We start from the raw sequence: 57,671 nt of genomic DNA on the forward strand, positions 1-57,671 counted from the left end.
GTGGTTCGTCGGCCCCGAGCACATCGCGCGGCTCATCAAGTCCCAGTGCGGCCCCGAGCCGGCCACCTTCCGGGTCGTCCCGACCGGCGCCAACGGGCAGCCCGCGTTCGCCCTCTACAAGTGCGGCGACGACGGCGTCTACCGGCCCTACCAGCTGCAGGTCCTGGACATCACGCCCGGCGGCGTCCAGCACGCCTCGGTGTTCTTCGACACCAGCCTGTTCCCGGTCTTCGGACTGCCCGAAACCGTCTGAACCGCCTGCGCCACCGAGCGGCCCGGCGTTTCCGCCCAGCGGACCTTCCGCTGAGCGGAAAGCCGGGCCCCGCGCGCGTCCGGGCCGCTGCCAGGGTGAGGGAAACGGGCACCCCCGGCGGCCTCCGCGCCCTCGCGCACCGCCGGACGGCCCCCGGAACGGATCGGGAGGCGGAACGGCAGTGGGTTCGGGCAAGGCAGGCTCCGAGGCGGGCCCAGGCAGCGCGGCTCCGGCCACGGCGGGTGCTGCCGCTACAGGTTCGGGCTGGGCCGGTTTGGGCGACGGCTCGGATCGGGGCGGCATGGCCGTCGGCTCGCGGCGGGACGGCGGCGACGGCGGTTCGGGTCGGGGCGGCTTGGACAAGGTCGTGGGCTCGGCGGACGAGGCCGTCGCCGACATCGGCGACGGGGCCTCGCTCGCGGTGGGAGGGTTCGGGCTCTGCGGGGTCCCGACCGTCCTCATCGACGCGCTGTACGAGCGCGGCTCGGGTGCGCTGCGGGTGGTGTCCAACAACTGCGGGCTGGACGGCCGGGGCCTCGGGCGGCTGCTCGCGGCCGGCCGGATCGCCCGCGCGATGGGCTCCTACGTCGGCGAGAACAAGGAGTTCGCGCGGCAGTACCTCGGCGGGGAGATCGAGGTCGAGCTGATGCCGCAGGGCACGCTCGCCGAGCGGCTTCGCGCAGGCGGCGCGGGCATCCCCGCCTTCTTCACCCCGGCCGGCGTCGGCACGCAGGTCGCCGACGGCGGGCTGCCCTGGCGGTACGCGCCGGACGGCTCGGTCGCGGTCGCGTCCCCGGCCAAGGAGGTCCGCGAGTTCGGCGGCCGCGCCTACCTGCTGGAGGAGTCGATCACCACCGACTTCGCGCTGGTCCGCGCGGCGCGCGGCGACCGGCACGGGAACCTGGTGTTCGACAAGTCGGCCCGCAACTTCAACCCGCTGTGCGCGATGGCCGGTCGGATCACGATCGCCGAGGTGGAGGAGCTGGTCGAGCCGGGCGAGATCGACCCCGACCACGTCCACCTGCCCGGCGTGTTCGTGCAGCGGGTCGTCCCGCTGACGCCCGAGCAGGCCGCCGACAAGCCCATCGAGAAGCGGACCGTGCGCGACGCGCCGGCCGCGCGGAAGGCGGGGGAGTGATGGCCTGGAGCCGGGACGGGATCGCGGCGCGGGCGGCGGCCGAGCTGCCGGACGGCGCGTACGTCAACCTGGGCATCGGGCTGCCCACGCTGATCCCCAACCACATTCCGGACGGCCGGCATGTCGTGCTGCACGCCGAGAACGGCGTCCTCGGCGTCGGGCCCTACCCGGCCGAGGACGAGGTCGACCCGGATCTGATCAACGCGGGGAAGGAGACGGTGACGGTGCTCCCGGGCGCCGCCTACTTCGACTCGTCCCTGTCGTTCGGGATGATCCGCGGCGGCCACATCGACGTCGCGGTGCTGGGCGCCATGCAGGTGTCGGCGCGCGGCGACCTCGCCAACTGGTCGGTCCCCGGAAAGATGATCAAGGGGATGGGCGGCGCGATGGACCTGGTGCACGGCGCCCGCCGGGTGATCGTGGTGACCGCGCACAGCGACCGGTCCGGCGCGTCCAAGATCGTGGAGAGCTGCACGCTGCCGCTGACCGGCGCCCGCTGCGTGCACCGGATCATCACCGACCTCGCCGTCCTGGACGTCACGCCCGGCGGCCTGGCCCTGGTCGAGACCGCCCCCGGAGTCACCGAGGCCGAGGTCCGCGAGCGGACCGCCGCCCCCATCCGCGCGTAGGAGAGCAGCATGACCCACCCTCCGTACCTCCACCCGGACTACAAGAGCACGGTGCTGCGCGCGCCTTCCCGCGAGCCGGTGATGCCGCGGCTCGGGCCGGACAGCGTCGAGCTGACCTCGCCGGTGTTCGGGCACCAGGAGCTCGGCGTCCTGGACGAGGACCTGACCGCGCACCACGCCGGCGAGCCGCTCGGCGAGCGGATCATCGTGACCGGGCGGGTGCTGGACGGCGCGGGCCGCCCGGTGCGCGGCACGCTGGTCGAGGTGTGGCAGGCCAACGCCGCCGGGCGGTACGCCCACCTCGGCGACCGGCACCCGGCCCCGCTCGACCCGAACTTCACCGGCGCCGGCCGCTGCCTCACCGACGACGACGGCCGCTACCGGTTCGTGACGATCAAGCCGGGTGCCTACCCCTGGCGCAACCACCCCAACGCCTGGCGGCCCGCGCACATCCACTTCTCGGTCTTCGGGACGGCGTTCACCCAGCGCCTCGTCACGCAGATGTACTTCCCGGGCGACCCGCTGTTCGCCCACGACCCGATCATGCAGTCGATCCCCGACCAGCGCGACCGCGACCGGCTGGTGTCCCGGTTCGACCTGGACACCACCGTGCCGGAGTGGGCCCTGGGCTACCAGTGGGACATCGTGCTCGGCGACACCCCGATGGAGGCGTGATGACCCCCACCGCACCCGACCTCGCGCCGACGCCCTCGCAGACCGTCGGGCCGTTCTTCGGCCACGCGCTGCCCTACGCCGAGGGACCCGACCTCGTCCCCGGCTGGCATCCGGACGCGATCACGATCCGCGGGCGTGTGCTGGACGGCGCGGGCGCCCCCATCCCGGACGCGCTGGTAGAGATCTGGCAGGCGGACGGCGCGGGACGCATCCCGTCCGGCGCGGGCGGCCTGCGCCGCGACCCCGACGGCTTCTCCGGCTTCGGCCGCTGCGGCACCGACGCGGCCGGCGAGTACCGCTTCCGCACACTCAAGCCCGGCGCGATCAGACCCAACGCGTCCGACACCGATGCGTCCGGAACAGACGCGTCCGGGGCTGACGCGTCTGGGGCCGGTGCGTCCGGGGCTGACGTGGCCGGGGCCGGTGCGTCTGGGACTGGTACATCCGGGGCCGGGGCGCCCTACATTGCCGTGCTGGTTTTCGCGCGGGGCCTGCTCAAGCCCGTCCGGACCCGGCTGTATTTCCCGCAGGACGCGGCGGCGCACGGCATCGACCCGGTGCTGGCGGCCGTCCCGGCCGAGCGCCGCCCGACCCTGGTCGCGGTGGCCGAGAGTGACCGGACGTATCGTTTCGATATCCACCTGCAGGGCGAGCGGGAGACGGTCTTCCTTGGCATCTGATCAGCCGCTCGACGCGGTCCCGCCGGACGGGACGGCGCCGGTCGCGGGCCCGGCGGACGGGATCCCAGCGGGTCCGCTGGACGCCGGGCTGCTGTCGCCCGTCCGCGCCGGGATGCCCGCCGAGGCGCTGACCGGCGACGCGGCGTGGCTGCGGGCGCTGCTGGACGCCGAGGCGGCGCTCGCCCGCGCGCAGGCGCGGCTGGGCATCGTCCCGGCACGCGCCGCGGACGCGATCACGGCCGCCGCGCGGCTCGCCCGCCCGGACATCGCCGAGCTGGCCCGGCGGGCGCGCGGCGCGGGCAACCCGGTCGTCCCGCTGGTCGCCGACCTGCGAGAACTGGCCGGGGACGCCGGACGGCACGTCCACCGCGGCGCGACCAGCCAGGACATCATGGACACCGCGGGCATGCTGGTCGCCGTCCGCACCCGCCGGGAGATCGTCGGCACGCTCGACCGCGTCCTCGCCCTGCTCGCCGGGCTCGCCGAGCGATATCGCGACACGCCCGTGCCGGGCCGCACGCTCAACCGGCAGGCGCTCCCGACGACGTTCGGGCTCAAGGCCGCGCAGTGGCTGCTCGGCTGCATGGACGCCCGCGACCGGCTGGCCTCGGTCCCTCTGCCCGTCCAGCTCGGCGGCGCGGTCGGCACGCTCGCCGCCTACGGCGCGGACGGCCCGGCCCTCGCCGACGCGTTCGCCGACGAGCTCGGCCTAGACCGGACCGTCCTGCCCTGGCACACCCGGCGCACCCCGGTTGCCGACCTCGCCGCCGCGCTCGCACTGGTCACGGGCGCCCTCGGCAAGATCGCCACGGACGTGGCGCTGCTCGCGCAGAGCGAGGTGGACGAGGTCGCCGAGCCCGCCGGACCCGGCCGCGGCGGCTCCTCGGCCATGCCGCACAAGCGCAACCCCGCGCTCGCCACCCTCGTCCGGTCGGCGGCCCTCCAGGTCCCCGCGCAGGTTCAGGTGGTGCTGGCCGCGCAGGCCGCCGCGCACGAGCGTCCGGCGGGCGAGTGGCACGCCGAGTGGCAGCCGCTCCGCGAGTGCCTGCGCCTGACCGGCGGCGCGGCCGCAACCACCGCCGAGCTGCTCGACGGCCTGGAGGTCCGTCCCGACCGCATGCGCGCCCACCTGGACGCCCTGCTCGCCGTTCTCGACGGACGCGACCTGGACACCGACGTCCGCGCGGCGGGCGCCCTCGTCGACCGCGCCCTCACCCAGTACAGGAAGAACCGCCCGTGAGCCTCGTCCACCGCCTCGACGGTCCCGAGGACGCGCCGCTGGTCGTGCTCGGCCCCTCGCTCGGCACCACGTCCGGGCTCTGGGACCCGCAGCTCGACGCGCTCACCCGGCACTGGCGCGTCCTGCGCTACGAGTTGCCCGGCCACCGCGGCACGCCCGTCCCGGACGGCCCATTCGGCATCGACGACCTCGCCGACGCGGTGATCGGCCTACTCGACCAGGTAGGCGCGGCGCAGGCGGCCGTCGCGGGCGTCTCGCTCGGCGGCGCCATCGCGATGACGACCGCGCTGCGCGCCCCCGAACGCGTCGCCAGCCTCGCACTGATCTGTACGTCCCCGAAGTTCAGCGATCCAGGGCCGTGGCGCGAGCGCGCCGCGCTGGTCCGCCGCGAGGGCGTCGAGGGAATCGCCGAGTCCGCGCCGTCCCGCTGGTTCACGCCGTTCTTCGCCGACACCGAACCCTACGTCGCGATGGTCAAGTCCGCCGACCCCGAAGGCTACGCCGCGTGCTGCGACGCGCTCGCCGACTTCGACGTCACCTCGCAGCTGGGACGCATCACCGCGCCGACGCTGGTCGTGGCGGGCGCAGAGGACAAACCGACACCTCCGCACGGGCACGCCGACGTGCTCGCCGACCGCATCCCGGACGCGGTGCTCACGGTCGTGGGCAACGCGGGCCACCTCGCGAACGTCGAACAGCCGGGACCGGTCACCGACGCGCTCATCCACCACCTCACCCGCACCTGGAAAGGACCCGCCGCGTGACCCCCCGCCCCGACGAGGAACCCGCCGCCGAGGAGCGCATCGCAGCGCGCCCCGAGCGTCCAGCGACCGGCGAGCAGCCCGCCGCCGACGATCAGACCATCGATGCGCCCGCCGCGCGGCGTGGGACCGACGATTCGCGTGCCCAGCAGCCTCCAACCAACGAGCAGCCCGCAACCGACGAGCAGCGCATCGACCAGCCCGGAACCAGCGACCCGCGCGCGGAGCAACCGGGGCCTGGCGAGCCGCGCGTTGAGCGGCCGGGGGCTGGCGAGGCGCGCGCCGGGCGGCCGGGGGCTGGCGAGGCGCGCGTTGGGCGGCCGGGGGCTGGCGAGCCGCGTGTTGAGCAACCGGGGGCTGGCGCAGCGCGCGTTGGGCGGGCTTGGACTGACGAGGAGAGGTACGGCGAGGGGATGCGGACGCGTCGGGAGGTTCTTGGCGACGCGCACGTGGACCGGGCCGTCGCGCGCACCACCGACTTCACGTCCGACTTCCAGGACCTCATCACGCGCTACGCCTGGGGCGAGATCTGGTCGCGTCCGGGCCTGGACCGCAAGACCCGCAGTTGCATCACCCTGACGGCGATGGTCGCGGGCGGCCACCACGACGAGCTGGCCATGCACGTGCGCGCCGCGCTGCGCAACGGCCTCACCCGCGACGAGATCAAGGAAGTGCTGCTGCAGACCGCGATCTACTGCGGCGTCCCGGCGGCCAACTCCGCGTTCGCCGTCGCGCAGCGCGTCCTGTCCGACCTCGACGGAACGGAGTAGCGCGGTGGAGGCGCGGCGGCCGCCGACGGTGGCGGGCAAGGTCATGGCGATCCTGGACGCGTTCGCGCCCGGGGACGTCCGGCTCACGCTGAGCGAGATCTGCCGCCGCGCCGGGCTGCCGCCGTCCACCGGGCACCGGCTGGTCGGCGAGCTGACGGCGGGCGGGTTCCTGGAGCGGACGCCCGACGACGGCACCTACCGCATCGGCACCCGGCTGTGGCGGATCGGCAGCCGCGCCCCGGCCGTCAGCGGCCTGCGCGAGCTGGCGCTGCCGCACATGGAGGACCTGTACGAGGCGACGCACGACAACGTCCAGCTCGCGGTGCTGGGCGACGGACGGGCGCTGTTCGTCGAGCGGCTGCGAGGCCGCCGGTCGGTGCCAGTGGTCACGCGAGTCGGCGCGGACCTGCCGCTGCACGCGACCGGCGCGGGCAAGGTGCTGCTGGCGCACGCGCCGCCCGAGGTGCGCGAGGCCGTCCTCGCCGAGCCGCTGACCCGGCACACCCCGGCCACCCTCACCGACCCGGACGAGCTGCGCCGCGACCTGGCCGCCACGCGCCGCCGCGGCTACTCCACCACGCGCGACGAGATGACCGTCGGCGCGTCCTCGGTCGGGGTGCCCGTACGCGACCGCGAGGGCGTGGTGGTCGCCGCACTGTCGCTGGTGGCCCGCACCCGCGGCGCCGACCCGCGCCGGCTGCTGCCACCCCTGGCGACGGCGGCCCGGGCCCTGTCGCGCGACCTGGCCGTCCAGTGGCATTCCGACTCCGACATCGTCCCCCCACGCCACCCCGACACGGACTGACGCCATGACCCCCGCGCACCCTCCGAACACGCCCCGACGCAATCACGCCCCCGCGCCGCCCGGACGCGGATTGAACCAACGACCCCCGCACCGCCTGGACGCGGACTGACGCAACGACACCCCCGCACCGCCCGGACGGGGACTGACGCCATGGCAGCCCCGCGCCGCCAGGACGCGGATTGACGCCGTGACAGCTCCGCGCCGGCTGGACGCGGAGTGACGCAGCGGCATACCGTCCCCCGCGCCCCCGAGCGGCGACCGACCCAGCGACACACCCCCGTGCCCCCCCCGGCGCGGACCGAGCCAGCGACATCGTCCCCGCACCCCGAGCGTGGACGGCCCCAGCGACACATCCCCGCGCACCCCGGGCGCGGGCTGACCCAGGAGGATCCCATGCGCACGCAGGTCGCGATCGTCGGCGGTGGACCGGCGGGTCTGCTGCTGTCCCACCTGCTGCACCGGCAGGGCATCGCGTCGGTGGTGCTGGAGAGCCGCGACCGCGGCTACGTCGAGCGCCGGCAGCGCGCCGGCATGCTGGAGCAGAACACTACCGACGTGCTGCGCGGCAGCGGCGCGGGCGCGCGGCTGGACCGCGAGGGCCTGGTGCACCACGGTATCGAGCTGCGCTTCGACGGGACCGGGCACCGGATCCCCATCACCGACCTCACCGGCCGGACCGTCACGATCTACGCGCAGACCGAGATCGTGAAGGACCTGGTCGCGCTGCGCCTCGCCGACGGCGGCGACGTCCGGTTCGAGGCCGAGGTGCTCGCGCTCGACCCGTCCACCGGCACCGTCACCTTCCGCCAGGACGGCGCGACCCACGAGCTGCACGCCGACTACATTGCCGGATGCGACGGGTTCCACGGCGTCAGCCGCGCCGCGGTCCCGGACGTCCGGACGTTCTCCCGCGACTACCCGTTCGCGTGGCTCGGCATCCTCGCCGACGTCGCGCCGTCCACCGACGAGCTGATCTATGCCCACCACGAGCGGGGCTTCGCGCTGCACAGCCTGCGCTCCCCGTCGGTCAGCCGCCTCTACCTCCAGGTCGCGACCGATGCCGACCTCGCCGACTGGTCCGACCAGCGCATCTGGGACGAGCTGGCGACCCGGTTCGGCACCCCGGACGGCTGGCAGCTGAAGCCCGGCCCGATCACCGACCGGTCGGTCACCCCGATGCGCAGCTTCGTCGCCGAGCCGATGCGGCACGACCGGCTGTTCCTCGCCGGGGACGCCGCGCACATCGTCCCGCCGACCGGCGCCAAGGGCCTCAACCTCGCGGTGTCGGACGTGACGATCCTGGCGCGCGCTCTGACCGAGCGGTACACGTCCGGTACAAGCGCGCTGCTGGACGCCTACTCGGCCACCTGCCTCAGCCGGGTGTGGCGCGCCGAGCACTTCTCCTACTGGATGACCACGCTCCTGCACGCCGACCCCGGCGCGGACGCGTTCGACCGGCGCGTGCAGCGCGCTCACCTGGAGTACGTGGCGTCCTCGCCCGCCGCCGCGACGTCACTCGCCGAGAACTACGCCGGACTCCCGCTGGAGTGATCCACCCCGCCATAATGTCGTGATCTTTCATGACGGGGGAGTTGCACGGATGCACGGGGACGGGGCGGCGCTCGGCAGCCGCTACACGCTGCTCGACATGATCGGCCAGGGCGGCATGGGCGTGGTGTGGCGGGCCCGGGACCGCGCGTCCGGCGCGGACCGCGCGGTGAAGGTGCTGCGGCCCGAGCTGGCCGCCGACCCGGCCGCGGTGACCCGGTTCGTCCGGGAGCGCACGGCGCTGCTGAAGGTCCGGCACGCCGGCGTGGTGACGGTGCACGACCTGGTGGTGGAGGGCGACCGGCTCGCCCTGGTGATGGACCTGGTGCTCGGCGAGGACCTGGCCGGCTACCGCAAGCGGCGCGGCGGCGCGCTGCTCCCGGCCGAGGCCGCCTGGCTGGTCGGGCAGGTCTGCGCCGCGCTGGTCGCCGTGCACGAGGCGGGATTGGTCCACCGCGACCTCAAGCCCGCCAACGTGCTGCTCGACCACACCACTCCGGAGTCACCGGTGCGGCTGGCCGACTTCGGCGTCGCGCGGATCGCGGTCGGCGACGAGCTGACCGCCACCGGGAACGTCGTCGGGACGCCCCGCTACATGGCGCCCGAGGTGCTGGAGGGCGCCGAGCCCGGCCCCGCCGCCGACGTCTACGCGGTCGGCGTCACCCTGTACGAGCTGCTCGCCGGACGCCAGCCGTTCGCCGGCAACAGCATCTCGGCGGTCATGCACGAGCACCTGCACGTCGCGCCGCCGCCGCTCCCGGACCTGCCCGCCGAGCTCTGGACGCTGATCGAGCAGAGCCTCGCCAAGCAGCCGATGGCCCGCATCGGCGCCTACGACCTGGGCCGCCGCCTGCTCGCCTACGCCGAGTCCACCTACACCGGCCGCTTCGCCATCACCGTCCCCCCCAACTCCCCCGCCCGCAACCCCACCTCCCCGCCCGGGACGCTGGGCGCGCCCAACATGTCCGGAGCACATGGCATGCCTGGGCCATCCGGAACACAAGGCGTATCTCCAACGTCCGGCGCACACGGTGTGTCCGGGGCGCACAGCGCATTCGGCCCGAGCGGTACAGGCGGTGCATTCGACCCAGGCGTCCCGGACAGTGCAAACGGCCCGAGCGCCACGGGCGGCGCGCACGGCGCGTCCGGCCCGGGCGGTACGGGCAGTGCAGCCGGCCCGAACGGCGCGGGCGGCGCGTCCGGCCTGAGCGGTGCGCACGGCGCGTCCGGCCCGGGCGGCGCGTTCGGCACAGGCGGGGGCGGCCTGGGCGCTGCGCACGGCGAGTTCGGCCCGAGGGGTGCTGGTGGCCCGAGCAGTGTGGGCGGTGCGCGCGGTGCGTTCGGCACAGGCGGTGCGGGCGGCCTGGGCGGCGCGCACGGCGCGTTCGGCCCGAACGGTGCTGGCGGCTTGAGCAGCGCTGGCGGTGTGGACGGGGCGCACGGTGCGTTTGGTGTGGGTGGTGGTGCGGCGGGGGCGGCGGCGGTGAGTCAGCCGTCGATGCCGACTGCCGTGAATCCGCAGCAGGGGCCTGGCGGGGTGGGTGGACGGTCCGGGGTTGGTGACACGTTGGGTGGGACGCTTGCTGTGGGCAAGCGAGGTAGCGGGCGGCGGCGTGGCGTTCTGATTGGCGCGGGGGCGGCCGTGGTGGCGGCTGCGGTGGGCGTTGGCGTGACGCTTGCGCTTACCGGTGGGGGCGGTGGGACGAAGGACGACCAGGTCAAGGCGGCGGGCGAGGCGTCCAGCGGGAAGCTCGCGGTCGGGGTGAAGAGCGGGGCGGCCACGCCGTCCGGCAAGGGCAAGTCGCCGGGTGCGTCGCCCTCGGCGTCCGGGTCGGGGTCGGCGTCGCCGGGCAAGTCTCCCGGGGCGTCGCCGTCCCAGTCGGCACCGGGCGCGGACGCGCCCAAGGCCACCGACTGGGCGTGCGGCCCGCGCTCGGCCGCCGACGCTCGCGGCCACTACCTCACCGCCTGCATCCGCACGGACGGGCATTCGGTGCTGCTGCGCGCGACCATGGACCCGGTCGCGTCCCGCGACGACCCGAAGTTGATCGCGAGCAACCACGTTCAGGTGGTGCTGGTGCTGAAGACTCTCGACCAGACCAACGCCGGACGTTGGGTCTCGCCGGTCTGCACGTCGCTGACCTGCACGTTCCAGATGTCGGCGACCCCGCCGCGCGGGAGCTACCGGACGCTGGCGGGCTGGATGTACCAGGGGATCTACGAGGGGACGGGGAAGGAGAGCCCGCCGGTCACCTTCTGACCCGCCCGCTCCGGGGCGCTGTGCTGCACATCACGCAAGATTTCAGCTTCTGTAATTTTGCACGGCCTGCAAGCATTGTCTAGAGTCGTGGGTATGACGGTGGAAATGGGCCTGCGCGAGCGCAAGAAGGCCGCGACCCGCGACGCGCTCAGCCGCGCCGCGATGCGGCTGGCGATCCAGCACGGCGTGGAGGGCGTCACCGTCGACGCGATCGCCGCCGCGGCGGGCGTGTCGACGCGCACCTTCCACAACTACTTCCCCGGCAAGGAGGAGGCGATCGTCGCCCCGCTGACCGACGGGGCGCGGGCGCTGCTCGCCCGGCTCGCCGAGCGGCCCGCCGACGAGCCGGTCTGGGACTCGGTCCGCACCGTCCTGCACGAGGTGCTCGTGCCGGGCGAGCGGTTCGAGGAGATGATCGCGCTGATGCGGATCGTCAAGGCCGACCCGGCGCTGGTCGCCTCCCAGCTGTGCGGTCTCGGCGAGATGCAGCGCGAGGCGGCGGCCGTGTTCGCCGCCCGCACCGGCACCGACCCCGAACGCGACCTGTATCCCCACCTGGTCGCGGGCGTTACCGGTATGACCATGCGCGTCGTCGTCGAGCTCTGGGTGGACGGCCGCACCGACGCCACCCTGCCCGAGCTGATCGACTCCGCCCTCGCGCAGTTCCGCGCCGGCCTCCCCGTCCCAACGGCATCCGATCAGCCCGGAACCGTTCCGTCTGGGACCGTTCCGTTCGGGACTATTTCGTCCGGGAGCAAATCGTCTGCTTCAGAACCTTCCATGGCCGCCGGGCCGGCCATGGAACCTTCCTCGGCTGGTCCGGCGGCACCCGCTCCGGCGGCATCCGGTTCGTCGGGGACTGATTCGTCCGGGACTGAATCGTCTGCTTCGGAACTATCTGCGGCTGGTTCGGTGGCGCCTGGTTCGTCCGGGGGCGTGTCGGGCGCGGTGGGCTCGGCCGACCCGTCCGGATGAAACGCTTCCGGCCGGGGCGCGCCGCCTTGCCCCGGCCGGACACCCCCTTTCGGCGGATCCACCCCTGAGAGCCGCGCGACCAGCCCGTCGTGAGGCCTGTCCGTGCACCGTCCGCGACTCCGGCGCGCCCTCGGCGTGCCCGGCATCCGAATGGGATCTGTTCTCTTGGCAACCTTCCTCTACCGGCTCGGCCGGTTCTCCTACCGACGGCGTGGACTCGTCGCCCTGCTCTGGGTGGGGCTGCTGGTCCTGTTCGGGGTCGGCGCTGGAACGCTCCACGGACCGACGTCCAACGACTTCTCCATCCCGGGCACCGAGGCCCAGCGGGCCATCGACCTGCTCAAGGACAAGATGCCGCAGGCGTCGGCGGACGGCGCGACCGCGCGCGTGGTGATCCGCGCCCCGGCCGGCCACACCCTGGCCGAGCCGCAGAGCAGGGCCGCCGTCGAGCAGGTCGTCGGCAAGCTGCGGACCGCGCCGCAGGTCGGGTCCGTGGTGGACCCCTACCAGGCCAAGGCCCTCTCGCAGGACCAGCGCACGGCCCTCACCCAGGTCACCTACAAGGTCACCCCGGTGGACGTGAAGCAGTCCTCCCGCGACGCGCTGGACGCCGTCGCCAAGAGCGGACGCGACGCCGGCCTGACCGTCGAGATGGGCGGCAGCGCCACCCAGGGGATGCCCGAGCAGGGCGCGTCCGAGCTGATCGGGCTGGCGATCGCCGCCGTGGTCCTGCTGATCACGCTGGGCTCGCTGGTCGCCGCCGGGCTGCCGCTGCTGAACGCGATCCTCGGCGTGGCGATCGCGATGGCGGGCATCACCGCCGCGACCGGCTTCGTGGACATGAGCTCGACCACCTCCACGCTCGCGCTCATGCTCGGCCTGGCCGTCGCCATCGACTACGCCCTGTTCATCACCTCCCGGTACCGGCACGAGCTGGCCGAGGGCAGGTCCGGCGAGGAGGCGGCCGGGCGCGCCGTCGGCACCGCCGGGTCGGCCGTGGTCTTCGCGGGCCTGACCGTGGTGATCGCGCTGGTCGGCCTGAGCGTCGTCGGCATCCCCGTGCTCACCGAGATGGGGATCGCGGCCGGGTTCGCGGTCGTCGTCGCGGTGCTGATCGCGCTCGTCCTGCTGCCCGCGCTGCTCGGCTTCGCCGGACGGTCGGTGCTCGGCGGCCGGATCCCCGGCCTGCGCGGCGGACCCAAGCCCGGCCGCGCCGCGGCGGGGGAGCGGTGGGCGCGGTTCGTCGTCCGCCGCCCGCTGGCGGTGCTGCTGGTCTCGGTCGTCGGCCTCGGGGCGCTCGCCCTCCCGGCGCTCGGGCTGCGGCTCGGCATGCCGGGCGAGGAGGCGTCCGCGGCGAGCAGCACCCAGCACAAGGCCTACGACATGGTCTCCGAGGGCTTCGGCCCCGGCTTCAACGGCCCGCTGATGGTCGTCGTGCACGGCTCCGGCGACGTCACCCAGGCCGCCGGACGGCTGTCCGGGCAGCTCAAGGGCATGCCGGACGTCGCGGCCGTCACCCCGCCGGTGCCGAACCAGGCCCGCGACACCGCGCTGCTGACCGTGGTGCCCAAGAGCGGCCCCAGCACCAAGCAGACCGAGGACCTGGTCTCGGCCATCCGCGACAAGAGCGACGCGCTGAAGGCGCAGACCGGCGCCGAGGCCATGGTCACGGGCCAGACCGCGATCGGCATCGACATCTCGGCGAAGCTCGCGGGCGCGCTCCCGATCTACCTCGCGCTCGTCGTCGGGCTGGCGTTCATCCTGCTCATGCTGGTGTTCCGGTCGGTCCTGGTGCCGCTGAAGGCGACCCTGGGCTTCCTGCTCACCGTCGCGGCAACGTTCGGCGTGGTGGTCGCGGTGTTCCAGAAGGGCTGGGGCTGGGGCGCCTCGCTGATCGGCGTGGACACGACCGGGCCGATCATGAGCCTGATGCCGATCTTCATGATCGGCGTGGTGTTCGGCCTGGCCATGGACTACCAGGTCTTCCTGGTCACCCGGATGCGCGAGGAGTACGTGCACGGCGCGGCGCCCACCGACGCGGTGGTCGCCGGGTTCCGGCACGGCGCCCGGGTGGTCGCCGCCGCCGCGGTGATCATGATGGCGGTGTTCGCCGGGTTCATCAGCAACGACCAGTCGATGATCAAGCTGATGGGGTTCGCGCTGGCCGCCGGGGTGTTCTTCGACGCCTTCGTGGTCCGGATGACCGTGGTGCCCGCCGTGATGGCGCTGTTCGGCAAGGCCGCCTGGTGGCTGCCGCGCTGGCTCGCCCGCGTCCTGCCCAACGTGGACGTCGAGGGCGAGAAGCTCCGCCACCTGCTGGAGGACGCGCCGTCCGACGTGCAGCCGGACGCGCCGTCCGACCGGCCGCGCGAGGCGGTCGGGGCCGGCTTCGGCGACACCTCCGGAGCCGCTGGACCGCCGTCCACCGGATGATCGCGGGCCGCCGTCCCGCCTCCGCACTCCGTCGCCCCGGGGTGCCGGGGCGGGACGGCGGCTCCCGCCTCCCTCGAACCTCCATCGCCCCACCCCCCAAGGAATCCGGGAATGAACCTTCTCCAGCAGCCGGCCTGGTGGCGCGCCCCCTCACCGCGCGACCAGACCGCACCCGCCGCGGAGCCCTCGCAGGCCGACAGCACCGACCCGTCCGCTGACACGTCCGCCGAGGCGACCGACCAGACCGCCGACCAGTTCGCCCCGACCGCTGTGGCGACCGCCCCGAGCGCCGAAGTGACCGGCCCGTCTGCCGAGGCGTCCAATCCGACCGTTGAGGTGACCGGGCCGTCCGCCAGCCCGGCAGGGCCGTCTGCCGAGGTGTCCGATCCGAGCGTTGAGGTGACCGGGCCGTCCGCCGAGGTGGCTGGGCCGTCCGTCAGAGCGGCGGGCGGTGCGGAGAATGCTCAGCGGAAGGCGCCCGCGAGGCGGCCGCGGCCGGTTCGGGAGTTGCTGCTGATCGCGGTGCTGTTCGGTATCTACAAGATGGGGCGCCTGGCGGCCAGCGGACGAGTGGACGAGGCGTTCCGCAACGCCCGCGACGTCTGGGACCTCGAACGCTGGCTGCACCTGCCCAGCGAGGTGACCGTCCAGCACGGCCTGCTGCACAGCGAGACGCTGGTCCGCCTGGCGAACTGCTACTACGCCTATGTACACTTCCCGGCCACGGCCGCGTTCCTGCTGTTCATGTACCTGCGCCGCCCGGCCTACTACCGGTGGGTGCGCTGGGTGGTCGTCGCGCTGACCGCCGCCGGGCTTGCCCTGCACCTGACCGTCCCGCTCGCCCCGCCGCGCATGCTCACCTTCACCGGCCTGGTCGACACCGGCAGCAAGTACGGGCCGTCGGTGTACGGCGCGCCGCAGACCGACACCGTCGCCAACCAGTACGCCGCGATGCCCTCGCTGCACATCGGCTGGGCGATCATCGTGGCGGTCGGGCTGATCGTCGCGTGCCGGACCCGCTGGCGCTGGCTGTGGCTGGCCCATCCCGTCCTCACCGTCCTGGTGGTGGTGAGCACCGCCAACCACTACTGGCTGGACGGGATCGTGGTTTCGGTCCTGCTGGCGATCGCGCTGGTGGCGCTGCGTCCGCTGTACCGGACGGCGCGCCCGGCACGGCCCCCGGGCCTGCGGACGGTCCCCGCGGCGGCACCGGTACGCTGACCCGAAGGCCCGTCGGGAGGGCCGCAGGCGGATGATCGTGTCGGGGGACGAGTGCGCGCCAGAACTGTGATCCAGGCTGTTCCGACGGTTTTGTCGTGGTATCTGGCGCTGTCGGGTGTCGTCTCGATCCTGACCTGGCTGTCCGCCGGCATCATCGAGGACCTGGACGCGATCTGGCTGCTGCGCTGGATCGGCTACTTCAGCTGGCTGCCCAGCATGACCTGGGGCCTGCTGCTGCTCCTGCTGTCCACCGGGGTCCGGCGGCGCAAGAAGTCGGCCTGGCGCATCACGCTGGTGCTGCTAGGCCTGTTCTTCCTGCTCTACCTCACCGTCGCGATCGTGTTCACCATCGCACCCGACCCCGACGTCCAGCTCGGCACCGGCGACTACATCGCCCCGGTCTGCTACGCGTTCGCGCTGGTGCTGGTGTTCGCCACCCGGCACGAGTTCACCGCCCTGCCCGACCGCGCGAACATCCGCCTGGCCTGGCGGGTCGGCGTCGCGATGGTGCTGGTCAGCGGGGTGATCGGCACGCTGCTGGTGCACCTGACCGACCGCAACGGCAAGGGCGGGTTCCTCACCCAGCCGCTGTACGCGGCGCTGCAGACCGTCCTCGGCGCGCGGGTCACCGGCCACACCCTGGACGTGGACGTCCCCGGCTGGGTCGACCTGATCCTCGGCGTCCTCGGCAGCGGGCTGCTCGTCGCGACCGTGTGGGCGCTGTTCCGGCCCTCGCGCGGCGAGGCGGTGCTCAGCCCCGGCGAGGAGCTGCGCGCCCGCGAGCTGCTGCTGCGCTACGGCGACGAGGACTCCCTCGGCTACTTCGCGCTGCGCCGCGACAAGGACTTCATCGTCGCGCCGAACGGGCGCGCGGGCATCGCCTACCGCGCGCAGGGCTCGGTCTGCCTGGCCTCCGGCGACCCGATCGGCGACCCCGAGGCCTGGGGCCCGGCCATCCAGGAGTGGCTGGCCGAGTGCCGCCGGCACGCCTGGACGCCCGGCGCGGTCAGCGTCGGCGAGCGCGCCGCCGTGGAGTACCGCCGGCACGGGCTGAGCGTGCTGGAGCTCGGCGACGAGGCGATCATCGACGTGCACGAGTTCAACCTGGACGGCCGGGAGATGCGGCAGGTCCGGCAGGCCGTCCGGCGGGTGGAGCGGGCCGGGTACACCGTCCGCATCCGCCGCCACTCGCAGATCTCCCCGGCCGAGATGGCGGGCATCGTCCAGCGCGCCGACCAGTGGCGCGAGGGCGAGACCGAGCGCGGCTTCTCCATGGCGCTCGGCCGGCTCGGCGACCCGTCCGACGGCGACTGCGTGATGGTCGAGGCGTTCGACTCCGAGGGCCGGCTGCGCGGCCTGCTGTCGTTCGTCCCGTGGGGGCGGACGGGCCTGTCGCTGGACCTGATGCGCCGCGACCGGGCCGCCGAGAACGGGCTGAACGAGTTCATGGTCGTCCGGCTGGTGGAGAAGGCCGGGTCGGTCGGCGCCGCCCGGATCTCGCTGAACTTCGCGATGCTGCGCTCGGTGTTCGAGCGCGGCTCGCAGATCGGCGCCGGGCCGCTGGTCCGCGCCGCCTACCGGGTGCTGTCGTTCGCGTCCCGGTTCTGGCAGCTGGAGTCGCTGTACCTGGCCAACGCCAAGTACCACCCCGAGTGGGTGCCGCGGTACGTCTGCTTCAGCTCCGGCGCGGGCGGCCTGATCCGGCTCGGCATCGGCTACGCCCGTGCCGAGGGGTTCCTGCCGACGCTCGGCCGGCACCGGCTGGACCGCGCCGCCAACGCCGTCCCGACGCCCGAGCTGGTCGCCCGGATCAAGGCGCTGGAGGAGGCCGCCGACGCCGACCGGGCCCCGCGCCGCCGGCTGTCGGAGCAGGAGCGCGTCCGGCACGACAAGCTCGGCCGGATCGAGGCGGCGGGCGTCGAGCCCTACCCGCTCGGCTTCGACCGCACCGACGTGGCCGCCGGCGTCCGCGCGCAGTACGGCGACCTGGCGCCCGACACCCGCTCCGGGCACACCGCCGCGATCGCCGGGCGGATCATGCTCGAACGCGACCACGGCGGCCTGGTGTTCGCGACGCTGCGGGACGAGTCGGGCGACATCCAGGTCATGCTCGCCGCGCACGTCCTCGGCCGCGGCGCGCTGCGCCAGTGGAAGACCATGATCGACCTGGGCGACCAGGTCGGCATCGCCGGCGAGGTGGTCACCTCCCGGACCGGCGAGCTGTCGGTGCTGGCCTCGGAGTGGAAGCTCACCGCCAAGTGCCTGCACCCGCTGCCCGACAAGCGCGCCGGGCTCGCCGACCCCGAGGCCCGCGTCCGGCACAAGGCCGTCGACCTGATCGTCAACGACGAGTCGCGGAAGATGCTGCGGATGCGCGGCGACGCGGTGGCCGCCGTCCGGGACGTGCTGCGCGAGCGCGGCTACCTGGAGGTCGAGACGCCGATCTTGCAGCCGATCCACGGCGGCGCGACGGCCCGGCCGTTCACCACCCGCATCAACGCCTACAACATGCGGCTGTACCTGCGGATCGCACCCGAGCTGTACCTCAAGCGGCTCCTGGTCGGCGGCCTCGGCAAGGTCTTCGAGATGGGCCGCGACTTCCGCAACGAGGGCGTGGACGCCACCCACAACCCCGAGTTCACCATGCTGGAGGCCTACCAGCCCTACGGCGACTACGACACGATGGCCGAGCTGACCCGCGAGCTGGTGCTGGCGGGCACCCGCGCCGCGCTCGGCACCACCGTGGTCGTCCGGGACGGCGTGGAGCACGACCTCGCCGGCCCGTGGAACCAGATCACCGTCTACGGCTCGGTGTCCCGGGCGCTCGGCGAGGAGATCACCACCGAGACGCCGCGTCCGGTCGCGGCCCGGCACGCGGCCCGGGCCGGCATCGAGGTCGACCCCGAGTGGGGGCAGGGGCGGATCGTCCAGGAGCTGTACGAGGCGCTGGTCGAGGACGACCTGAGCACCCCGACCTTCGTCCGCGACTTCCCGGCCGAGACGTCCCCGCTGACCCGCCCGCACCGCAAGGACCCGCGGCTCGCCGAGAAGTGGGACCTGATCGTCTTCGGCATGGAGCTCGGCACCGCCTACTCCGAGCTGATCGACCCGATCCTGCAGCGCGAGCGGCTCACCGAGCAGTCGCTGCTGGCCGCCGGCGGCGACCCCGAGGCGATGGAGCTGGACGAGGACTTCCTGCGCGCCCTGGAGTACGGCATGCCCCCGGCGGGCGGCATGGGCATGGGCGTCGACCGGCTGCTGATCGCGCTCACCGGCCGCTCGATCCGCGAGACGATCGCCTTCCCCCTGGTCAGACCGACCCGCTGACCCCCGCCGCCGAGCCCGCCCGCCGAGCCCGCCCGGCGAGCCCGTCGAGCCCGCCCGGCCCGCCCCCCGAGCCCGCCCGGGCCCCCGTCTGCCGAGCCCGCCCGGACTCGTCCGCCGAGAGCGCCCGGGGCGCGGCTGGCGGCCGCGCGGGAGCTGCGTCCGGGACGCCGTCCGGTGACGTTGGTGTCGCGGTGTGGCGGCGATCTCGGCGGCAGGTATGACGGTTGCGGCGTACGGAGGGAAAGATGGTGATTGGTTGCCATTCGCCCCCCGGCGTACCGGGACATCGGGAGTGAGGACGGTCCGCGACGTGAGCGACATCCCCCGGCGTGCGGTCACCCGCACCGCCAAGCTGGCGAGCCTGCCGCTCGGCTTCGCCGGCCGCACCGCGCTCGGCCTGGGCAAGCGGACGCTGGGCAAGCCCGCCGAGGCGGTCGCGCTGGAGGTCCAGCGGCGCACCGCCGAGCAGCTGTTCGCGGTGCTCGGCGAGCTCAAGGGCGGCGCGATGAAGGTCGGCCAGCTGCTGTCGATCTTCGAGGCGGGGCTGCCGGAGGAGCTGGCCGCGCCGTTCCGCGCGAGCCTGACCCGGCTGCAGGAGGCCGCCCCGCCGATGCCCGCCGCCACCACGCACAAGGTGCTGGCCGAGGGCCTCGGCCCGGACTGGCGGGACCGGTTCGCCTCGTTCGAGGACCGGCCCGCGGCCGCCGCCTCGATCGGCCAGGTGCACAAGGCCGTCTGGGCGGACGGCCGGACCGTCGCGGTCAAGGTGCAGTACCCCGGCGCGGGCGCGGCGCTGATGAGCGACTTCAACCAGATCTCCCGGCTCAGCCGCCTGATCAACCCCCTGTTCCCGGGGGTGGAGGCCAAGCCGGTGATCGCCGACCTGCGGCGGCGGCTGGAGAAGGAGCTGGACTACGTCGACGAGGCCCGCGCGCAGACCGCCTTCCACGACGCCTACGCCGGCGATCCCGACTTCGTCGTGCCCGCGGTCGTGGCGCAGTCGGGGAACGTGCTGGTCACCGAGTGGCTGGAGGGCACGCCGCTGTCCCGGGTCATCGCCGAGGGCAGCAAGGAGGAGCGCGACCGGGCCGGGCTGCTGCTGTTCCGGTTCCTGCTGTCCGGGCCGTCCCGCTGCGGGATGATCCACATCGACCCGCACCCGGGCAACTTCCGCCTGCTGGAGGACGGCCGGCTCGGCGTGATGGACTTCGGCGGCGCCGCGCAGGTCTCCGACGAGCTGCTGTGGTCGCTCGGCCGGATGATGCGGATCGGCACCGGCGGCGACCCCGGGGAGATGGTCGACAGCGCCGTCGAGGAGGGCTTCCTCGCCCCGGACGCGGTGGTGGACCCCGAGCAGTTCGCCGACCTGGTCGTCCCGCACGCCACGCCGTTCACCCAGGAGACCTTCCAGTACACCCGCGAGTGGCTGCGCCGCGAGACCACCCGGAGCCTGGCGATGGCCACGGACATGCGTCCGGGCAGCATCGCCCGCCAGCTGCGCATGCCGCCGCAGTACCTGGCGGTGTGGCGGGCGATGGCGGGCTGCGGCGGCGTGCTGTGCCAGCTGGAGGCCGAGGGCCGGTTCCGGGACGAGGCGCTGCGCTGGCTGCCCGGCTTCGCCGACGACGAGACCCCCGACGACCAGGAGACCGAGGCCGCCTCCTGAACCGGTACGGCCCCCTGAGCCGCGCGGATTTCTGAGTCGGGACGGGCCCACTGAGCCGGTTGGATTCCTGAGCTGAGGCGGACGCCTGAGCCGGGCGGGTTCCTGAGCCGGGACGGCCCCTGGGCCGAGGCGGACGCCTGAGAGCGTCCGCCTCCTTGGATCGTCCGCCCGGCCCCCGCGCGCGAGGGCCGGTGCGGCCGGGGACGGGTCAGGAGGAGAGGGCGGCGTCCTCTTCCTGCTCGACCTGCTGGTTCCAGGCGCGCTTGCCGGCCTGCCAGCCGTCCTCGTCGCGGCCGACGCGCCAGTAGCCGGAGATCGAGATCAGGTCCATCGGGAGCGTCCGCTCGACCCGCAGGTAGCGCCGCAGCTCCTTGACGAACCCGGCCTCGCCGTGGACGAACGCCTGGACGCGGCCGTCCGGCAGCTCCAGGCCGCGGACGGCCTCGACCAGCGCCGCGCCGACCGGGCGGTCGCCGCGGTGCAGCCAGACGATCTTGGCGTCGCCGGGGGAGGGCAGCTCCTGCTCCTCGGCGGCGTCCGCGACCTCGATGAACGCGAAGGCGGGCGCGCCGGACGGGACGCGCTCCAGCCCCGCCGCGATCGCCGGCAGGGAGCTCTCGTCCCCGGCGAACAGGTACCAGTCGGCCTCCTGGACGGGCGCGTACTTGCCGCCCGGGCCCATGAAGAACATCTCGTCGCCCGGCCGGGCGGCCTCGGCCCAGGGCCCGGCGAGGCCCTCGTCGCCGTGCACGACGAAGTCGATCGAGAGCTCGCGGGCCGCCGGGTCCCACGCGCGCACGGTGTAGGTGCGCGTGGTCGGCCACTGCTCGCGCGGGAACTCCGCGCGGATCCGCTCGATGTCGAACGGCTCGGGGTAGGTCACCCCAGGCCGTCCGAACAGCAGCTTGACGTAGTGGTCGGTGTACTCGCCCGCGTCGAACGCGGCCAGCCCGTCCCCGCCGAGGACGACCCGGACCATGTGCGGAGTGAGCCGCTCGGTGCGCAGCACGACCCCTCGATGCACGGTCCGGCCGCCGCCCCTGCGCTCGCGCTCCGCCGCCCTTGGTTCGGTTGCCATACGCCCTCCGAAAGTTTTTGTTAGGTAAGCCTAATCCACCCGCCCGCGCTCCGTATGATATTTTACGAGTGAAATACTTGTGAAGTACCGAGGAGGATCGTGGCCGAGGGAGCCGGAGCGCTGGTGCGTCCGCTGCCGGTGCGCGGGGTGCTGCGGCTGGGACGCGGCTCCGACACCTGGTTCCGGGCGGCGTCGAGCGTGGTGGTCGCCTCGGCGATCCCGTACGCGGTGCTGCTCGCGTCCGGACGCCTGCACCTCGCGCTCTACACCTCCGCCGGGTCGCTGGTCGCGCTGTATGCCCACAACCGGCCCTACGCCGCCCGCGCCCGCACCCTCGCCCGCGTCGCGCTGCTGATGCTGGCGAGCCTGGCCGTCGCGCTCGGCACCGCGGCGCTGACCGGGGACGTCGCGATCCGGGTCGCGGTCGCCGCGCTGCTCGCCGCCGCGCACAAGCTGGTCTGCGACGCCACCCGGATCGGCCCGCCCGCCAACGTGATCTTCACCTTCGTCGCGGCGAGCTGCGCGTTCGTCCCGCAGCGGCTCGCCGACGTGCCGTTCCACCTCGCGCTCGCCCTGGCCGGCGCGGTGATCGCCTGGCTGGTGTGCATGGCGCCCGCGCTCGTCCGCCGGGACCGGACGCGCCGCCTCGCCGTCGTCCAGGAGGCCGTCCACCCGCGCGGGATGCGCGCCGTCCTCGCCGCGCTGCGCCCGGGCTCGCCGCTGCTGCCGGTCGCGACGCGCGTGGGCGCCAGCGCCGCCGCCGCGGGCTGGCTGACCATGCTGCTCGGCGTCGGACGTCCCTACTGGGCGATCGTCACCGCCGCCGCGATCTTCCAGGCGAACCTGGAGCTGACCTGGCGCCGCGCGCTCCAGCGGATCCTCGGCAACCTGCTCGGCCTGGCGCTGTTCACCGCGCTGCTGCCGGTGATCGGGCTGGGCCCGGTCGCCCTGGTCCTGGTCGCGCTCGCCGCGCAGTTCGGCGCGGAGGCGACCATGGCCCGCAACTACTGGCTCGGCTCGCTGTTCGTCACGCCGATGGCGCTGAGCATGGTCGAGTTCGCCGGGCACCGGCCGCCGCACGAGCTGGTCGGCCAGCGCTGGCTGGACACCTGCGCCGGCGCCGCCGTCGGCCTGCTCGGCTGCGTCCTCATCACCAACCGCCGCGCCGCCGGCCGCGTCCACCGCGCCCTGACCCGCCTGGACGTCGCCGTCGCCGAAGCGGATGCCCTCGCCCTGGCCCGCGCCGAGCAGGCGCTCGCCGATGCGCAGCACGCGGTGGTCGCGGCGCTGCATGACCGGGTTGCGCACGCGCTGGCCGAGCTCGGCGAGGCCGTGCATGTCGCTGAAGGCGAGTGGTGGCTGAGATCCGCGCCTGCCGAACGCGTCGAACGGGCGCTCCAGGACGGCCGTCGCGCGCTGGCCGCGCTTGCCGTGCCGTTGCAGGCCGAGAGGGAGGTCGCCTGATGGGGGAGGACGAGGCGGAGGCGCGTCCTGTGCAACCGGCGCGTCCTGTGCAACCGGCGCGTCCCGTGCAGGCGGCGCGTCCCGTGCAGGACGTGATGGCCGAGGTGCTGCGGCAGTGGCGGGAGCTGCGGCCCGATCTGGACACCACGCCGATGGCCGTGATCGGACGGGTGAACCGGTGCGCGGCGCTGCTGCAGCACGCCGCCGACGCGCCGCTCAGCCGCGCCGGCCTGGCGCGTCCCGAGTACGACACGCTCACCGCGCTGTACCGGCTCGGACCGGGCGTGACGCCGACGCGGCTGGCGCGCGAGACGTTCGCGTCCGGCGCGGCGGTCACCAAGCGGCTGCGCGCGCTGACGGACCGCGGGCTGGTCGAGCGCCGCGCGGACGAGCGCGACCGGCGCGTCCAGCACGTGTCCCTGACCGAGGACGGCCACGCGCTGATGGACGGCCTGCTGGCGGAGCAGGTCGCCTACGAGCGGGCCCTGCTGGACGGCCTGAGCGCCGACCGCAACGCCGAGCTGGCGTCCGCGCTGGCCGAGCTGCTGGCGCTGCTGGAGGGCAGCCTCGCCCGGCATATCGGGTAGTCCCGACGGGCCCCCGCCGCGCCTTTTCAAGGCGCAGCGGTCCGGTTACGTTCGGGGAGATCCGGACGTTCCGGACATCCCTCGGGATGGGAGGCCGCCGTGACCGAGTCCGCGTTCCCCGCAGGGGCCCTCGCCGCCGCCCTCGCCGGCGCCGTCGCGGACGGCTCGCTGGACGTGGTGGACCTGACCGCGCCGCTGTCGGAGCGGACTCCGATCCTCCAGCTCCCCGAGCCGTTCGCCAACACCGTCCCGTTCACGCTGCGCGAGATCAGCCGGTACGACGAGCGCGGCCCGGCCTGGTACTGGAACGACATCGTCACCGGCGAGCACGTCGGCACCCACTTCGACGCGCCCGTGCACTGGGCCACCGGACGGGACGGCGAGGACGTCGCGCAGGTCGACCCGCGCCGCCTGATCGCGCCCGCCGCCGTCCTCGACGCCTCCGCGCAGGCCGCGGACGACCCCGGGTTCCTGCTGCAGATCGACCACGTCCGCGAGTGGGAGAAGGCGCACGGCCCGCTGCCCGGCGGCGGCTGGCTGCTGTACCGGACGGGCTGGGACGCGCGCTCCGACGACCCTGACGCGTTCCTCAACGGCGGCGTGTGGCCGGGCCTGTCCACCGACTGCGCGCGCTGGCTCGCCGAGGAGACCCCGGTCCTCGGCCTCGGCGTGGAGACGGTCGGCACCGACGCCGGCGCCGCGCACGGCTTCGACCCGCCGTTCCCGTGCCACTCGCACTTCCTCGGCGCGGGTAAGTACGGCCTCACCCAGCTGCGGAACCTGGCCCGGCTCCCGGCGCGCGGCGCGGTGCTGGTCGCCGCGCCGCTGCCGATCGCCGGCGGATCCGGGAGCCCGTGCCGGGTGCTGGCGCTGGTCGACCGGTGAACGTCGCGCACGCGGTCGGGCGGGCGCTGGCCCGGCTCGGCGCGCGCACGGTGTTCGGCGTCGTCGGCAGCGGCAACTTCGAGGTCACCAACGCGCTGGTCGAGGGCGGCGCCCGGTACGTCGCGGCCCGGCACGAGGGCGGCGCGGCCACGATGGCCGACGCCTACGCGCGGGTCGGCGGCGGCCTCGGCGTGCTCACCGTCCACCAGGGCCCGGGCCTGACCAACGCGCTCACCGGCATCGCCGAGGCCGCCAAGAGCCGCACGCCGCTGCTGGTGCTGACCGGCGAGGTCGCCGCGTCGGCCGTCCGGTCCAACTTCCGGATCGACCAGGCGGCGCTGGCGCAGGCGGTCGGGGCCGTCCCGGAGCGGATCCACGGCCCGGGCACCGCGCTGTCGGACCTCGCCCGCGCCTGCCGCACCGCCGTCGCCGCGCGCCGGACCGTCCTGCTCGGCCTGCCGCTGGACGTGCAGGCCGCGCCCTACACCGGGCCGGACGAGTGCGTCCCGCAGGCCCCGCACGCGACCGGGACGGCCTGGCAGCCGGCCGTCCCGCCGCTGGCGGTGCCGCCGCCCGCCGCGCTCGCCCGCCTGGCCCGCGCGCTGGCGGGCGCCGAGCGTCCGGTCTTCCTGGCCGGACGCGGCGCGCGGCTGTCCGGCGCCGGCGACCCGCTGCGCTCGCTCGCCCAGCGGTCGGGCGCGCTGCTGGCCACCTCGGTCGTCGCGCGCGGCCTGTTCCGCGGCGACCCGTTCGACCTGGACGTCAGCGGCGGGTTCGCCACCCCGGTGGCGGCCGAGCTGATCCGCGACGCGGACCTGCTGGTCGGCTGGGGCTGCGCGCTGAACGACTGGACGCTGCGGCACGGCGACCTGGTCGGCCCCGACGCCCGGCTCGTCCAGGTGGACGTGGACGCCGAGGCGCTCGCCGCGCACCGCCCGGTGGACCTCAGCCTGATCGGCGACGCCGCCGAGACGGCCGTCGCCGTGGACGCCGAGCTGGCCCGGCGCGGCCACCGCGCGCAGGGCTACCGGACCCGCGAGATCGCCGGACGCATCGCCGCCGAAGGCCGCTGGCGCGACCTGCCGTTCAAGGACCGCTCTAACGGCACCCGCATCGACCCCCGCACCCTCACCATCGCCCTGGACGACCTGCTGCCCGCCGACCGCACCGTCGCCGTCGACTCGGGCAACTTCATGGGCTACCCGACCATGTACCTGGACGTCCCCGACGTGGACGGCCTGGTGTTCACCCAGGGCTTCCAGGCGATCGGCCTCGGCCTGGCCACCGCGGTCGGCGCGGCGGTCGCCCGTCCCGACCGGCTGACGGTCGCCGCGCTCGGCGACGGCGGGGCGCTGATGTCGGCCGTCGAGCTGGACACCGCCGTGCGGCTCGGCCTCGGCCTGCTCGTGGTGGTCTACGACGACGAGGCCTACGGCGCCGAGGTGCACCATTTCGGCCCGCACGGCCACCCGCTCGACACCGTCACCTTCCCGCCGGCCGACATCGCCGGGGTCGCCCGCGCCTACGGCTGCGAGGCGCTGACCGTCCGCCGGGTGGAGGACCTGGACCCGGTGCGCGACTGGCTGGCCGGGGACCGGGACCGCCCCCTGGTGGTGCAGGCCAAGGTCACGACCGACCGCCCGTCCTGGTGGCTCGCCGAGGCCTTCCGACCGCACTGACCTGGGCCGTTCCGTCCTGGCGTCCTTGATCGGTTCCCGGGGGCCAGGTGCATAACCACGCAGAGTGAGGGGAATATCGCCCCGGGGGTACCGATGAGCGAGGCGCCGCTGTGCACCGGACGATTCTTCACACGGGTGCCGACATAGACGCCATGTACCGGCTGCTCGCCTTCGCAAAGCATGGCGGGCGGTCCGGCATCCCGAGCCAGGCGCGCGCCGAGGCCGCCTTGGACGAGACGGCCTGCCCGGGCGACCACAGCCGCAGCGACGCGCGTGAGGAGGAGCGAACATGAAACGTGTGGTGAGGCAGGCCGCGCCCCTGCTGCAGGCGTCGCGTTCTGCCCGGGCCGGGGCGTCGCGTTCTGCCCGGGCGGGGGCGTCGCGGCCCGCCCGCACTGGAGCGACGCGCGTTGCCCGCATGGGCCCGTCTGCTGAGACCGCCGGTCTCGCGCCGCTTCCGGGGAGCCTTCGTTGACCATCGTGCTGTGGGCCGTGCTGCCCTACCTCGCCGTCGCGTCCCTGGTCGGCGGGACGATCTGGCGCCGCCGCCACGACCGCTCCGGCTGGACGACCAAGTCGTCCGAGATCTACGGCCGGACGATCCTCGGCGTCGCGGGCCCGCTGTTCAGGTACGCGCTGGCGTTCGTGATCCTCGGCCACGTCCTGGGCCTGGTCATTCCCGAGAGCTGGACGCGCAGCGCCGGTGTCGCCGACACCACCTACCGCCAGATTTCCATGATCGGTGGGACGGTCGCGGGCGTCATGGCCCTCGCCGGGCTCGCCATGCTCGTCCACCGGCGGCGCACCAGCGGCCCGGTGCTGTCGGCGACCACCCGCCACGACAGGCTGATGTACGTGCTCCTCGGCGGATCGCTGCTGCTCGGGACGCTGTGCACGATCGTCGCCAACGGCAACGTCGCACCGTACGACTACCGGCTGACGATCGCGCCGTGGTTCCGCGGCCTCTTCCTGCTGCGTCCCGACGCGTCCCTGATGGCCTCGGTGCCGGTCCTGTACAAGCTGCACGTGCTCGTCGGGATGGCGCTGATCGCGCTGTTCCCGTTCACGCGGCTCGTGCACGTGTTCGCCGCGCCGTGGTCCTACGTGTTCCGCCCGTCCATCGTCTACCGCACCCCGGAACGCTGGGCCGCGCGGGTGCGGGCGCCGAGGCGGGGGTGGGCGCTCCTTGGCCGCCGCTGACGCCCGTCCGGACGCGGGTCCGGCCGTCGCCGGCCGCCGGACCCGTCCAGACGCCGCTGAGATCACCGCTGCCGGACGATCAGTCGCCGGCGGTCGTCCGGTGCGGGCGGAGCGGCGCGCGCACCGCGCCGACCGCCACGCCGACCGCCACGCAGACCGCCACGCAGACCGCCACGCCGTCCAGGGCGGCGGGACGGCCGGTCCGCGGGCCCCGCCGGCGCGGCTTATATCTCTGATCCGAGCTGGGGGATAGGGCTTGACCGTTTTCACCCCCAGTACTTACCTTCGCGGCAGTTGTGTCTCACGTCACACCGCCCAGAGGAGGAGACCATGGCGGAACGACTGAGAACGTCCTTTCGGCTGACCGGGCTGGGCCGCGAAGTGGCCGCCGAGTTCGCCGGAACACTGATCCTGATCCTGTTCGGCACCGGCGTGGTGGCCCAGGTCGCCGCGGGCGGCATCGGCGGCCACGACAGCATCGCCTGGGCGTGGGGCATCGGCGTGACCCTGGGGGTGTACGCGTCCGCGACGCTCAGCGGCGGGCACATCAACCCGGCGGTCACGGTGTCCCTCGCCCTGTTCAAGGGCTTCCCGTGGCGCAAGGTCGGCCCGTTCATCGCGGCCCAGTTCGCCGGGGCGTTCCTGGCGGCGCTGATCGTCCGGTGGAACTACACCGAGGTGCTGGCCAAGGCCGATCCCGGCCACACCGTCAAGACGCAGGGCGTGTTCTCCACACTGCCCGGCAATGGAACGCTCCCGGTCAGCACCTGGGGGGCCTTCCGCGACCAGATCATCGGCACCGCGATCCTGCTGTTCCTGGTGCTCGCGCTGACCGACCTGAAGAACCAGCCGCCGCTCGCCAACCTCGCGCCGCTGATCATCGGCCTGGTCGTGGTGGCGATCGGGATGGCCTGGGGGACCGACGCCGGATACGCCATCAACCCCGCCCGTGACTTCGGCCCGCGCTTGGCCGAGTACATCACCGGGTACGCGGGAGCATGGCGAGATCAGAACCACGATCTCTACTTCTGGGTGCCGATCGTCGGACCGCTCATCGGCGGGCCGATCGGCGCGGCGCTGTACCTGCTCCTGGTCGGGAACCACCTTCCCGGGACCGAGGAGGAGGCCAAGACGCCGCCCGTGCGCCCCGAGCCGGAGTACGGCGGGCCCGGCGAGCCGTCCTGACCGTCCACGACCGTCCCGACCAGCGAGGAGAGCAGTGCCGATGGCCGACTTCGTCGGAGCCCTGGACCAGGGCACCACGAGCACCCGCTTCATGATCTTCGACCACGGCGGCAACGAGATCGCCCGCCACCAGCTCGAACACGAGCAGATCCTGCCCCGCGCGGGGTGGGTCGAGCACAACCCGACCGAGATCTGGGAGCGCACCCGCTCGGTGATCCAGTCCGCCCTGCACGCGGCGAACCTGCACCACAACGACCTCGCCGCGATGGGCATCACCAACCAGCGCGAGACGACCGTGGTGTGGAACCGGCGGACGGGCCGTCCCTACTACAACGCGATCGTCTGGCAGGACACCCGGACCGACCGTATCGCCAGCGCCCTGGAGCGGGACGGGCGCGGCGAGACCATCCGGCACCGCGCCGGGCTGCCGCCCGCCACCTACTTCTCCGGCGGCAAGATCCAGTGGATCCTGGAGAACGTCGACGGCGTCCGGCAGGACGCCGAGAACGGCGAGGCGATCTTCGGCAACATCGACACCTGGGTCCTGTGGAACCTGACCGGCGGCGCGAACGGCGGCGTGCACGTCACCGACCCGACCAACGCCAGCCGCACCATGCTGATGGACCTGGAGACGCTCGACTGGGACGACCAGCTGCTCTCGTTCTTCAACATCCCGCGGTCGATGCTGCCGGAGATCAGGCCGTCCTCGGCGCCCGAGCTGTACGGGACGACCCGCGCGGACGGCCCGCTCGGCGGCGAGGTCGCGCTGAGCGGCGACCTCGGCGACCAGCAGGCCGCCACGGTCGGCCAGGTCTGCTTCTCGCCCGGCGAGGCCAAGAACACCTACGGCACCGGCAACTTCCTCCTCCTCAACACCGGTGAAGACCTCGTCCGCTCCAAGGCCGGCATGCTGACCACCGTCTGCTACAAGTTCGGCGGCGCCCCGCCGGTGTACGCGCTGGAGGGCTCCATCGCGGTCACCGGATCGGCGGTCCAGTGGCTGCGCGACCAGCTCGGCATCATCTCCGGCGCAGCGCAGAGCGAGTCGCTGGCCGCGCAGGTCGAGGACAACGGCGGCGTCTACTTCGTCCCGGCGTTCTCCGGCCTGTTCGCGCCCTACTGGCGCAGCGACGCGCGCGGCGCGATCGTCGGCCTGTCCCGCTTCAACACCAACGCCCACCTGGCCCGCGCGACCCTGGAGGCGATCTGCTACCAGTCCCGCGACGTCGTGGAGGCGATGCGCGAGGACTCTGGCGTCTCGCTGGACGTCCTGAAGGTCGACGGCGGCGTCACCGCCAACGAGCTGTGCATGCAACTGCAGGCCGACATCCTCGGTGTCCCGGTCTCACGCCCGGTCGTCGCCGAGACCACCGCCCTAGGCGCCGCCTACGCCGCGGGCCTGGCCGTCGGCTTCTGGAACTCCACCGAAGAACTACGCCAGAACTGGAACGAGGACAAACGCTGGGAACCCCGCTGGACCGAGGCCCAGCGCGAAGCCGGCTACGCCGGGTGGCGCCGAGCCGTGGAACGCACCTTCGGCTGGGTAGACGTCGAATAACCCACCGCTAACCCACGAAACCGCCCGCACCGGCTCGTCCGATGCGGGCGGTTCGCGCTTCGCAAGATGCCCGGCGACGCCAGCGAACGGAACCAGCCGATCAAGGTTTGGGGAGGCCGATGATATGGCCCGCGCGGTACGGCCCGATCGGCTGTGTCGCCGGAGGCAGGGCCGGGAACCGGGGACGATCTGCCGGGTCGACCGCGAGCCCGGTGAGGTTGGCATGGCCCAGATCCGCCGCATGGACGCCCACCGGGCTTCGCGTGGACGCGGCAGAGGCCGTTTCCCTTGGGTGGGAAACGGCCTCTGGACTGCTGGTGGGTGGGGCCCGCACCGGGGTTTTCGGTGCGGGCGGGTGGGGGCCGGCATGGTTATACCTCGACCGCGACCGGGTGGTTTTCGGCCTTCTTGGAGTGGGTGGGCTCCGGGCGGCGGAGGCTCAGCAGCAGGGAGCCGATGACGGCGACGGCGGCGAGGCCGGCCAGGGCCCAGCCCGTCGCGTACTCGGCGTGCCGGGTGGAGCCGCTGTCCTGGAAGCGGACGAGGAACAGGGTGCCGATCGTCGCGACGCCGAGGACCTGACCGACCTGCATGACGGTCAGCAGCAGGCCGCTGGCGTCGGCGGCGTCCTCGGTCGGGACGTTCTGCAGCGCCGTCGTCATCACGATCGGCATCACGCCGAGCCCGAAACCGATCACCGCGGTGAGCGCCAGGTAGGCCACGCCCCCGGACGCGAGCGGCCCGATCCAGATGTAGCCGAGCGCGGCGATGGCGAAGCCGATCGGGACCACGCGCCGGTACCAGCTCGACGGCAGCCGCTGCCAGTAGAGGCTGACCACGGCGAATGCCAGCACGCACGGCACGAACGCCAGCCCGGACTTCAGCGGCGACATCTTCAGGTCGCCCTGCAGGTGCAGCGTGGTGGTGAACAGGAACGAGCCCCACGAGCCGGGGCCGAACATCAGCGTCACCGTGCTCACCGCGACGCCGGGCGCGCGCAGCACCTTCCCGGAGATCAGCGGACGTCCGCCGCGCGCCGCGAACCGGCGCTCGACCAGCCCGAACGTCACGAACAGCACGGCGCTGGCCGCCAGCGCGGCCCAGCCCCACGCGGGCCAGCCGAGCTCGTGGCCGAGGATCAGCGGGATGACGAGCAGCAGCAGCGCCGGGGTCAGGACGATCAGCCCGACCGGGTCCAGCCCGCCGCGCCGGTCCTCGTCCGCGCGGGGCAGCAGCCGCGGCCCGGCCGCGAGCAGCACCGCGCCGATCGGCACGTTCACCAGGAACACCAGCCGCCAGCCCGACCCGAACAGGTCGGCGCTGACCAGCAGCCCGCCGAGCACCTGCCCGACGACGACGCCGCCGGCGATCACCATCGCGTACATGCTGAGCGCCCGCGCCCGCGCGGGCCCCTGGAACCCCCGCTGGATCATGCTCATCACCTGCGGCGTCATCAGCGCGGCGCCGATGCCCTGCAGGAACCGCATGACGATCAGGAAGGCGGTCGTGGGCGCGAGCCCGCACGCCAGGGACGCGAGGGTGAACACGGCCAGGCCGCTGAGGAACACCGTCCGGTGCCCGAACAGGTCGCCCAGCCGCGCGCCGGTGATCAGCAGCGCGGCGTAGGCGATGATGTATCCGGCGACCACCAGCTGCAGGCTGGCCCCGCTCGCGTGCAGGTCCGTCCGCAGCGTCGGCAGCGCCACGTTGACGATGTTGACGTCCAGGATGGCCATGAACTGCCCGAGCAGCAGGAGCGCCAGCATCGGGCCGGTAGACCGCGCGGAGGACGCCCGCACGTCCTTCAAGCTTTCGGTCGAAGAAGTCATGTATGTAGCATGTGCCCGTATTAGTACCTGTACCGAGAGCCCCGTGATACTGGTACTGGCAGCACCTGGATCACGGGTCCGGGTTCGGCGAGACTGGAGGCGTGACGGTTACGGTAAGCGAGCAGCGGACGGCCACCGGGCGCCGGCGCCGGGACGAGCTGGCCGCGTTCCTGCGCAGCAGGCGCGAGCGGATCACACCCGAGGACGTCGGGCTGCCGCCCGCCCCGCGACGGCGCACGCCCGGCCTGCGGCGCGAGGAGGTCGCGCAGCTCGCCGGGGTCGGGGTGACCTGGTACACCTGGCTGGAGCAGGGCCGGCCGATCAACGTCAGCACCCAGGTGCTCGACGCGATCTCCCGGACGCTGCGCCTCGACACGGTCGAGCGCGAGCACCTGTACCGGCTGTCGGAGGTGGCGGTGCCGCCCGAGCCGGACATCGTGTCCGCCCTGAGCGAGGACGTCCGGACGATCCTGACCGCTCTCGAACCGATGCCCGCGGTGGTCTCCAACGCCCGCAGCGACGCGCTGACCTGGAACGACGCGTACTCGGCGCTGTTCCCCGCCGTCACCGAGGCCCCCGAGGGGGAGCGGAACTCGATGTGGCAGTTCTTCACGCTCCCGTCCTGCTGCAACCCCTGCATCAACCTCGACGAGCAGGTCGCCGAGAGCGTCGCGATGTTCCGCTACCGCTACGTCCGGCACCGCGACGACCCGGAGTTCCAGCGGCTCGTCGAGCGGCTCGTGGACGCCAGCCCGCGCTTCGACGAGCTGTGGCGGACGCAGGACGTCGCCGTCCCGCAGCCCTGCCAGAAGGACTTCTACTACCCGCGCGTCGGCAAGATCGCGACCCGGACCACCTCGTTCGACCTGAGCGTCCGCCCGGGCACGCGGATGGTCGTCTACACCTACGTGGACGAGGCCAGCCGCAAGAACTTCATGCGCCTGCTCAAGGACCCGTCCCTGGCCCGCCCCGACCACACGCACTGACCTACGGGCTGCCGAGGCCCGGTCTGTCGGAGGATCGGCAGACTTGCCAGCGGGTTGGGCGGGCGCGCGCTGGCGGAGCGGCTGGCTTGCTAGCGGATCGGGCGGGCTTGCCGCGGATCGTGCGGGTTCTGGGCGGGGCGGGCGGGGGTTGCGTGCGGGGTGGGCGTCCGCCATGATCGTGCGCATGATCGACTGGAAGGGCGGCCTCCGCCCGGGCCGTTGAGCCCCGCCGCAGCCGACCGGCTGCCGGCCGACGTTGACCTCCTGGCCTTCCCGCGCCGCATGCGCGCCCTGGCCCTGCACGCCCGGCGCCTCGCCGGGACCCCCGAACTGGACGCGCTGCTCGGCGAACTGTCCCAGCGCGGGCCGTACGAGCGGCACCTCGCGCTGCACATGGCGATGGCCGCGCGCCATCTCGCGTTCGTCGCCGATGCCCTGGCCGGTCCCGACCTGGACCTGCGGCGAGCGGCGCTGCGGGCCGTCCGGACGCTGCCGGTGCCGGACGACGATGTCGTGCCCGTCCTGGACGGCGCTCCGACCGCCCTGCGCCGAGCCGTCTACCGGACGCTGATCTACGCCCGCCGCCAGTCTCTGGCCGACCGGATCCTGCCGGAGATCCGCGCCCAGTACGGCGACCGCGAGGCGGCCGCGCTGCTGCCCGCCTGCTCGTCGGAGACCGTCGCGCGCCTCCTGCCAGACCTTGCGCACGCCGTCACGATGTGGCGGGCCCTGGCCGGACGCCACCCGGACGCCTTCCTGGACCTGGCCGAACGCGAGATCTTGGCGGACGGCGCGAACCGCTGGATCTGGCTACGCCGTCGCCAGACCGGCATCACCGTAGCCGCCGCGGAACGCCCGCACCGCACCCTCGACGTCCTGGTGAGCACCGGACTGCTGGGCTTGTCCCGCCAGCTGCCCCGGCCGGTCGTGGCCGCCCTCTACCGGGCCGCTCCCGAACGCTTCGCCGAGCTGCTGCGCGCGGAACGCCGCGCCATCGCGCCCCACCTGCTCGACACTCGCCACGCCCCGGACGACGTGGTCGCCGCACGCCTCCTGCGACGGCCATACAGCGGCGGCCCCCTGCTCGCCGACCTGCCGCCCGGACGCCGCGACGCCGTCTTCCGCCTGACCGTCGAGAAATCGGGCGGATCGCTCCCGGCGGGCGCGGTCATGCCGCTGCTGCCCTGGCTGTCCCCGGACCTCGCCGCCCGCGAGGCGCGCCGCTTGCTGGACTGGTACGAGTCGGTCTGGCACTCGTCCCGCACCCGCCTGGACGATCCGGACATCCCGCTCCGGCTCACGTCCTACCTGCCGTACGAGGAGGCCGCCGCAACGCTGGTCGAGGCGTCGCTGGGCGGCGATCCCCGGCGGCGCGGCGAAGCGGACGCTGCTGCTGGCGAACGCGGCCCGGACCGGCGATCCGGCGCTGGTCGCCGAACGGCTCGCGGCGATCGTCCGGCGCGTCCGGAACGAGCCGGACCCGCTGCGCGCCGAGCTGTTCGACGCGGTCACCGTACTCAGCCCTCGCGCGCTCTCACGCGCATGCGCGGACCCGCTGCGCGAGCTGACCAAGGCCGTCACCGAGTCCCGCGATCTCTCGTTCAGCACGGTCCGAGCTGTTCGACGCCTGGCCGTCCGCGTTCTGCGGCACCGCACCGAGCCCGAGCTGACGGCTTGGGCGATCGACGCGCTGGCCGACCTCCTCGGCCGTTTCGGCCCGGCGACACTGCGCGCGGCCGAAGCCGAGCCGCAGGGCCGCCGGTCCCGGCGCTGGAGCAGACCCGCATTGCCTCGGGACGACCACCGGCTCGACCGCGCCATCCCGAAGGGCGGCGAGGCGGCGCTGCTCGCCGCGTTCGCGCCGCACCTCCAGGCGGCCCGCGACCGAGGCGATCACGCTCTGGCCGTCGCGGTTGCGTCGTCTTTCGGACGCCGACCCACCGGACTTGAGGACGACCTGCGCGTTGCCGTCCGCGACGCTCCCGCGGACACCGCCAAGGCGGCCGCGACCCTCTACCTGGCGCACCACCCGGAACGCGCTGCGGTGCTGCTGGCCGACGACCCCGCCACCATCGCGCTGCCCGCCGTCTGGCGGACGATCGCCAACCGCCGTACCGACCTGCTCACTCTCGACCACGATCCCGACAACCGCTTCGGCCCCTGGATTCCGGACCTCACGGGCATCCGTCCCGGCCACTGGACTCCGACGCAGATGCAGACCGCGCGCGTCCGGCTGGACGAGGCCGCCCGCGACGAAACCTTCGACGTGCCCACCCGAATCCGCGCCCTCACCTCACTGGGCCGCCTTCCCGATGCTTCGACGATCCTTCAAGAATGGGCGACGGGAACGGAAGGCGTCATGGCCGAAGCCGCTCTCGAAGCACTCTCCTATTCGCCGCAATCATTGCGCCTGCTGCTCGACCAGGCCAATGGGCCCGCTTCGTCCGTCGCCGTCGCGGCCCTGGCGCGCTGCGCCGCGAGCGCGCAGCCGTTCCTGCTCGGCCACGAACTCCAAACCGTACTCACGGCGCCGAACGCGAAGGTCACCGCCCGAAAGCAGGCCGCGCGCCTGCTGGAACGACACCGTCCACCGAACGCACTAGGCATCCTTCTCGAAGTTTGGCGCGACCCTGATCTGCACCGGGACGTCCGTGTGGCAACGGCGGTCGCCCTACGCCATTTCCCCGAAGACCCGCGCGCCCTCGAAGCGCTGGCCGAAGCCCCCGCCGAACACGCCTCTGAGGAAATGCTGAGGTCGCTTTTCCAGGCGAACCCGACCGAATACCCCTTGCACGCACGTCCGGCCATGGCCGAGCTGATCCGGGCCTGCCTGACGGCAGCGGACCTGCCCGGCGTCCGTTTCCGGGGCCGCAAGGCGTTCGCGGCATGGGCGCGCTGGTATCCCGGCGACCACACCGAGGCGCTCGCCGCCGCGTCCGACCCCGACGACCCGTCCGGCGACGCCCAGGCGCAAGTGCTCGCGACGCTGGTCGAGGTCGGCGTCGTGCGTGACGAGATCCTGGACGTCCTCGCACGCCTGGCCCCCGAGAACCTGACCCGCCCCCGCGTCCGCGCCCTGGCCAACGCCCTGCAAAGCCTCGCCCGCCGCTTCCATGACGAGGACTGGATCGAGCCTCTGCTCCGCGACGCCGTGGCGATCCTGGCAGACCACCCGCTCCACACCGGCACGGCCGCTGGCCTGTACATCCAGTTGATCGACGCGCGCCGCAAGAGCGACGCCGACATCTCCACCGACCTCGTGGCGCTCGCCGACCTGCTCCGCGACCGTCCCGTCCTGGCCGACGACAAGTACGGACACCTCGTCATCGGCGGCTATTACAGCGGCGGAGCCGTCTCGCGCGACCTGCTGCCGACCGTCCACGCGCTCATCGACCGCGCCCACACCTCGTCCCAACTCCTGGCGCTCCGTCTGGTTGCCCGCGGCGGCGCCGACGCCGACTGGTCCGCCGAATGGCGCGCCGCGTTGTCGCGCCTCCGCTCGTCCCCGCTGCCCGAGATCGCCGAACCCGCCTGGAACATCACCCCCGACGCTTAGGGACGCCGTCCCTGGCGGTAGCCAGGCCCCGGTCCGTCCTCTAGGGGCGGCCCGGGGCGGGTTTGACGGTCTTCATCGTGAACTGGGAGTTGGTGCGGGCGACGCCGGGCAGGCTGGTGAGCTTGGCCATGTACAGCTGCTCGTAGGCGCCCAGGTCGGCGGCGGCGATCCAGATGAGGTAGTCGGGGTGGCCGAACATGCGACGGCACTCCACGACCTCCTCGATCCGGGCGATCTCGGTTTCGAACGCCTCGATCGTCGCGTGGTCCTGGAGTGCCATCTCCACGTGCAGCAGCACCTGGAAGCCGCGGCCGATCGCGGCCGGGTCGACGGCGGCGTGGTAGCCGGTGATGACGCCTCTGCTCTCAAGGTTGCGCACCCGCCGCAGGCACGGCGACGGCGACAGGCCGACGAGATCGGCCAGCTCCGTGTTCGCCAGCCGTCCGTCCTGCATCAGGTGCGCAAGGATTGCTCGATCCACTCGATCCATGGCATCCGATGCTAATAGCACCGGCCTTCCGAGCAATCTTTGGCATCGGATTTCAGCGTTTCTTGGCTAGTTTGTCGAGGCAGTTCCTCCATCCCGCTCCTGAGATCAGAGGTACGCCGTGCCCGCGAGGCAGACACCGCTACTGGCCCTGGACGAGCGCGACCGGAAGCTCGCCGGGCACCTCCTTGCCGAATTCCTGGACGACCACGAACGCAACCTCCCGGACGTCGCGCGAATCGTCCCCGATGTCGACCGTGACGTCCTGACCGGTCTGCTCCAAGAGCCCTTTCCGGAGCAGGGGATCGGCGTCGAACGGCTCTTCCGGAAGGTCAGCGACGAGATCCTGCCGAACTCCACAGCCGTGGCCCATCCACGATTCCTCGCCTATGTGCAAGGACCGCCGAACGGCATCGCGCCCTACGCCGAGGCCATCGCCGCCGCCATCAACCAGAACTGCAACTTCTGGCAGCTCTCGCCCGCCGCGAGCGTCATCGAACGATCCGTGATCAGCTGGCTCGCCGGGCTGTTCCGATACCCCGGCACCGCAGGCGGAATCCTCACCAGCGGCGGTTCCATCGCCACGCTCAACGCCCTGACCACCGCCCTCCACGACCGGCGCCCCGACTTCCGCCGGACCGGACTGCAGGACGCCCGCCCTCCGCTCGTCCTGTACACCTCCAAGGAAGCCCACCGGTGCGTGGAAAAGGCCGCGGCGATCCTGGGACTCGGCCTGGATAACGTTCGCCAGATTCCAACCGACGCCGATTACCGAATGCGAGTGGACGCACTCAAGGCGGCCATCCAAGCCGATCGCGCCGCCGGGCTGGAACCGTTCTGCGTGGTCGCCACCACTGGCACCGTCACCAGCGGTTCCATCGACCCCGTCGAGGCGATCGCCGACGTATGCCGCGACGAACGCCTCTGGCTGCACATCGACGGCGCCTATGGGGCCCTGTTCGTCCTGAGCGACCGCAAACGCGAGGCATTCAGTGCCTGCGCCCGCGCCGACTCGATCGCGCTCGACCCGCACAAGCTGCTCTTCGCGCCGCTGGAGGCCGGCTGCCTGATCGTCCGCGATAGCGAGAAGCTACGCGCCGCCTTCGCCGTCCACTCCTCCTACCTGACCGTCAACGACGACCCCTTGATGCTCGACTTCATGAACTACGGCCCGCAACTGTCCCGCAGCTTCAAAGCGCTCAAGGTCTGGGCCGCTCTGCAGACCTTCGGAACCGAAACGTTCCGGAAAGCCATCGACCACACCCTCGCCCTGGCCCAGTACCTCGCCGAACGCATCCAGGCCGAACCGCACCTGCGGCTCATAGCGCCGGTGCCCCTTACCGCCGTCTGCTTCCGCATCAACAACGCAAGCGACGCCGACCACACCGCCCTCCTGGCCACCCTCGCAAGCGAAGGAACCGCCCTCCTCGGCCCGGCCTCCCTTAACGGCCGCAAAGGAATCCGAGCCTGCATCACCAACTACCGCACCACCCGCGAAGACATCGACCTCATCGTCAACCGCCTCGCCCACCACGCCCGCACCGCAGAGCCGAGCCTCCCCGGATAACGCCCGTCGGCCGCCGCAGCGCCCCTGCTCATCGCGGACGTGAGCCCTGAGCAGGGGAGCGGACGTTGGTCCCATCGGCGACCGACGCACGACCCTGCCGCCGGACGCGGTCGCATCACACGGTGGAGGTGCTGTGACCAGGAGGCGGAAATGGGTGCACGGACCGGCGCCGAAGGTGTTGTGGTCGGGGTGGACGGTTCGCCTGCCAGCGACGGTGCGGTGGATTGGGCGGTGGACGAGGCGCGTCGGCGCGAGGTGCAACTGCTGGTGTGCCATGCCTGGAACTGGCCCTATCCCGATGACGAGCGCAGCGCCCCGGCCCGGCGCGTGGCCGAGGCGATGGGCGCGCTCGTGCTGGAGGACGCCGTCCGGCTGGCGCGCAAGGCGGGCGAGGACGTGGCGGTGGACCAGGCGCTGGTGCGCGGTTCGGCCAGCGGCGTGCTGGTCGCGGCGTCCCGGATGGCGGGGTTGGTGGTGGTCGGCAGCCGCGGCCGGGGAGGGTTCGACGGGTTGGCGGCCGGATCGACCGCCCTTCAGGTACCGGCCCATACCGACCATCCCGTGGTGGTGGTCCCGGCCCACGAGGGGACGGGCCGTACGGCGGCGCGGGTGGTGGTGGGGGTGGACGGCTCGCCGGACGCCACCGCGGCGCTGAGGTTCGGATTCCGGGAGGCGCGCCTGCGCAAGGCGGCGCTGGCGGTGATGTGCGTGTGGGAGGACCCGGCGCTGCGTCCAGGCATCCAATGGCTGCCGTTCACCGTCCCGGACGCGCTGAAACGCGGCGCGCGGATGCGCTTCGAGACCTCCGCGACCCAGATGCGCGCCGACTTCGCCGAGGTGGCGATGGAGACGCGCTTCGTCCTGGGGCATCCGCCGCGAGTGCTGGCGGACGCGTCGGCCGATGCCGACCTGCTGGTCGTGAGGGCGCGAGGGCTGGGCGCCGCCCCCGGAATGCCGCTGGGACCGGTGACCCAGGCCGTCCTGGCGACGGGGCCCGCCCGGTGGCGATCGTCCACGCCGCCGGGTGCGGGAGACAGGCCGCCAAGGTGAGGCCCGGATGAACCGCCTCTCCCTGATCAGCAGCGCGGTCCGCCGCGCGGCAGCCGTCCCGGAAAGGACCGGGACGCAGGTAGGAGCTGAGTGCCATGACCGAACAACCCATTGTCGTCGGCGTCGACGGTTCGTCGTCCGCCGAGCGCGCGGTGATCTGGGCGGCGGATGAGGCCGCGCGGTGCAGCCGTCCGCTGCGGATCGTGCATGCGGTGGAGTCCTGGCCGTCCAAGGCGCCGCTGTTCGCGCCGCCGCAGCGGGCCGAGACCCTCACTGCAGCCGGACGCGCCGTCCTCGCCGAGGCCGAGAAGACCGTCCGCGCCCGGCACCCGGACCTGGAGGTCGTCGGTGTGCTGGCCGCCGAGGAGCCCGGGGCGCTGCTCCGCGAGGAGTCGGCCCGAGGGTTCGAGACCGTCGTCGGACATCGCGGACACGGCGGCTTCGCCAGCCTGCTGCTCGGCTCGACCGGACGGTACCTGGCCGAGCGCGCCGCCGGGCCGCTCGTCATCGTCCGCGGCGACCCCGACCCCGGGCGCGGCGAGATCTTCCTGGGCGTGGACCTGGCCGACGACCGGGAGATGACGCTCCGGTACGCCTTCGAGACCGCCGAACTGCGCGGCGTGCGGCTGTGGGTGGTGCACGTCTGGCAGGCCCTCGCCGGGTACGCCGACTACGGCTACGCGGTGGACGAGGCGGAGGTCCGCGACCGGCTCGGCGAACGCATGGACGTGCTGCTGGACCCCTGGCGCAAGTCATTCCCCCAGACCGAGGTGATGGCGTCGGTGGAGATCGGGCACCCGGTCGCCGCGCTCGCGAACGCCTCCGACGCCGCCGACCTGCTGATCGTCGCTCCGCGCAACCGCCTGATCTCCGGCATCCCCCGCCTCGGCTCGGTGACCCACGGCCTGCTCCACCACGTCCACTGCCCCCTGGCCCTCATCCGCCCCGCTGACCCGGAGACCCGTTGGAGGATGCCGTGTCGTTGACCGATGCCGAGCTGGACCGGATGGACGCCTGGTGGCGGGCGGCCAACTACCTTTCGGTCGGGCAGATCTACCTGATGGCCAACCCGCTGCTGCGCGAGGCGCTGCGGCCCGAGCACATCAAGCCGCGCCTGCTGGGCCACTGGGGGACCTCGCCGGGGTTGAACTTCTGCTACGTCCACCTGAACCGGGCGATCCGGACGCGCGACCTGGACATGATCTACATCATGGGGCCGGGGCACGGCGGGCCGGCGGCGGTGGCGAACGCCTGGCTGGAGGGGGCCTATTCGGAGGTCTACCCGCACGTCCCGCAGGACGCGGCGGGCATGGGGCGGCTGTTCCGGCAGTTCTCCTTCCCCGGCGGCGTCCCCAGCCACGTCGCGCCGGAGACGCCCGGGTCGATCCATGAGGGCGGGGAGCTGGGGTACTCGCTCGCGCACGCCTACGGCGCGGCCTTCGACAATCCGGACCTGGTGGTGGCGTGCGTCGTCGGGGACGGTGAGGCCGAGACTGGTCCGCTGGCGGCCGGTTGGCATGCGACCAAGTTCGTCGACCCGGTGCACGACGGCGCGGTGCTGCCGATCCTGCACCTGAACGGCTACAAGATCGCTAATCCGGCGGTGCTGGCCCGTATCCCCGAGGACGAGCTGCTGCGCTTGTTCCAGGGCTACGGCTACGCGCCGGTGCTGGTGTCCGGGGACGATCCCGTCCGCATGCACCGCGCGATGGCCGCCGCCCTGGACGACGCGCTGGACGCGATCGCCGGCATCCAGCGGCAAGCGCGCGGCGGTGCGACCACCGGACGCCCGCGCTGGCCGATGATCATCCTGCGGACGCCCAAGGGCTGGACCGGCCCGGCCGAGGTGGACGGGCTGCCGGTCGAGGGGACCTGGCGCGCCCATCAGGTGCCGCTGCCCGGCGTCCGCGAGAACCCCGAGCACCTGGCGCAGTTGGAGGAATGGCTGCGGTCCTACCGTCCCGGTGAGCTGTTCGGCCCGGACGGGCGTCCGGTGGCGGCGCTGCGCGAGGTGGCCCCGGTGGGGGAGCGGCGGATGAGCGCCAACCCGCATGCCAACGGTGGTCTGCTGCTGCGTCCGCTGGAGCTGCCCGAGCTGCGGACGCACGCCGTGCCGGTGGACAAGTACGGCACCGCGACCGCCGAGGCCACCCGCGTCCTCGGCGAGTACCTGCGGGACGTGGTGGCCGCCAACCCGTCCACCTTCCGGATCATGGGGCCGGACGAGACGGCCTCCAACCGGCTCGGCGCGGTGTTCGAGGTGACCGACCGCGTCTTCGCCGGCGAGCGCTACGGTACCGACGAGCATCTGGCGCCGTCCGGCCGGGTGATGGAGGTGCTGAGCGAGCACCTGTGCCAGGGCTGGCTGGAGGGCTACCTGCTGACCGGGCGGCACGGCCTGTTCAACACCTACGAGGCGTTCGCCCACATCGTGGACGCGATGTTCAACCAGCACGCCAAGTGGCTGAAGGTCGCCCGGCACCTGCCGTGGCGGCGGCCGGTCGGCTCGCTGAACTACCTGCTGTCCTCGCACGTGTGGCGGCAGGACCACAACGGCTTCACCCACCAGGATCCGGGCTTCCTGGACGTCGTCCTGAACAAGAAGGCCGAGATCACGCGGGTCTACCTGCCGCCGGACGCCAACACGCTGCTGTCGGTCGCCGACCACTGCCTCCGCTCGCGCGATTACGTCAACGTCATCGTCGCGGGCAAGCAACCCGCGCCCGTCTGGCTGCCGATCGACGAGGCCGTCCGGCACTGCGAGCGCGGCGTCGGCATCTGGGAGTGGGCGAGCACCGAGGGCGGCGCCGACCCCGACGTCGTCCTCGCCTGCGCCGGCGACGTCCCGACCCTGGAGACCCTCGCCGCCGCCGACATCCTGCGCCAGTACTTCCCCGAGCTGCGCGTCCGGGTGGTGAACGTGGTGGACCTGATGCGCCTGCAACCTGCCGAGGAGCACCCGCACGGCCTGTCGGACGCCGAGTACGACGCGGTGTTCACCACCGACAAACCGGTCATCTTCGCCTTCCACGGCTACCCGTACCTGATCCACCGCCTGACCTACCGCCGCCACGGGCACGTCCACCTGCACGTGCGCGGCTACAAGGAGGAAGGCACCACGACCACGCCGTTCGACATGGTCATGCTCAACGACCTGGACCGCTTCCACCTGGTCATGGACGTCATCGACCGTGTCCCGTCCCTGGGCGGACGGGTCGGGCACGTCCGCCAGCGCATGTCCGACCAGCGCCTCCGTGCTCGCGCCCACACTCGCGAGCACGGCGAGGACGCCCCGGAGATCCGCGACTGGAGATGGCCGTACTAATGCCCGCCGACTGTAGGTGGATGTTCTGATGCGCGTGCTGACCGTCAACCCCGGCTCCAGCAGCGTCAAACTCGCGCTGCTGGACGCCGACGGAACCCTCGTCCACCACGCCGACCTGCCTACCGGCGGCGCCGACCGCGAGGCCGAACGCGTCCTGGACGCGGTGGCCCGCATGCCCGCCCCGGACGCGGTCGGCATCCGGTTCGTCCACGGCGGACGTGGCTTCGAAGGCCCGGTCCTGGTCGACGACGAGGTGGCCAAGCGCCTGCACGCGCTGGTCGACCTCGCGCCCCTGCACCAGCCGTTGTCGCTGTACGCGCTCGGCGAGGTGCGCCGCGCGCTGCCGGACGTCCCGGCCGTCGCCTCCTTCGACACCGCCTTCCACGCCACCCTGCCGGCCGCCGCTGCGACCTACGCGCTGCCCGCCGAGTGGCTCGAACGCTTCGCCATCCGCCGCTACGGCTTCCACGGCCTCTCCCACGCCCACGCCGCCCGCCGCGCCCCCGAGCTGTTCGGCCCGGTCCGCCGCATCGTGATCTGCCATCTGGGGTCCGGCGCGTCCCTGGCGGCGGTCGCCGACGGCCGGTCGGTCGACACCACTATGGGCTTCACCCCGCTGGAGGGGCTGGTCATGGCCACCCGCCCGGGCAGCATCGACCCGGCCCTCCCGCTGTGGCTGCTCGACCACGGCGTCCCGGCCGGGGAGATCACCGACGCGCTGGAGCACCGCTCCGGCCTGCGCGCCCTCGCCGGCACCGGCGACATGCGCGATCTCCGCGCCCGTGAGGCCGCCGGAGACGACACCGCATCCTTCGCCCTGGCCGTCTACCACCACCGCCTGCGCGCCTGCGCCGCCGCGATGGCCGCCGCGCTCGGTGGCCTGGACGCCCTGGTCTTCACCGGCGGCGTCGGCGAACACGACCCCGAAACCCGCCGCCGCCTCACCGCCGACCTGTCCTTCCTCGGCCTGCGCCTGGACGCCACCGCCAACACCACCGCCCGCGGCGATACCGTCCTGACCGCCCCCGGCTCCGCCGCCGGCATCGCCGTGGTCACCGCCCGCGAAGACCTACAGATCGCTGCGTCCACCCGCGCCGTCCTCACGCCTTCACCGCGCACTTCGCCCTCGACGCCGTGACCGCACGCGCCGATATCGCGCCACCGGTCACCACGCTTCTCGCCGCCACCTCCCGACCCACATATGCGACGGGATGTGGCGGCCTGCGTCAGTGGAGGTCAGTGCCCGCTTCAGAGGGGCTTTGGTCGGGGTCCGGGTCGAGGCGCCGCCGGAGTCGGGCGTTGATCTGCTGGGCCTCGGCGAGCTGGTCTTCCAGGATGATGATGCGGCAGGCGGCTTCCAGCGCGGTGCCCTGGTCGACCAGGTCGCGGACGCGGTGGGCCAGGCGCAGCTGGTAGCGGGAGTAGCGGCGGTGGCCGCCGGCCGAGCGCTGCGGGACGAACAGCTTGGCCGCGTCCAGCGCTCGCAGGAAGGCGGGGGAGACGTTCAGCAGCTCGGCGGCGCGGCCCATGCTGTAGGCCGGGTAGTCCTCGTCGTTGAGCTTGTCGTCGAGCGGGTCCGCGCCGGTGTCCTGGGAGTGGGAGGGGGCGCCGGCCGCGGCGGTGGGGCCGGTGGCCCCGGTGGTTCCAGATTCCATAGATCCTTCCGTGTCGATCACGCGGGTGCGTGCCGGGCCGACGCCGACATGGGCCCCGGTGCCGACTGCGGCACCGGGGCCCCGTTGAGGAACAACACCATCTATCCGGCTGTATGACCGGTTCTGCTCCGCGCCGTCCGCTCGGCAGAGCGGGGACGCGGGGATCGCGAATGCGTGACCGTAGACCACCGCCTTCTCTGTGGAACTGCGGTACCCGCGCGGCGTGACTGGAGCCTGCGACGGGCGATCCCGATGGCGCCGAACCCTCCCTTCTTCGACTTCATTACCTGGTCGTGCACCTACTTGCTGTCACTCTGAAGGCGGTCCGTTGACCGCCCCGCACGGCGCCGTCTGCCAGAGCCCCTTCCACTGCGCCGGCCCCGGCACGTCCGGCCCGTGCCACCCATCTCGCAGGGCAGTTCGTCCTCTGCCCCATCTCATGGACTTGTCTCGTCTCGATGACAGGAACTCTACCACCGCCCGCGCGAAAACCTACCTTGATCACAACAGATTTTCGTAGATCATCGGTCAAGCTCCGCCGCTGGGTACCAGGCGCCTGCCCGACGGACGTCCTGGGGCCGAGGGGCGAAGGACCCTGGCAGGGCGTGCGGCGGGTTCGCAGAATCGGGGGGAGTGGCCGCCGGCCATGGCCGAGGAGGACGCTGGTGTCGCTCTTGCTGGTGCGCGTTGAGACCGCGACGATCCGGGATCTGCAACAGGCGGTGGCGCGAGGGCTGGCCGGCGTCCGACTGGCGATCACGGCCGAAGGCGGTGCCCGTCCCCGGGTCGCCGAGGACGCCGCCGGGGTGCTCTCGGCCTTGACCGCCCTGCGCGACCTGCGCCTGGACGGTCTGGGCCGCAGCCCGCGCCGGGCCCCGGTGGCGCGGCTGCTGGAATGCCGGGTGCGGCGGCTGGCGATCGCCGAGGACGACCTGCTGGCCGCCCTGGCCGCCGATGACCGAGCCGCCTTCCGGCGCCAGGGCTACCGCTTCGTCGCGCTGGCCGAGTCCCTATGGAAGGTGACCTGCTCCTCGGGGTGACCGAGGGGCAAAGGTCCCACCGGCCGCCGACTCCTGGCCCTGCTCGCATGCGGCTGATGGACGTCTACACCCACCCCGCTCAGGCCCGCCCCGGAGAGACCCTGTGGCCGGACCACTGACCCCAATGACGCCGCTGCCCAACACGGTGACGCGAACTGCCCCGACACGGTGACGCTGGTACTGGAACCGGAGGACGAACAGTGCGGCTTCGCCGCCGCGACCAGTGTGGCTTCACCGCCGCGGCGTCAGTGCCGAGCTGAGCCGGTCGGGACCTCGGCGGCGATGTGGAAGTGCCGGTCCAGGCAGGTGATGCGCAGCAGCTCGGCCATCCGGTGGTGCGGCCGTGCCAGCGTGAACCGGATGCCCGCGGCTCGCGCGGCGGCCTCCGCGTCGACCAGGGCCGACAGGCCCGAGGAGTCGCAGAACGACACCCCGCTCAGATCCACCACGATCCGGCTGACGCTTTCGCCGGACGCGCCGGCGAACACGGCGCGGAGCGTCTCGGCCGTCGCGATGTCGAGATCGCCGCACACCGCGATGCGCCTGGCCTCGCCTTCCCGGCCGGTGACATGGATGCGGAGGCCGGGGCCGTGGGTGTCCTGCGTCTGCTCGGCCATGTGCTCACCTCTCGGAGATGCGGTGCTCGCGACGGACGCGGTTGGTGCGATGCCCCCAGCCTTCCGGTCCGCGCCTCGCGTCCCCAGGGACCTTGGTCCCTCAGATGGGGGCCGCCCGCCCCGAAGCGGAACCGGGGTCAGGCCGGTGATGGACGTTGGCCCGGCACATCCCCGCGACGCACCGACAGCGCGGACTCGCCCCTGCCGAAGACCTGTACGCGGACCTGTGCCGTCGCACGGGGGACGGGTTTCGGCAATGAACGGCAGGCCTATTTACTGCATACGATCCGTCGGAACTCCGCCAGGGACGAGACGTGGGCCGTCACGTACCCGTTCGAACCGGGAGGGCTGTAGAAGTACAAGACGGTACCGACGGCGAGGTTCGCCAGGCTGTCTTGAGTGAAGTCCACGGCGAGGGTGGTCGCGGAGTTACCTGCGTACGCGGCGAGGTCGAAATCGCGGTACTCGCGCAGAAGGTTAGGGTCTCCGTCCCGTACCCAGCCGTTTCCGCCCGTCGCGAGGGGCCACGTGCTGAAGTCCCGCACCGGACCGGAATGACGCCATCGGATCTTCGTGTCGCCGTCGCTCACTCTCAGCACCGCTTCGTCCACGGAACTCCGACAGACCTGTACGACTCCGATGAGTTCGCCTGTGCTCGCTCTTGATATGCCGGTGAAGCCGACTTGCGCGGGGCCGCATCCTGCAACGAACAGGGAGGGAGCGAGCGCGCACATGGCCAGCATGATGCGCCGGGAGTGACCGATCAGCCGCACCTGTGCCCTCCACCCTCCAGGCCGGAACTCCGCTCGAACGAGGCGCTTGGCCCAGACCGGCACATTACAGCCGACGAGGGCTCTGTCCAGATCGCGTCCCGGGGCTGTTCGGTCCGCGTGTTCGCCGGAGGGCAGGGATCAGGGCTGTGCGAGTAGGCGGTCGACCAGGCCGGCGATGTAGTCGGGGGTGAGGGGGCCCGCGCCGAACAGGACGCGGATGTACATCGGGGCCATGATGTGGTCCAGGACGTCCAGCACGTCGGGTGGCTGTTCGCCGCGTTCGGCGGCGCGGTCGAGCATGCCCTGGATGAACTCGGTGCGTTCGGCCAGGAATTCGTCGCGCGCCTTGAGGCCCTGCTCGCCCCGGTTGGACAGGGCGACGGTCAGGCGCAGCACCGCCAGGCCGTCCGGTCCGGTGATCTCGCGCGCCACCTGGGCCGCGTAAGCGTGCAGGTCACCGGCCAGGGTGCCGGTGTCGGGCATCGGCGACTGCGCGTTCAGGCGCGCCAGGGCCACGTCGGTGAGCAGGGCCTCCAGATTGCCCCAGCGGCGGTAGATGCTGGTGTCGGCCACGCCCGCGCGGGCCGCGACGTCCCCGACGGTGAATTCGCCGTAGCCGCGCTCGCCGACCAGGTCGGTGACGGCCTGGTGCACCGCCGCCCGGACGCGGGCGCTGCGCCCGCCGGGCCGCCGGACCGGTGTTCCCTCGTTCATGCCTCCACCTTATCGCAGTCAGCAGTTGCGTTTGTGTCGCCCATCGTCTAGGTTCCTAACGCAGTAGCGGACTGCTTTAGGAGGAACGATGACGTCTGCATCGCCGGTGGCCAGGACGAACCGGGCGGCGCTGCTCGCGGTGACCTGCCTGGGGCAGTTCATGGTCCTGCTCGACAACACGATCGTCGGGGCGGCGCTGCCCGACATGCAGCGGCGGCTGCACACCCAGCTGACCGGGCTGCAGTGGATCGTCGACGCCTACGTCCTGCTGGTCGCCATGCTGCTGCTGTCCGGCGGCGTCTTCGCCGACCGGTTCGGCCGCAAGAAGATCTTCCTGGCCGGTGTCGTGGTGTTCACCGCCGCGTCCGGCCTGTGCTCGGTCGCGCCCTCGATCGGCTGGCTGATCACCGGACGGGTGCTGCAGGGCATCGGCGCCGCGGCGCTGAGCCCCGCCTCGCTCACCCTGCTCACCGCCGCCTACCCGGTCGCGCAGGAACGGGTCAGGGCGATCGGGCTGTGGGCCGGGTTCAGCGGCATCGGCCTGGCCGCCGGACCCGTGGCCGGCGGCGTCCTGGTGGAGGCCTTCGGCTGGCCCGCCATCTTCCTGGTCAACCTGCCCGTCGGCGCCGTCCTGCTGGTCGCCGGGCTGCGCGTGCTGGACGAGTCCCGCAACCCGAACGCGCCGGCGATCGACGTCCCGGGGACGGTCCTGTCCGTCCTGGGCGTGGGGGCGCTCACCTACGGGCTGATCGAGGGCGGCTCCCGCGGCTGGACCTCACCGGTGATCCTCGGCAGCTTCGCCGCCGCGGCCGTGGTTCTCGCCGCCTTCGTCATCGTCGAGGGACGGGTTTCAGCGCCGATGCTGCCCCTGCGGCTGTTCCGTCAGCGGCTGTTCACCGTCTCGAACACCGCGATGGTCGTGGTCGGGTTCGCGCTCATGGGCTCGTCGTTCTTCTTCTCCCAGTTCTTCGTCTACGTCCAGGGCAGCTCGATCCTGCGGGCCGGCGTCCAGACGCTGCCCGCCACGCTCGCGATGGTCGTCGTCAGCCCGTTCGCGGGACGGCTCGCCGCCCGGTACGGGTTCCGCATCATGGTCACCACCGGCCTGGCCCTGGCCGGAGCGGGGTTGCTCGCCCTGGGCTTCGTCCATGCCGACACCGGCTATGGCAACGTGTGGTGGCGGCTGGCCATCGTGGGCATCGGCTTCGCCCTGACCCTGTCCCCGCTGACCGGCGCGGCCATCCAGTCGGTCGCCCCGCAGGAGGGCGGCCTGGCCTCGGGCGTCAGCAGCACCACCCGGCAGATCGGCGCCGTCCTCGGCGTCGCGGTGCTCGGCGCCGTCGTCCGCAGCCGCCAGTCCAGCGGCGCGTCCTTCGAGGACGGCCTCACCAGCGCCTTCATCGTCGCGGGCATCGTCACCCTCGCCACAGCGGCGTTCACGGCCCTGTGGCTGACGAGGAGCACCGGACCGTCCCAGCCGACGAGCCCCGCGCCGCGCGTCCGCGAGACCACCCCGAGCCGCTGACACGACCGATGCGCGGTCAGGTGGCCGAAGGACCGTCCGCGCGGGCGGCGGCGGCGATGCGTTCCAGGACGGCCGCGTGCCGCTGGAACGCCGTCCGCCCGCGCGGGGTGAGGCGGACGTCCGTGCGCCGCTTCGGGGCGCGGCTCTTGCGGATCTCGATGTAGCCCGCCTCGGCCAGCGCCGACAACTGCTTGGACAGGGCCGAGTCGCTGGTCCCGATGGTGTCGCGCAGGAACGCGAACTCCACCCACGTGGCCGGGGCCAGCAGCGCGACGATCGACAGCCGCGCCGGGACGTGCAGGAACTCGTCGAAGTCCGGATCCATCAGACAGGTCGGCCTCTGCGGGCGGTGGTCGTCCGGCGCACGACCACCGCGGTGACCCAGCGCGCCGGCCCGGCGCCCGCCAGGACGAGAAGCGCGGTGACCGCCGCCGCGACCGTGTGCGGCGCCGGCATGTTCAGGGTCAAGGTGGCGACGACGGTGATGATCTGGAGCAGCACGTACGCCACCAGCAGCGTAAGGACGAGCCCAACGCAAAGCAGCAGTTCCTGGCCGTTGACCCTGCGCCGCACCGGCGCGCTGCGCCGCATCAGCAACCCAGGCAGCAGCCCGACCCCCAACCCCCCGGCCCACCCACTTTCCCCAGAGGAAAGTTCACGCGACGCAACCTGCAAGAATCGGAGCGACGAAGGACCAGCCCGCGAAGGAGCAGCCGTGATCCCCGACGGAAACCTGCTCGGGCGCTGGCTGGACGCCCTCAGCTCACAGCTGGAGCTTCCACCGGAAGTGACGCTGAAGGCAGGGACCTGGGAGAACGGCTCTGACTTCCCGGACGAGCGCTATCCCTGCGCCATCCTCGCGGATTCGTCCGACCAGACCGTCTGCGTCTTCGTCGGAGGGGACCCCACCGCCGAAGACGCTCTGGTGCGGCTCGCCGGCGAGCTCCAGGACGACCTGGCGATGCGATCGTGGGGGACGCCGGTGCCCCAGTGCCCTGGCCACCCACACCCTCTGCGCCCGACCACCGTCCAGGGCGCAGCGGTCTGGACGTGCCCGCAAGATCCTGAGAGGCACACCCACCCAATCCTCTGAGCCGGCACAGACGCGCGCCGCGCGACACGCCTCCAAGGCCGCCTCTCGACTGCAGAGCTGGTGGAACCGGGGGGTCAGTGGGAGCTGGAGGCGGACCAGATGTTGATGCCGGCTTCTACGGCGTCGCGGTCGATGGCGGTGAGTTCCTCGGCGGTGAAGGCGGGGGTGGTGAGGGCGGCGAGGCTGTTCTCCAGCTGGGCGACGCTGCTGGCGCCGATGAGGGCGGAGGTGACGCGCCGGTCGCGGAGGGTCCAGGCGAGGGCCATCTGGGCGAGGGACTGGCCGCGGGAGCGGGCGATCTCGTTGAGGGCGTTGATGTGGCGCAGGGTGTCGTCGGTGAGCAGGTCGGGGGAGAGGGACTTGCCCTGGCTGGCGCGCGAGCCCTCGGGGACGCCGCTGAGGTACTTGTCGGTCAGCATGCCCTGGGCCAGCGGCGAGAAGGCGATGCAGCCGACGCCCTTGTCCTCCAGGACGTCCAGGAGGCCGCCCTCGATCCAGCGGTTCAGCATCGAGTAGGACGGCTGGTGGATGAGCAGCGGCGTGCCCAGCTCGCGCAGGATTTCGGCGGCCTCGGCGGTGCGTTCGGGGGAGTAGGACGAGATGCCCGCGTACAGCGCCTTTCCGGAGCGGACGGCGTGGTCGAGCGCGCCCATCGTCTCCTCAAGGGGCGTCTCGGGGTCGAAGCGGTGGCTGTAGAAGATGTCGACGTAGTCCAGGCCCATCCGGGACAGGGACTGGTCGAGGCTGGCCAGCAGGTATTTGCGCGAGCCCCATTCGCCGTAGGGGCCGGGCCACATGTCGTAGCCGGCCTTGGTGGAGATGATCAGCTCGTCGCGGTAGGGGGCGAAGTCCTCGCGGAACAGCCGGCCGAAGTTCTTCTCCGCCGAGCCGTAGGGCGGGCCGTAGTTGTTGGCCAGGTCGAAGTGGGTGACGCCGAGGTCGAACGCGCGCCGCAGGATCGCCCGCTGGACGTCCAGCGGGCGGTCGTCGCCGAAGTTGTGCCAGAGCCCGAGGGAGATCGCGGGCAGCTTCAGGCCGCTGCGCCCGCAGCGTCGGTAGTCCATCCGGTCGTAGCGCTCGTCGGCGGCGGCGTAGGTCATGGTGATCAGTCTCGCATGCCCAGGGGACGGGGTGTTCGGGCAGGTCACCGGAGGGAACAGGGATCGGGGGAGCGGTGCGCCTCGACAGCGGCGGCGCGGCCGGGTGAAAATACTGAACGTTCGGTCGGTAACGCGGGGGCGCCGTCCCCGAGGCGGACGAGGAGGTCCCGTGAGCGTGCTGCGCAGCTATCTGTCCGGTTCCTGGCAGGAAGGGGGCGGCGAGGGCGCGCCCCTGCGGGACGCCGCGACCGGCGAGGAGGTCGCGCGGCTGTCCACGCTGGGCCTGGACCGCGCCGCCGCGCTGGAGTACGGGCGCCGCGTCGGCGGCCCCGCCCTGCGCGAGCTGACCTTCCACCAGCGCGGCGCGCTGCTCAAGGCGCTGGCGTCCCACCTGCGCGAGCACCGCGAGGAGCTGTACGCGCTGTCCGCGAGGACGGGCGCGACGCTCGGCGACTCGAAGTTCGACGTGGACGGCGGCATCGGCGTGCTGTTCACGTTCTCCAGCAAGGGCCGCCGCGAGATGCCCAACGACACCGTCTACGTGGACGGCGCCGTCGAGCCGCTCGGCAAGGCCGGGACGTTCGTCGCGCAGCACATCTGCACGCCGCTGCACGGCGTGGCCGTCCAGATCAACGCGTTCAACTTCCCGGTCTGGGGGCCGCTGGAGAAGCTCGCGCCCGCCTTCCTCGCCGGGATGCCGAGCCTCCTCAAGCCCGCCGAGCAGACCGCGTACCTGACCGCGCGGCTGGTCGAGCTGATCGTCGAGTCGGGGATCCTGCCCGAGGGCAGCGTGCAGATGCTCACCGGCGAGGCGGGCGACCTGCTCGACCACGTCACCGAGCAGGACGTCGTGGCCTTCACCGGCTCGGCCGACACCGCCGCGCGGCTGCGCGCGCACCCGGCGGTCGTCCGGCACTCGGTCCGGTTCAACGCCGAGGCCGACTCGCTGAACTGCTCGATCCTCGGCCCGGACGCCGCGCCCGGAACGCCCGAGTTCGACCTGTACGTCAAGCAGCTCGTCGCCGAGATGACGGTGAAGGCCGGCCAGAAGTGCACGGCGATCCGCCGCGCGCTCGTCCCCGCCGACCGGATGGAGGACGTCGCGGAGGCCGTCCGGGCGCGGCTGGCGAAGGTGACCGTTGGCAACCCGGCGAACCCCGACGTCCGGATGGGCGCGCTCGCCACGCTGGAGCAGCGCGAGGAGGTCCGCCGCTCGCTCAAGGGCCTGCTGGACGCCGGGACCGTCCTGTTCGGCGACCCCGCCCACGTGGACGTCGTGGACGCCGACGCCGAGCGCGGCGCGTTCATGTCCCCGATCCTGCTGCGCGCCGACGACGCCGGACGCGCCGAGCCGCACGAGATCGAGGCGTTCGGCCCGGTCTCCACGCTCATCCCCTATGAGGGCGCCGAGCAAGCGGTCGAGCTGGCCGCGCGCGGCCGCGGCAGCCTCGCCGGATCGGTCGTGTCGGCCGACACCGGCTTCGCCCGGACGGTCGTCCTCGGCCTCGCGCCCTGGCACGGCCGGCTGCTCGTGCTGAACGGCACCGACGCCAAGGAGTCCACCGGGCACGGCTCGCCGATGCCGATGCTCGTCCACGGCGGCCCCGGACGCGCCGGAGGCGGCGAGGAGATGGGCGGCGTGCGCGGCGTCCTGCACCACATGCAGCGCACCGCCGTGCAGGCCGACCCGGGGACGCTCACCGCGATCACCGGCCGCTGGGTGCCCGGCGCGGAGCGGACCGTCACCGCCGACCACCCGTTCCGCAAGCACCTGGAGGACCTGCACGTCGGCGACACGGTCGTCTCGGGCCCGCGCCAGGTCACGATGGAGGACGTCGAGCACTTCGCCGAGTTCACCGGCGACACCTTCTACGCCCACATGGACGAGGAGGCCGCCCGCGCCAACCCGTTCTTCGACGGCCGGGTCGCGCACGGCTACCTCGTGCTGTCCTTCGCCGCCGGGCTGTTCGTCGACCCCGACCCCGGGCCCGTCCTGGCGAATTACGGGCTGGAGAACCTGCGGTTCCTCACACCGGTCTACCCCGGCGACGAGGTGACCGCGACGCTCACCGCCAAGCAGCTCATCCCGCGCGAGGGCGCCGACCACGGCGAGGTCCGCTGGGACGTGGACGTCACCAACCAGAAGGGCGAGTCGGTCGCCAAGTACGACCTGCTGACCATGGTTGCCAAGCGCCCCTGACCGTGCCCGCTGTGTTCTGCGGGGCGGTCAGCCGGTGAGGGACTGGGTGCCGAGGACGGTGAGCAGCTCCAGCTTCTCCGCGTCCTCGGTGCCCGGCTCGGCGGTGTAGAGCATCACGCGCAGGTCGGCGCCGGTCACGGTGAACATGTCGCAGTCCAGCGCGATCGCGCCGACCCGCGGATGGTCGATGATCTTGCGGGCAAGCTCGTGCTCGCGGACGACACCGGAGTCCCACAGCCGCGCGAACCGCGGGCTCCCGGCCCGCAGCTCGGCGATCAGCGCGCGCACCTGCCGGTCGGCCGGGTAGCGGGCGGCGGTGGTCCGCAGGTCGCTGACCAGCGCGGTGTGGAACTCCAGCAGCGTCTCCGGGGTGTGCCGGGCGCGCCCGCCCGGGCCCAGGAAGTGCCGCCACACGACGTTCCGCTCGATCCCGCGCCATCCGGACGGGTCGCCCATCAGCGCCGCCCAGGGCTGGTTGGCGAGCAGCAGGTTCCAGGCGGCGTCGTGCACCACGACCGGCGTCCCGGACATCCGGTCCAGCAGCCGGTGGACGCCCGGGGTGATGAACGCGGGCACGGTCTCGGGGCCCGGCGGGACGAGCCCGGCCAGCCGGAACAGGTGCTCGCGCTCGGCCCCGGCCAGCCGCAGCGCCCGGGCGAGGGCCTCCACGACCTGCGCGGACGGGTTGGACGCGCGGCCCTGTTCGAGCCGGGTCACGTAGTCCACCGAGATCCCGGCGAGCATCGCCAGCTCTTCGCGGCGCAGGCCCGCCGCGCGCCGCTGCCCGCCCGCGGGCAGGCCCGCCGCCTCGGGCCGGACGCGGTCGCGCCAGACCCGCACCGCCCGGCCGAAATCCGTGGTCGCCATGGTCCCAGTCTGCCCGTCCGCGCCGCGTCCTTCCTGGTACCGGCAGTCCCAGGAAGCGCAGACGACTGTTCGGCCGTCCGACGCGGGGGAAGCCTGGAGGCATGACGACGACATTGATCACCGGAGCGAACAAGGGCCTGGGCTACGAGACCGCGCGGCGGCTCGTCGAGGCGGGCCACACCGTCTACGTGGGGGCGCGCGACCCCCAGCGGGGCCGGGAGGCGGCCGCGAAGCTGGGCGCCCGGTTCGTCCAGCTGGACGTGACCGACCAGGCGTCGGTGGACGCCGCCGCCAAGACCATCGAGGCGGACGGCGGGCTGGACGTCCTGGTCAACAACGCGGGCATCGAGTCGCGCGGCCCGAACGGGGAGGTGCCGGACGCGGGCGGGATGACCGCCGACGACATCCGGACGGTCTTCGAGACCAACGTGTTCGGCGTGGTGCGGGTCCTGCACGCCTTCCTGCCGCTGCTCCAGCGGTCGGACGCGCCCGTGGTCGTGAACATCGGCAGCGGCCTCGGCTCGCTGGCCAAGACCGAGGTCCCCGGCAGCCCGCACCAGCAGTACCCGGGCGTGGCGTACCCGGTGTCCAAGACCGCGGTCAACATGATCACCCTGAAGTACGCGCACGCGTTCCCGAACATGCGGATCAACGTGGTCGAGCCGGGCTACACCGCGACCGACCTCAACAAGCACACCGGCCACCAGACCGTCGAGGAGGGCGCCGAGATCATCGTCCGGATGGCGCAGATCGGCCCGGACGGCCCGACCGCCGCCTACGTCGACGCCGCGGGCCCGCTGCCCTGGTGACCCGGCCCGCCTGACGGCCGCGCCGAGGACGCGTCGGGGGCCGCGTCGGGGGCCGGGCCGAGACCGCGCCAAGACCGCGTCGGGGGCCGTCGGGGGCCGCGTCGAGGGGCCGCGTCGAGGGGCCGCGTCGAGGGCGCGTTGCGGGCCGCTCGGACATCGCCAGGAGGTGTCCGGGCGGCCCGTCCTATACTCGTTCGGTAAAGCGAACGGCGATAGGGTGTCGGCCGCCCGGCCGGACGACGAAGGGAACGCGGGTGAGCGAATCAGTGCGCGACATGCTGGCGGAGAACCTCCGCCGGGCGCGCGCCGAGCGCGGGTTGTCGCTGTCGGAGCTGTCCCGCCGGTCCAAGATCGGCAAGGCGACGCTGTCGCAGCTGGAGGCGGGCGCGGGCAACCCGACGATCGAGACCGTGTTCAGCCTGTCCCGGGCCCTGGAGGTGCCGATCTCCGACCTGCTGGACAGCGAGCGGCCGAACGGCCTGACCGTGGTGCGGTCCGCGCAGGTCGAGGTGCTCCGCGGGGCGGGGGTGGACCTGCGCCCGCTGCGCGGGATCGAGTCCGGCGACGCGATCTTCGAGGTGTACGACCAGCAGGTCAGGGCCGACTCGCGGCAGGACTCGCTCGGCCACGTCGGCACCGAGCACACCATCGTGCAGGCCGGCCGGCTGGGCGTTCGGGTCGACGGACGGGAGGTCGAGCTCGGCCCGGGCGACTACGTCGGCTTCGACGGCCTGCTCCCGCACAGCTACACCGCCCTGGACGGCCCGGTCCGCTCGGTGCTGCTCCTGCAATACAAGTCTGACCAGCGGCTTCACTCCGCCAAGTCCGGTCCGCCGTGCCTGGCCGAAACTCCGTGAAGCAGGTCACGCGTCACCGTTGACATGGCATCGACGGGCGTCGTAGCCTCCGAAGCGTTCGGTTTAACGAACGAGCTGGAGGGAACGCATGCGCGTCGTGGTCGTGGGCGCCGGGATCGTCGGCGCCGCCTGCGCCCGCGAGCTGGCGCGGGCCGGGCTCGCGGTGACCGTCCTCGACCGGGGCGGCCCGGCCGCCGGGACCACCGCGCACGGCGAGGGCAACATCCTGGTCTCCGACAAGGGCCCCGGCCCGGAGCTGGAGCTGGCGAAGCTCTCCCGGAGCCTGTGGCCCGAGATCCTGGACGGCCTCCCGAACGCCGGCGGGGTCGAGTGGGACCCCAAGGGCGGCATCGTCGTCGCGACGACCCCCGAGGGCGCCCGCGAGCTGGAGAAGTTCGCCGAGAGCCAGCGCGCGGCCGGCGTCACCGCCGAGGCGCTGGACGCCGCGTCCCTCGCCGCCGCCGAGCCGCACCTCACCCGCGAGGTCACCGCCGCCGTCCACTACCCGGACGACGCGCAGGTCCAGCCGTCCGGCGCCGCCACGGCCCTCCTGTCCGACGCCCTCCGCCACGGCGCCGACCTCCGCACCGGCTGCGAACTCATAGGCGTCCGCACCCACGACGGCTACCCCGACGGTTCGCGGGACGGCGCTTCCGGCGAACGAGGTGGCGCGTCCAGCGTGTGGAGCGTCTCGCGCGCTGATGGGAACCGCCTGACCGGTGTGCGCACCTCGCAGGGGGTGATCGACGCCGATCTCGTGGTGAACGCGGCCGGGCCGTGGTCCGGTGAGGTCGCGGCGCGGCTCGGGGCGCCGATCGACGTGCGGCCCCGGCGCGGCGAGGTGCTGGTCACGGCGCCGCTCCCGCCGACGGTGTTCCACAAGGTCTACGACGCCGACTACGTCGGTGCGGTCGGCAGCGGCTCGCAGGACCTCCAGGCCTCCACCGTCATCGAGTCCACCGGCGCCGGGACGATCCTGATCGGCTCGTCGCGCCGCCAGGTCGGCTTCGACGACCGGATCCGCCCGTTCGTCCTCGCCGAGCTGGCGCGCAAGGCGCTGCGGCTGTACCCGTCCCTCGCGGGCGTGCAGGTGATGCGCGCCTACGGCGGGTTCCGGCCCTACGTCCCCGACCACCTGCCGGTCATCGGCCCCGACCCGCGCCTGCCCGGCCTGTGGCACGCGACCGGGCACGAGGGCGCGGGCATCGGCCTGTCGGTCGGCACCGCGCGCCTGCTGCGCGAGCTGGTCACCGGGGCCGTCCCGTCCCTCGACCCGGAGCCGTTCCGGGCCGGCCGGCCCGCCGTCCTCGGCGCCGACGCCTGCGAAGGAGCAGCGTGAGCCCCCGCATCGTCCCCGCCCGCACGGACGCCGTCCGGCGGCGCGCGACCCCGCTGACCATCACCGTGGACGGCGTCCCGGTGCCGGGCGCGGACGGGCAGACCGTCGCGGGCGTGCTGCTCGCGGGCGGACGCCTGTCCTGGCGGTCCGGGCCGTCCGGCGCGCCGCGCGGGGTGTTCTGCGGTATCGGCGTCTGCTTCGACTGCCTGGTCACCGTCAACGGCGAGCGGGACGTGCGCGCCTGCCGCCGTCGCGCGTGCGACGG

49 protein-coding genes and 1 pseudogene (2 of these 50 cut by a window edge) are annotated in these 57,671 nt (G+C 73.1%); 39 read left to right on the forward strand and 11 right to left on the reverse strand.

Features of this window, described 5'->3' with window-relative positions; genetic code table 11:
* The 16 genes and pseudogenes from FHU30_RS34610 to FHU30_RS34685 all read left to right on the forward strand — a co-directional run.
* Positions 1-253, forward strand: partial view of a sigma-70 family RNA polymerase sigma factor gene (locus FHU30_RS34610; RefSeq protein WP_253881753.1) — the end only. Its footprint begins 725 nt before the window's first position; the window shows 253 of its 978 coding nt (coding positions 726-978); its start codon lies beyond the left edge, outside the window; the stop codon is at positions 251-253.
* A 301-nt stretch (positions 254-554) separates the two neighbouring features.
* Positions 555-1,391, forward strand: a complete 837-nt coding sequence (locus FHU30_RS34615) for a CoA transferase subunit A (protein WP_253881754.1) — start codon at positions 555-557, stop codon at positions 1,389-1,391.
* Positions 1,391-2,020: a CoA transferase subunit B gene (locus FHU30_RS34620; RefSeq protein ID WP_253881755.1), complete on the forward strand. Its 630-nt coding sequence runs from the start codon at positions 1,391-1,393 to the stop codon at positions 2,018-2,020. The genes FHU30_RS34615 and FHU30_RS34620 overlap by 1 nt, the downstream gene beginning before the upstream one ends.
* Positions 2,021-2,029: 9 nt before the next feature.
* Positions 2,030-2,695 (forward strand): protocatechuate 3,4-dioxygenase subunit beta, encoded by a 666-nt coding sequence (gene pcaH / locus FHU30_RS34625; protein WP_253881756.1) that lies wholly within the window; start codon positions 2,030-2,032, stop codon positions 2,693-2,695.
* Positions 2,695-3,375 (forward strand): protocatechuate 3,4-dioxygenase subunit alpha, encoded by a 681-nt coding sequence (locus FHU30_RS34630; protein WP_253881757.1) that lies wholly within the window; start codon positions 2,695-2,697, stop codon positions 3,373-3,375. The genes pcaH and FHU30_RS34630 overlap by 1 nt, the downstream gene beginning before the upstream one ends.
* Positions 3,365-4,615, forward strand: a complete 1,251-nt coding sequence (gene pcaB, locus FHU30_RS34635) for a 3-carboxy-cis,cis-muconate cycloisomerase (RefSeq protein WP_253881758.1) — start codon at positions 3,365-3,367, stop codon at positions 4,613-4,615. Before FHU30_RS34630 ends, pcaB begins: the two co-directional genes overlap by 11 nt.
* Positions 4,612-5,379, forward strand: coding sequence for a 3-oxoadipate enol-lactonase (gene pcaD, locus FHU30_RS34640; RefSeq protein WP_253881759.1), 768 nt, complete (start codon positions 4,612-4,614; stop codon positions 5,377-5,379). The genes pcaB and pcaD overlap by 4 nt, the downstream gene beginning before the upstream one ends.
* 407 nt (positions 5,380-5,786) lie before the next feature.
* Positions 5,787-6,146: pseudogene (gene pcaC / locus FHU30_RS34645) on the forward strand (4-carboxymuconolactone decarboxylase); the annotation flags it as partial.
* 4 nt (positions 6,147-6,150) lie between these two features.
* Positions 6,151-6,951, forward strand: coding sequence for an IclR family transcriptional regulator (locus FHU30_RS34650; protein ID WP_253881760.1), 801 nt, complete (start codon positions 6,151-6,153; stop codon positions 6,949-6,951).
* A 393-nt stretch (positions 6,952-7,344) separates the two neighbouring features.
* Positions 7,345-8,502: a 4-hydroxybenzoate 3-monooxygenase gene (locus FHU30_RS34655; protein WP_253881761.1), complete on the forward strand. Its 1,158-nt coding sequence runs from the start codon at positions 7,345-7,347 to the stop codon at positions 8,500-8,502.
* A 49-nt stretch (positions 8,503-8,551) separates the two neighbouring features.
* The gene (locus tag FHU30_RS34660; RefSeq protein ID WP_253881762.1) at positions 8,552-10,759 is read left to right on the forward strand and encodes a serine/threonine-protein kinase; all 2,208 of its coding nucleotides are present in this window, start codon (positions 8,552-8,554) and stop codon (positions 10,757-10,759) included.
* 93 nt (positions 10,760-10,852) lie between these two features.
* Complete coding sequence (locus FHU30_RS34665; RefSeq protein WP_253881763.1) at positions 10,853-11,734, forward strand: TetR family transcriptional regulator; 882 nt, start codon at positions 10,853-10,855, stop codon at positions 11,732-11,734.
* A 165-nt stretch (positions 11,735-11,899) separates the two neighbouring features.
* Positions 11,900-14,167 (forward strand): MMPL family transporter, encoded by a 2,268-nt coding sequence (locus FHU30_RS34670; protein ID WP_253881764.1) that lies wholly within the window; start codon positions 11,900-11,902, stop codon positions 14,165-14,167.
* A gap of 111 nt (positions 14,168-14,278) precedes the next feature.
* Positions 14,279-15,388 carry a phosphatase PAP2 family protein gene (locus tag FHU30_RS34675; RefSeq protein WP_253881765.1) on the forward strand — a complete coding sequence of 370 codons (1,110 nt, stop codon included), beginning with the start codon at positions 14,279-14,281 and terminating at the stop codon, positions 15,386-15,388.
* Between the two features lie 66 nt (positions 15,389-15,454).
* Positions 15,455-18,715, forward strand: a complete 3,261-nt coding sequence (gene lysX / locus FHU30_RS34680) for a bifunctional lysylphosphatidylglycerol synthetase/lysine--tRNA ligase LysX (RefSeq protein WP_308211454.1) — start codon at positions 15,455-15,457, stop codon at positions 18,713-18,715.
* A 310-nt stretch (positions 18,716-19,025) separates the two neighbouring features.
* Entirely contained in the window at positions 19,026-20,381 is a 1,356-nt protein-coding gene (locus FHU30_RS34685; RefSeq protein WP_253881767.1) for an ABC1 kinase family protein, read from the forward strand.
* A 208-nt stretch (positions 20,382-20,589) separates the two neighbouring features.
* Here FHU30_RS34685 and FHU30_RS34690 read toward each other — a convergent pair whose 3' ends face one another.
* Positions 20,590-21,459: a siderophore-interacting protein gene (locus tag FHU30_RS34690; RefSeq protein ID WP_253881768.1), complete on the reverse strand. Its 870-nt coding sequence runs from the start codon at positions 21,457-21,459 to the stop codon at positions 20,590-20,592.
* A 99-nt stretch (positions 21,460-21,558) separates the two neighbouring features.
* On the opposite strand from FHU30_RS34690, the gene FHU30_RS34695 reads away from it, so the two are divergent.
* From FHU30_RS34695 to glpK, 8 genes are all read left to right on the forward strand, one after another.
* A complete protein-coding gene (locus FHU30_RS34695; protein ID WP_253881769.1) occupies positions 21,559-22,923 on the forward strand; it encodes an FUSC family protein in 1,365 nt (454 codons plus the stop codon).
* A complete protein-coding gene (locus tag FHU30_RS34700) occupies positions 22,923-23,510 on the forward strand; it encodes a MarR family winged helix-turn-helix transcriptional regulator (RefSeq protein ID WP_253881770.1) in 588 nt (195 codons plus the stop codon). The genes FHU30_RS34695 and FHU30_RS34700 overlap by 1 nt, the downstream gene beginning before the upstream one ends.
* A 99-nt stretch (positions 23,511-23,609) precedes the next feature.
* Positions 23,610-24,395 (forward strand): cyclase family protein, encoded by a 786-nt coding sequence (locus tag FHU30_RS34705; RefSeq protein WP_253881771.1) that lies wholly within the window; start codon positions 23,610-23,612, stop codon positions 24,393-24,395.
* On the forward strand, positions 24,392-26,074 hold the full coding sequence (locus tag FHU30_RS47375) for a thiamine pyrophosphate-binding protein (RefSeq protein WP_253881772.1): 1,683 nt from the start codon (positions 24,392-24,394) through the stop codon (positions 26,072-26,074). The genes FHU30_RS34705 and FHU30_RS47375 overlap by 4 nt, the downstream gene beginning before the upstream one ends.
* Positions 26,075-26,226: 152 nt before the next feature.
* Entirely contained in the window at positions 26,227-26,367 is a 141-nt protein-coding gene (locus tag FHU30_RS34715) for a hypothetical protein (RefSeq protein WP_253881773.1), read from the forward strand.
* Between the two features lie 187 nt (positions 26,368-26,554).
* Complete coding sequence (gene narI, locus FHU30_RS34720) at positions 26,555-27,274, forward strand: respiratory nitrate reductase subunit gamma (protein WP_308211459.1); 720 nt, start codon at positions 26,555-26,557, stop codon at positions 27,272-27,274.
* A 330-nt stretch (positions 27,275-27,604) separates the two neighbouring features.
* On the forward strand, positions 27,605-28,459 hold the full coding sequence (locus tag FHU30_RS34725; RefSeq protein WP_253881775.1) for an MIP/aquaporin family protein: 855 nt from the start codon (positions 27,605-27,607) through the stop codon (positions 28,457-28,459).
* A 40-nt stretch (positions 28,460-28,499) separates the two neighbouring features.
* Positions 28,500-30,017 carry a glycerol kinase GlpK gene (gene glpK / locus FHU30_RS34730; RefSeq protein ID WP_253881776.1) on the forward strand — a complete coding sequence of 506 codons (1,518 nt, stop codon included), beginning with the start codon at positions 28,500-28,502 and terminating at the stop codon, positions 30,015-30,017.
* 371 nt (positions 30,018-30,388) lie between these two features.
* Here glpK and FHU30_RS34735 read toward each other — a convergent pair whose 3' ends face one another.
* Complete coding sequence (locus tag FHU30_RS34735) at positions 30,389-31,846, reverse strand: MFS transporter (RefSeq protein WP_253881777.1); 1,458 nt, start codon at positions 31,844-31,846, stop codon at positions 30,389-30,391.
* Between the two features lie 101 nt (positions 31,847-31,947).
* Between FHU30_RS34735 and FHU30_RS34740 the strand changes: the two genes are divergently transcribed.
* Both FHU30_RS34740 and FHU30_RS34745 read left to right on the forward strand, forming a co-directional pair.
* Positions 31,948-32,832, forward strand: a complete 885-nt coding sequence (locus tag FHU30_RS34740; RefSeq protein WP_253881778.1) for a helix-turn-helix transcriptional regulator — start codon at positions 31,948-31,950, stop codon at positions 32,830-32,832.
* A gap of 1,786 nt (positions 32,833-34,618) precedes the next feature.
* Positions 34,619-36,388: a hypothetical protein gene (locus FHU30_RS34745; RefSeq protein WP_253881779.1), complete on the forward strand. Its 1,770-nt coding sequence runs from the start codon at positions 34,619-34,621 to the stop codon at positions 36,386-36,388.
* Between the two features lie 40 nt (positions 36,389-36,428).
* Here the strand turns inward: FHU30_RS34745 and FHU30_RS34750 are convergent, their stop codons facing one another.
* Positions 36,429-36,878, reverse strand: coding sequence for an Lrp/AsnC family transcriptional regulator (locus tag FHU30_RS34750; protein ID WP_253881780.1), 450 nt, complete (start codon positions 36,876-36,878; stop codon positions 36,429-36,431).
* 118 nt (positions 36,879-36,996) lie between these two features.
* Between FHU30_RS34750 and FHU30_RS34755 the strand changes: the two genes are divergently transcribed.
* The 5 genes from FHU30_RS34755 to FHU30_RS34775 all read left to right on the forward strand — a co-directional run bounded on the left by FHU30_RS34755 (position 36,997) and on the right by FHU30_RS34775 (position 43,955).
* Positions 36,997-38,442 (forward strand): pyridoxal phosphate-dependent decarboxylase family protein, encoded by a 1,446-nt coding sequence (locus FHU30_RS34755; protein ID WP_253881781.1) that lies wholly within the window; start codon positions 36,997-36,999, stop codon positions 38,440-38,442.
* A 150-nt stretch (positions 38,443-38,592) separates the two neighbouring features.
* Positions 38,593-39,492 carry a universal stress protein gene (locus FHU30_RS34760; RefSeq protein ID WP_253881782.1) on the forward strand — a complete coding sequence of 300 codons (900 nt, stop codon included), beginning with the start codon at positions 38,593-38,595 and terminating at the stop codon, positions 39,490-39,492.
* A gap of 95 nt (positions 39,493-39,587) precedes the next feature.
* Complete coding sequence (locus FHU30_RS34765; protein WP_253881783.1) at positions 39,588-40,478, forward strand: universal stress protein; 891 nt, start codon at positions 39,588-39,590, stop codon at positions 40,476-40,478.
* Positions 40,479-40,498: 20 nt separating this feature from the next.
* On the forward strand, positions 40,499-42,817 hold the full coding sequence (locus tag FHU30_RS34770) for a phosphoketolase family protein (protein WP_301324122.1): 2,319 nt from the start codon (positions 40,499-40,501) through the stop codon (positions 42,815-42,817).
* A gap of 28 nt (positions 42,818-42,845) precedes the next feature.
* Positions 42,846-43,955, forward strand: a complete 1,110-nt coding sequence (locus FHU30_RS34775) for an acetate/propionate family kinase (RefSeq protein WP_253881785.1) — start codon at positions 42,846-42,848, stop codon at positions 43,953-43,955.
* A gap of 88 nt (positions 43,956-44,043) precedes the next feature.
* Here FHU30_RS34775 and FHU30_RS34780 read toward each other — a convergent pair whose 3' ends face one another.
* A complete protein-coding gene (locus tag FHU30_RS34780) occupies positions 44,044-44,346 on the reverse strand; it encodes a MerR family transcriptional regulator (RefSeq protein ID WP_253881904.1) in 303 nt (100 codons plus the stop codon).
* Between the two features lie 791 nt (positions 44,347-45,137).
* On the opposite strand from FHU30_RS34780, the gene FHU30_RS34785 reads away from it, so the two are divergent.
* Complete coding sequence (locus tag FHU30_RS34785; protein ID WP_253881786.1) at positions 45,138-45,512, forward strand: hypothetical protein; 375 nt, start codon at positions 45,138-45,140, stop codon at positions 45,510-45,512.
* Between the two features lie 245 nt (positions 45,513-45,757).
* Here the strand turns inward: FHU30_RS34785 and FHU30_RS34790 are convergent, their stop codons facing one another.
* From FHU30_RS34790 to FHU30_RS34800, 3 genes are all read right to left on the reverse strand, one after another.
* Positions 45,758-46,129 carry an STAS domain-containing protein gene (locus FHU30_RS34790; protein WP_253881787.1) on the reverse strand — a complete coding sequence of 124 codons (372 nt, stop codon included), beginning with the start codon at positions 46,127-46,129 and terminating at the stop codon, positions 45,758-45,760.
* A gap of 269 nt (positions 46,130-46,398) precedes the next feature.
* On the reverse strand, positions 46,399-46,902 hold the full coding sequence (locus tag FHU30_RS34795; RefSeq protein ID WP_253881788.1) for a hypothetical protein: 504 nt from the start codon (positions 46,900-46,902) through the stop codon (positions 46,399-46,401).
* Positions 46,903-47,040: 138 nt separating this feature from the next.
* Positions 47,041-47,616, reverse strand: coding sequence for a TetR/AcrR family transcriptional regulator (locus FHU30_RS34800; protein ID WP_253881789.1), 576 nt, complete (start codon positions 47,614-47,616; stop codon positions 47,041-47,043).
* 88 nt (positions 47,617-47,704) lie between these two features.
* Between FHU30_RS34800 and FHU30_RS34805 the strand changes: the two genes are divergently transcribed.
* A complete protein-coding gene (locus tag FHU30_RS34805; RefSeq protein ID WP_253881790.1) occupies positions 47,705-49,141 on the forward strand; it encodes an MFS transporter in 1,437 nt (478 codons plus the stop codon).
* A 16-nt stretch (positions 49,142-49,157) separates the two neighbouring features.
* Here the strand turns inward: FHU30_RS34805 and FHU30_RS34810 are convergent, their stop codons facing one another.
* Both FHU30_RS34810 and FHU30_RS34815 read right to left on the reverse strand, forming a co-directional pair.
* Positions 49,158-49,466: a winged helix-turn-helix domain-containing protein gene (locus FHU30_RS34810; protein ID WP_253881791.1), complete on the reverse strand. Its 309-nt coding sequence runs from the start codon at positions 49,464-49,466 to the stop codon at positions 49,158-49,160.
* Positions 49,466-49,762 carry a hypothetical protein gene (locus tag FHU30_RS34815; protein WP_253881792.1) on the reverse strand — a complete coding sequence of 99 codons (297 nt, stop codon included), beginning with the start codon at positions 49,760-49,762 and terminating at the stop codon, positions 49,466-49,468. Before FHU30_RS34815 ends, FHU30_RS34810 begins: the two co-directional genes overlap by 1 nt.
* A 94-nt stretch (positions 49,763-49,856) precedes the next feature.
* Between FHU30_RS34815 and FHU30_RS34820 the strand changes: the two genes are divergently transcribed.
* Entirely contained in the window at positions 49,857-50,234 is a 378-nt protein-coding gene (locus FHU30_RS34820; protein ID WP_253881793.1) for a hypothetical protein, read from the forward strand.
* A gap of 74 nt (positions 50,235-50,308) precedes the next feature.
* On the opposite strand, the gene mgrA is transcribed toward FHU30_RS34820, so the two are convergent.
* Entirely contained in the window at positions 50,309-51,334 is a 1,026-nt protein-coding gene (gene mgrA, locus FHU30_RS34825; protein WP_253881794.1) for an L-glyceraldehyde 3-phosphate reductase, read from the reverse strand.
* A gap of 169 nt (positions 51,335-51,503) precedes the next feature.
* Here mgrA and paaZ point away from each other — a divergent pair, with 169 nt between their 5' ends.
* Positions 51,504-53,534, forward strand: coding sequence for a phenylacetic acid degradation bifunctional protein PaaZ (gene paaZ, locus FHU30_RS34830; protein ID WP_253881795.1), 2,031 nt, complete (start codon positions 51,504-51,506; stop codon positions 53,532-53,534).
* A gap of 27 nt (positions 53,535-53,561) precedes the next feature.
* Here paaZ and FHU30_RS34835 read toward each other — a convergent pair whose 3' ends face one another.
* The gene (locus tag FHU30_RS34835; protein ID WP_253881796.1) at positions 53,562-54,401 is read right to left on the reverse strand and encodes a helix-turn-helix transcriptional regulator; all 840 of its coding nucleotides are present in this window, start codon (positions 54,399-54,401) and stop codon (positions 53,562-53,564) included.
* A 101-nt stretch (positions 54,402-54,502) separates the two neighbouring features.
* Between FHU30_RS34835 and FHU30_RS34840 the strand changes: the two genes are divergently transcribed.
* The 4 genes from FHU30_RS34840 to FHU30_RS34855 form a co-directional block, all read left to right on the forward strand.
* On the forward strand, positions 54,503-55,210 hold the full coding sequence (locus FHU30_RS34840; protein ID WP_253881797.1) for an SDR family NAD(P)-dependent oxidoreductase: 708 nt from the start codon (positions 54,503-54,505) through the stop codon (positions 55,208-55,210).
* Positions 55,211-55,464: 254 nt separating this feature from the next.
* Positions 55,465-56,067 (forward strand): helix-turn-helix domain-containing protein, encoded by a 603-nt coding sequence (locus FHU30_RS34845; protein ID WP_253881798.1) that lies wholly within the window; start codon positions 55,465-55,467, stop codon positions 56,065-56,067.
* 88 nt (positions 56,068-56,155) lie between these two features.
* Positions 56,156-57,406: an NAD(P)/FAD-dependent oxidoreductase gene (locus tag FHU30_RS34850; protein WP_253881799.1), complete on the forward strand. Its 1,251-nt coding sequence runs from the start codon at positions 56,156-56,158 to the stop codon at positions 57,404-57,406.
* On the forward strand, positions 57,403-57,671 hold the 5' portion of the coding sequence (locus tag FHU30_RS34855) for a (2Fe-2S)-binding protein (protein ID WP_253881800.1). 46 nt of this gene lie beyond the right edge of the window; only the first 269 of its 315 coding nucleotides appear in the window; the start codon lies at positions 57,403-57,405; its stop codon lies beyond the right edge, outside the window. Before FHU30_RS34850 ends, FHU30_RS34855 begins: the two co-directional genes overlap by 4 nt.

It is taken from the genome of Actinomadura rupiterrae (genome assembly GCF_024172125.1).
Classification (GTDB): domain Bacteria; phylum Actinomycetota; class Actinomycetes; order Streptosporangiales; family Streptosporangiaceae; genus Spirillospora; species Spirillospora rupiterrae.

Excerpts from the sequence above, each read along its gene's own strand:
- pcaH (WP_253881756.1), top strand. The coding sequence starts at position 2,030 with ATGACCCACCCTCCGTACCTCCACCCGGACTACAAGAGCACGGTGCTG.
- FHU30_RS34765 (WP_253881783.1), top strand. The coding sequence starts at position 39,588 with ATGACCGAACAACCCATTGTCGTCGGCGTCGACGGTTCGTCGTCCGCC.
- FHU30_RS34655 (WP_253881761.1), top strand. The coding sequence starts at position 7,345 with ATGCGCACGCAGGTCGCGATCGTCGGCGGTGGACCGGCGGGTCTGCTG.
- glpK (WP_253881776.1), top strand. The coding sequence starts at position 28,500 with ATGGCCGACTTCGTCGGAGCCCTGGACCAGGGCACCACGAGCACCCGC.
- FHU30_RS34790 (WP_253881787.1), bottom strand. The coding sequence starts at position 46,129 with ATGGCCGAGCAGACGCAGGACACCCACGGCCCCGGCCTCCGCATCCAT.
- FHU30_RS34810 (WP_253881791.1), bottom strand. The coding sequence starts at position 49,466 with ATGGATCCGGACTTCGACGAGTTCCTGCACGTCCCGGCGCGGCTGTCG.
- mgrA (WP_253881794.1), bottom strand. The coding sequence starts at position 51,334 with ATGACCTACGCCGCCGCCGACGAGCGCTACGACCGGATGGACTACCGA.
- FHU30_RS34715 (WP_253881773.1), top strand. The coding sequence starts at position 26,227 with ATGTACCGGCTGCTCGCCTTCGCAAAGCATGGCGGGCGGTCCGGCATC.
- FHU30_RS34675 (WP_253881765.1), top strand. The coding sequence starts at position 14,279 with ATGAACCTTCTCCAGCAGCCGGCCTGGTGGCGCGCCCCCTCACCGCGC.
- FHU30_RS34725 (WP_253881775.1), top strand. The coding sequence starts at position 27,605 with ATGGCGGAACGACTGAGAACGTCCTTTCGGCTGACCGGGCTGGGCCGC.
- FHU30_RS34620 (WP_253881755.1), top strand. The coding sequence starts at position 1,391 with ATGGCCTGGAGCCGGGACGGGATCGCGGCGCGGGCGGCGGCCGAGCTG.
- FHU30_RS34760 (WP_253881782.1), top strand. The coding sequence starts at position 38,593 with ATGGGTGCACGGACCGGCGCCGAAGGTGTTGTGGTCGGGGTGGACGGT.
- FHU30_RS34800 (WP_253881789.1), bottom strand. The coding sequence starts at position 47,616 with ATGAACGAGGGAACACCGGTCCGGCGGCCCGGCGGGCGCAGCGCCCGC.
- FHU30_RS34660 (WP_253881762.1), top strand. The coding sequence starts at position 8,552 with ATGCACGGGGACGGGGCGGCGCTCGGCAGCCGCTACACGCTGCTCGAC.
- FHU30_RS34805 (WP_253881790.1), top strand. The coding sequence starts at position 47,705 with ATGACGTCTGCATCGCCGGTGGCCAGGACGAACCGGGCGGCGCTGCTC.
- FHU30_RS34750 (WP_253881780.1), bottom strand. The coding sequence starts at position 36,878 with ATGGATCGAGTGGATCGAGCAATCCTTGCGCACCTGATGCAGGACGGA.
- FHU30_RS34735 (WP_253881777.1), bottom strand. The coding sequence starts at position 31,846 with ATGACTTCTTCGACCGAAAGCTTGAAGGACGTGCGGGCGTCCTCCGCG.
- FHU30_RS34665 (WP_253881763.1), top strand. The coding sequence starts at position 10,853 with ATGACGGTGGAAATGGGCCTGCGCGAGCGCAAGAAGGCCGCGACCCGC.
- FHU30_RS34835 (WP_253881796.1), bottom strand. The coding sequence starts at position 54,401 with ATGGCGACCACGGATTTCGGCCGGGCGGTGCGGGTCTGGCGCGACCGC.
- FHU30_RS34615 (WP_253881754.1), top strand. The coding sequence starts at position 555 with ATGGCCGTCGGCTCGCGGCGGGACGGCGGCGACGGCGGTTCGGGTCGG.
- FHU30_RS34630 (WP_253881757.1), top strand. The coding sequence starts at position 2,695 with ATGACCCCCACCGCACCCGACCTCGCGCCGACGCCCTCGCAGACCGTC.
- FHU30_RS34840 (WP_253881797.1), top strand. The coding sequence starts at position 54,503 with ATGACGACGACATTGATCACCGGAGCGAACAAGGGCCTGGGCTACGAG.
- FHU30_RS34775 (WP_253881785.1), top strand. The coding sequence starts at position 42,846 with ATGCGCGTGCTGACCGTCAACCCCGGCTCCAGCAGCGTCAAACTCGCG.
- FHU30_RS34700 (WP_253881770.1), top strand. The coding sequence starts at position 22,923 with ATGGGGGAGGACGAGGCGGAGGCGCGTCCTGTGCAACCGGCGCGTCCT.
- FHU30_RS34690 (WP_253881768.1), bottom strand. The coding sequence starts at position 21,459 with ATGGCAACCGAACCAAGGGCGGCGGAGCGCGAGCGCAGGGGCGGCGGC.
- FHU30_RS34770 (WP_301324122.1), top strand. The coding sequence starts at position 40,499 with ATGGACGCCTGGTGGCGGGCGGCCAACTACCTTTCGGTCGGGCAGATC.
- FHU30_RS34850 (WP_253881799.1), top strand. The coding sequence starts at position 56,156 with ATGCGCGTCGTGGTCGTGGGCGCCGGGATCGTCGGCGCCGCCTGCGCC.
- FHU30_RS34780 (WP_253881904.1), bottom strand. The coding sequence starts at position 44,346 with ATGGGCCGCGCCGCCGAGCTGCTGAACGTCTCCCCCGCCTTCCTGCGA.